53 protein-coding genes and 1 pseudogene (1 of these 54 only partly in view) are annotated in these 55,793 nt (G+C 70.5%); 31 read left to right on the top strand and 23 right to left on the bottom strand.

Annotation, left to right across the window (positions count from 1 at the left end; genetic code table 11):
* The first annotated feature begins 32 nt into the window (after positions 1 to 32).
* From A3862_RS14175 to A3862_RS14165, 3 genes are all read left to right on the top strand, one after another.
* A complete protein-coding gene (locus tag A3862_RS14175) occupies positions 33 to 224 on the top strand; it encodes a hypothetical protein (protein ID WP_043357123.1) in 192 nt (63 codons plus the stop codon).
* Positions 225 to 310: 86 nt separating this feature from the next.
* Positions 311 to 1,600 carry a UDP-N-acetylglucosamine 1-carboxyvinyltransferase gene (gene murA, locus A3862_RS14170; RefSeq protein WP_043357121.1) on the top strand — a complete coding sequence of 430 codons (1,290 nt, stop codon included), beginning with the start codon at positions 311 to 313 and terminating at the stop codon, positions 1,598 to 1,600.
* A 279-nt stretch (positions 1,601 to 1,879) separates the two neighbouring features.
* Positions 1,880 to 2,272 (top strand): alpha/beta hydrolase family protein, encoded by a 393-nt coding sequence (locus A3862_RS14165; RefSeq protein ID WP_043758852.1) that lies wholly within the window; start codon positions 1,880 to 1,882, stop codon positions 2,270 to 2,272.
* Here A3862_RS14165 and A3862_RS14160 read toward each other — a convergent pair.
* On the bottom strand, positions 2,245 to 2,637 hold the full coding sequence (locus A3862_RS14160; protein WP_043758854.1) for a hypothetical protein: 393 nt from the start codon (positions 2,635 to 2,637) through the stop codon (positions 2,245 to 2,247). The genes A3862_RS14165 and A3862_RS14160 overlap by 28 nt on opposite strands.
* A 197-nt stretch (positions 2,638 to 2,834) precedes the next feature.
* Between A3862_RS14160 and A3862_RS14155 the strand changes: the two genes are divergently transcribed.
* From A3862_RS14155 to A3862_RS14140, 4 genes are read left to right on the top strand one after another with little or no spacing between them, the layout of a single operon-like run.
* Entirely contained in the window at positions 2,835 to 3,281 is a 447-nt protein-coding gene (locus A3862_RS14155) for a DUF2948 family protein (RefSeq protein WP_043351500.1), read from the top strand.
* Between the two features lie 21 nt (positions 3,282 to 3,302).
* Positions 3,303 to 4,598: a histidinol dehydrogenase gene (gene hisD, locus A3862_RS14150; RefSeq protein ID WP_043351501.1), complete on the top strand. Its 1,296-nt coding sequence runs from the start codon at positions 3,303 to 3,305 to the stop codon at positions 4,596 to 4,598.
* A gap of 10 nt (positions 4,599 to 4,608) precedes the next feature.
* Positions 4,609 to 5,091: a UPF0262 family protein gene (locus A3862_RS14145; RefSeq protein ID WP_043387537.1), complete on the top strand. Its 483-nt coding sequence runs from the start codon at positions 4,609 to 4,611 to the stop codon at positions 5,089 to 5,091.
* Between the two features lie 23 nt (positions 5,092 to 5,114).
* The gene (locus A3862_RS14140; RefSeq protein WP_043387536.1) at positions 5,115 to 5,597 is read left to right on the top strand and encodes an arsenate-mycothiol transferase ArsC; all 483 of its coding nucleotides are present in this window, start codon (positions 5,115 to 5,117) and stop codon (positions 5,595 to 5,597) included.
* A gap of 101 nt (positions 5,598 to 5,698) precedes the next feature.
* On the opposite strand, the gene A3862_RS14135 is transcribed toward A3862_RS14140, so the two are convergent.
* Together A3862_RS14135 and A3862_RS14130 are read right to left on the bottom strand one after the other, a co-directional pair.
* Positions 5,699 to 6,025, bottom strand: coding sequence for a hypothetical protein (locus A3862_RS14135; protein WP_043387534.1), 327 nt, complete (start codon positions 6,023 to 6,025; stop codon positions 5,699 to 5,701).
* A 103-nt stretch (positions 6,026 to 6,128) separates the two neighbouring features.
* A complete protein-coding gene (locus tag A3862_RS14130) occupies positions 6,129 to 6,794 on the bottom strand; it encodes a transglutaminase-like cysteine peptidase (protein ID WP_420845316.1) in 666 nt (221 codons plus the stop codon).
* A gap of 267 nt (positions 6,795 to 7,061) precedes the next feature.
* Here A3862_RS14130 and A3862_RS14125 point away from each other — a divergent pair, with 267 nt between their 5' ends.
* The 5 genes from A3862_RS14125 (at position 7,062) to A3862_RS14105 (ending at position 12,938) form a co-directional block, all read left to right on the top strand.
* On the top strand, positions 7,062 to 7,625 hold the full coding sequence (locus A3862_RS14125; protein WP_043358028.1) for a c-type cytochrome, methanol metabolism-related: 564 nt from the start codon (positions 7,062 to 7,064) through the stop codon (positions 7,623 to 7,625).
* 165 nt (positions 7,626 to 7,790) lie between these two features.
* A complete protein-coding gene (locus A3862_RS14120; RefSeq protein WP_418287715.1) occupies positions 7,791 to 8,993 on the top strand; it encodes an FIST signal transduction protein in 1,203 nt (400 codons plus the stop codon).
* Positions 8,990 to 10,336 (top strand): ATP-binding response regulator, encoded by a 1,347-nt coding sequence (locus A3862_RS14115; protein WP_043758861.1) that lies wholly within the window; start codon positions 8,990 to 8,992, stop codon positions 10,334 to 10,336. The genes A3862_RS14120 and A3862_RS14115 overlap by 4 nt, the downstream gene beginning before the upstream one ends.
* A 308-nt stretch (positions 10,337 to 10,644) precedes the next feature.
* Positions 10,645 to 12,072, top strand: a complete 1,428-nt coding sequence (locus tag A3862_RS14110) for an MFS transporter (RefSeq protein WP_075380738.1) — start codon at positions 10,645 to 10,647, stop codon at positions 12,070 to 12,072.
* Positions 12,073 to 12,140: 68 nt separating this feature from the next.
* Positions 12,141 to 12,938: an SDR family NAD(P)-dependent oxidoreductase gene (locus A3862_RS14105; protein ID WP_043758864.1), complete on the top strand. Its 798-nt coding sequence runs from the start codon at positions 12,141 to 12,143 to the stop codon at positions 12,936 to 12,938.
* A 298-nt stretch (positions 12,939 to 13,236) separates the two neighbouring features.
* On the opposite strand, the gene A3862_RS14100 is transcribed toward A3862_RS14105, so the two are convergent.
* Positions 13,237 to 13,596, bottom strand: a complete 360-nt coding sequence (locus A3862_RS14100) for an SWIB/MDM2 domain-containing protein (protein ID WP_043356955.1) — start codon at positions 13,594 to 13,596, stop codon at positions 13,237 to 13,239.
* Positions 13,597 to 13,839: 243 nt separating this feature from the next.
* On the opposite strand from A3862_RS14100, the gene A3862_RS32365 reads away from it, so the two are divergent.
* From A3862_RS32365 to A3862_RS14090, 3 genes are all read left to right on the top strand, one after another.
* Entirely contained in the window at positions 13,840 to 13,962 is a 123-nt protein-coding gene (locus tag A3862_RS32365) for a hypothetical protein (RefSeq protein ID WP_257787383.1), read from the top strand.
* Positions 13,963 to 14,011: 49 nt separating this feature from the next.
* Positions 14,012 to 14,497, top strand: a complete 486-nt coding sequence (locus tag A3862_RS14095) for a DUF2721 domain-containing protein (RefSeq protein ID WP_043356961.1) — start codon at positions 14,012 to 14,014, stop codon at positions 14,495 to 14,497.
* 116 nt (positions 14,498 to 14,613) lie between these two features.
* Positions 14,614 to 15,015: a PRC-barrel domain-containing protein gene (locus tag A3862_RS14090; protein ID WP_043356953.1), complete on the top strand. Its 402-nt coding sequence runs from the start codon at positions 14,614 to 14,616 to the stop codon at positions 15,013 to 15,015.
* A 61-nt stretch (positions 15,016 to 15,076) separates the two neighbouring features.
* Here A3862_RS14090 and A3862_RS14085 read toward each other — a convergent pair whose 3' ends face one another.
* Entirely contained in the window at positions 15,077 to 15,484 is a 408-nt protein-coding gene (locus A3862_RS14085) for a hypothetical protein (protein WP_043356959.1), read from the bottom strand.
* A 340-nt stretch (positions 15,485 to 15,824) separates the two neighbouring features.
* On the opposite strand from A3862_RS14085, the gene A3862_RS14080 reads away from it, so the two are divergent.
* From A3862_RS14080 to A3862_RS14050, 7 genes and pseudogenes are all read left to right on the top strand, one after another.
* Positions 15,825 to 16,586 carry a PRC-barrel domain-containing protein gene (locus A3862_RS14080; protein WP_043758866.1) on the top strand — a complete coding sequence of 254 codons (762 nt, stop codon included), beginning with the start codon at positions 15,825 to 15,827 and terminating at the stop codon, positions 16,584 to 16,586.
* The gene (locus A3862_RS14075; protein ID WP_043381050.1) at positions 16,583 to 17,944 is read left to right on the top strand and encodes an MFS transporter; all 1,362 of its coding nucleotides are present in this window, start codon (positions 16,583 to 16,585) and stop codon (positions 17,942 to 17,944) included. Before A3862_RS14080 ends, A3862_RS14075 begins: the two co-directional genes overlap by 4 nt.
* A 204-nt stretch (positions 17,945 to 18,148) precedes the next feature.
* Positions 18,149 to 19,918 (top strand): ABC transporter ATP-binding protein, encoded by a 1,770-nt coding sequence (locus A3862_RS14070; protein WP_043381239.1) that lies wholly within the window; start codon positions 18,149 to 18,151, stop codon positions 19,916 to 19,918.
* 179 nt (positions 19,919 to 20,097) lie between these two features.
* Entirely contained in the window at positions 20,098 to 21,027 is a 930-nt protein-coding gene (locus A3862_RS14065; RefSeq protein ID WP_043356938.1) for a glutaminase, read from the top strand.
* A 112-nt stretch (positions 21,028 to 21,139) separates the two neighbouring features.
* Complete coding sequence (locus A3862_RS14060; protein ID WP_043356936.1) at positions 21,140 to 22,549, top strand: MFS transporter; 1,410 nt, start codon at positions 21,140 to 21,142, stop codon at positions 22,547 to 22,549.
* A 76-nt stretch (positions 22,550 to 22,625) separates the two neighbouring features.
* Positions 22,626 to 23,177, top strand: a pseudogene (locus A3862_RS14055) (Uma2 family endonuclease).
* 52 nt (positions 23,178 to 23,229) lie between these two features.
* Positions 23,230 to 24,243, top strand: coding sequence for an adenosine kinase (locus A3862_RS14050; RefSeq protein ID WP_043758868.1), 1,014 nt, complete (start codon positions 23,230 to 23,232; stop codon positions 24,241 to 24,243).
* Positions 24,244 to 24,297: 54 nt separating this feature from the next.
* On the opposite strand, the gene A3862_RS14045 is transcribed toward A3862_RS14050, so the two are convergent.
* The 9 genes from A3862_RS14045 to A3862_RS14005 all read right to left on the bottom strand — a co-directional run bounded on the left by A3862_RS14045 (position 24,298) and on the right by A3862_RS14005 (position 37,335).
* A complete protein-coding gene (locus A3862_RS14045) occupies positions 24,298 to 25,980 on the bottom strand; it encodes a methyl-accepting chemotaxis protein (protein ID WP_043761373.1) in 1,683 nt (560 codons plus the stop codon).
* A 187-nt stretch (positions 25,981 to 26,167) separates the two neighbouring features.
* The gene (locus tag A3862_RS14040; RefSeq protein WP_043381055.1) at positions 26,168 to 27,139 is read right to left on the bottom strand and encodes an NADPH:quinone oxidoreductase family protein; all 972 of its coding nucleotides are present in this window, start codon (positions 27,137 to 27,139) and stop codon (positions 26,168 to 26,170) included.
* A 55-nt stretch (positions 27,140 to 27,194) separates the two neighbouring features.
* Positions 27,195 to 29,282, bottom strand: a complete 2,088-nt coding sequence (locus A3862_RS14035; protein ID WP_111473664.1) for a hybrid sensor histidine kinase/response regulator — start codon at positions 29,280 to 29,282, stop codon at positions 27,195 to 27,197.
* A gap of 890 nt (positions 29,283 to 30,172) precedes the next feature.
* Complete coding sequence (polA, locus tag A3862_RS14030) at positions 30,173 to 33,319, bottom strand: DNA polymerase I (protein ID WP_111473663.1); 3,147 nt, start codon at positions 33,317 to 33,319, stop codon at positions 30,173 to 30,175.
* A 22-nt stretch (positions 33,320 to 33,341) separates the two neighbouring features.
* The gene (locus tag A3862_RS14025; RefSeq protein ID WP_043381062.1) at positions 33,342 to 33,701 is read right to left on the bottom strand and encodes a HepT-like ribonuclease domain-containing protein; all 360 of its coding nucleotides are present in this window, start codon (positions 33,699 to 33,701) and stop codon (positions 33,342 to 33,344) included.
* Positions 33,682 to 33,978, bottom strand: coding sequence for a nucleotidyltransferase family protein (locus tag A3862_RS14020; RefSeq protein WP_043356924.1), 297 nt, complete (start codon positions 33,976 to 33,978; stop codon positions 33,682 to 33,684). The genes A3862_RS14025 and A3862_RS14020 overlap by 20 nt, the downstream gene beginning before the upstream one ends.
* Before the next feature lie 60 nt (positions 33,979 to 34,038).
* Positions 34,039 to 35,502 (bottom strand): UdgX family uracil-DNA binding protein, encoded by a 1,464-nt coding sequence (locus A3862_RS14015; protein WP_111473662.1) that lies wholly within the window; start codon positions 35,500 to 35,502, stop codon positions 34,039 to 34,041.
* A 17-nt stretch (positions 35,503 to 35,519) separates the two neighbouring features.
* On the bottom strand, positions 35,520 to 36,731 hold the full coding sequence (locus A3862_RS14010) for a putative DNA modification/repair radical SAM protein (protein ID WP_111474343.1): 1,212 nt from the start codon (positions 36,729 to 36,731) through the stop codon (positions 35,520 to 35,522).
* 76 nt (positions 36,732 to 36,807) lie between these two features.
* Positions 36,808 to 37,335, bottom strand: a complete 528-nt coding sequence (locus A3862_RS14005; protein WP_078947252.1) for a regulatory protein RecX — start codon at positions 37,333 to 37,335, stop codon at positions 36,808 to 36,810.
* A 224-nt stretch (positions 37,336 to 37,559) separates the two neighbouring features.
* Between A3862_RS14005 and A3862_RS14000 the strand changes: the two genes are divergently transcribed.
* The 3 genes from A3862_RS14000 to grpE all read left to right on the top strand — a co-directional run bounded on the left by A3862_RS14000 (position 37,560) and on the right by grpE (position 42,539).
* Complete coding sequence (locus A3862_RS14000) at positions 37,560 to 38,978, top strand: TAXI family TRAP transporter solute-binding subunit (protein ID WP_043349228.1); 1,419 nt, start codon at positions 37,560 to 37,562, stop codon at positions 38,976 to 38,978.
* A 50-nt stretch (positions 38,979 to 39,028) separates the two neighbouring features.
* The gene (locus A3862_RS13995) at positions 39,029 to 41,821 is read left to right on the top strand and encodes a [protein-PII] uridylyltransferase (protein WP_043349231.1); all 2,793 of its coding nucleotides are present in this window, start codon (positions 39,029 to 39,031) and stop codon (positions 41,819 to 41,821) included.
* Positions 41,822 to 41,924: 103 nt separating this feature from the next.
* Positions 41,925 to 42,539, top strand: a complete 615-nt coding sequence (grpE, locus tag A3862_RS13990; protein ID WP_043381244.1) for a nucleotide exchange factor GrpE — start codon at positions 41,925 to 41,927, stop codon at positions 42,537 to 42,539.
* A gap of 31 nt (positions 42,540 to 42,570) precedes the next feature.
* On the opposite strand, the gene A3862_RS13985 is transcribed toward grpE, so the two are convergent.
* From A3862_RS13985 to A3862_RS32360, 3 genes are all read right to left on the bottom strand, one after another.
* Positions 42,571 to 42,948 carry a hypothetical protein gene (locus tag A3862_RS13985; RefSeq protein ID WP_075380748.1) on the bottom strand — a complete coding sequence of 126 codons (378 nt, stop codon included), beginning with the start codon at positions 42,946 to 42,948 and terminating at the stop codon, positions 42,571 to 42,573.
* Positions 42,949 to 43,127: 179 nt separating this feature from the next.
* A complete protein-coding gene (locus A3862_RS13980; protein ID WP_075380749.1) occupies positions 43,128 to 43,868 on the bottom strand; it encodes an outer membrane protein in 741 nt (246 codons plus the stop codon).
* Between the two features lie 36 nt (positions 43,869 to 43,904).
* Positions 43,905 to 44,033 (bottom strand): hypothetical protein, encoded by a 129-nt coding sequence (locus A3862_RS32360; RefSeq protein WP_257787384.1) that lies wholly within the window; start codon positions 44,031 to 44,033, stop codon positions 43,905 to 43,907.
* 478 nt (positions 44,034 to 44,511) lie between these two features.
* On the opposite strand from A3862_RS32360, the gene A3862_RS13970 reads away from it, so the two are divergent.
* Together A3862_RS13970 and A3862_RS13965 are read left to right on the top strand one after the other, a co-directional pair.
* The gene (locus A3862_RS13970) at positions 44,512 to 45,357 is read left to right on the top strand and encodes a DUF6502 family protein (protein ID WP_043349250.1); all 846 of its coding nucleotides are present in this window, start codon (positions 44,512 to 44,514) and stop codon (positions 45,355 to 45,357) included.
* An 11-nt stretch (positions 45,358 to 45,368) separates the two neighbouring features.
* The gene (locus tag A3862_RS13965; protein WP_111473661.1) at positions 45,369 to 46,685 is read left to right on the top strand and encodes a DUF5666 domain-containing protein; all 1,317 of its coding nucleotides are present in this window, start codon (positions 45,369 to 45,371) and stop codon (positions 46,683 to 46,685) included.
* Between the two features lie 33 nt (positions 46,686 to 46,718).
* On the opposite strand, the gene ada is transcribed toward A3862_RS13965, so the two are convergent.
* Entirely contained in the window at positions 46,719 to 47,783 is a 1,065-nt protein-coding gene (gene ada / locus A3862_RS13960) for a bifunctional DNA-binding transcriptional regulator/O6-methylguanine-DNA methyltransferase Ada (protein WP_111473660.1), read from the bottom strand.
* Positions 47,784 to 47,963: 180 nt separating this feature from the next.
* Between ada and A3862_RS13955 the strand changes: the two genes are divergently transcribed.
* On the top strand, positions 47,964 to 48,950 hold the full coding sequence (locus A3862_RS13955) for an alginate O-acetyltransferase AlgX-related protein (protein WP_111473659.1): 987 nt from the start codon (positions 47,964 to 47,966) through the stop codon (positions 48,948 to 48,950).
* Positions 48,951 to 48,974: 24 nt separating this feature from the next.
* On the opposite strand, the gene A3862_RS13950 is transcribed toward A3862_RS13955, so the two are convergent.
* The gene (locus A3862_RS13950) at positions 48,975 to 49,721 is read right to left on the bottom strand and encodes a YebC/PmpR family DNA-binding transcriptional regulator (RefSeq protein WP_043349263.1); all 747 of its coding nucleotides are present in this window, start codon (positions 49,719 to 49,721) and stop codon (positions 48,975 to 48,977) included.
* A gap of 229 nt (positions 49,722 to 49,950) precedes the next feature.
* Here A3862_RS13950 and A3862_RS13945 point away from each other — a divergent pair, with 229 nt between their 5' ends.
* Positions 49,951 to 50,991, top strand: a complete 1,041-nt coding sequence (locus A3862_RS13945; RefSeq protein ID WP_111473658.1) for an SDR family oxidoreductase — start codon at positions 49,951 to 49,953, stop codon at positions 50,989 to 50,991.
* A 104-nt stretch (positions 50,992 to 51,095) separates the two neighbouring features.
* Positions 51,096 to 52,070, top strand: coding sequence for an MBL fold metallo-hydrolase (locus tag A3862_RS13940; RefSeq protein ID WP_111473657.1), 975 nt, complete (start codon positions 51,096 to 51,098; stop codon positions 52,068 to 52,070).
* Here A3862_RS13940 and A3862_RS13935 read toward each other — a convergent pair.
* From A3862_RS13935 to A3862_RS13920, 4 genes are read right to left on the bottom strand one after another with little or no spacing between them, the layout of a single operon-like run.
* Positions 52,031 to 52,819, bottom strand: coding sequence for an HAD-IA family hydrolase (locus A3862_RS13935; protein WP_111473656.1), 789 nt, complete (start codon positions 52,817 to 52,819; stop codon positions 52,031 to 52,033). The two genes, A3862_RS13940 and A3862_RS13935, sit on opposite strands and share 40 nt — an antisense overlap.
* Positions 52,813 to 53,499 carry a ribulose-phosphate 3-epimerase gene (rpe, locus tag A3862_RS13930; RefSeq protein WP_043349271.1) on the bottom strand — a complete coding sequence of 229 codons (687 nt, stop codon included), beginning with the start codon at positions 53,497 to 53,499 and terminating at the stop codon, positions 52,813 to 52,815. Before rpe ends, A3862_RS13935 begins: the two co-directional genes overlap by 7 nt.
* Positions 53,500 to 53,518: 19 nt before the next feature.
* Positions 53,519 to 54,379: a phosphoribulokinase gene (locus tag A3862_RS13925; RefSeq protein ID WP_043349274.1), complete on the bottom strand. Its 861-nt coding sequence runs from the start codon at positions 54,377 to 54,379 to the stop codon at positions 53,519 to 53,521.
* A gap of 25 nt (positions 54,380 to 54,404) precedes the next feature.
* The gene (locus A3862_RS13920) at positions 54,405 to 55,460 is read right to left on the bottom strand and encodes a class 1 fructose-bisphosphatase (protein WP_043758894.1); all 1,056 of its coding nucleotides are present in this window, start codon (positions 55,458 to 55,460) and stop codon (positions 54,405 to 54,407) included.
* Between the two features lie 182 nt (positions 55,461 to 55,642).
* Between A3862_RS13920 and A3862_RS13915 the strand changes: the two genes are divergently transcribed.
* Positions 55,643 to 55,793, top strand: the beginning of a protein-coding gene (locus A3862_RS13915) for a LysR family transcriptional regulator (RefSeq protein ID WP_043349301.1). 797 nt of this gene lie beyond the right edge of the window; only the first 151 of its 948 coding nucleotides appear in the window; it begins with the start codon at positions 55,643 to 55,645; its stop codon lies beyond the right edge, outside the window.

Raw genomic sequence — 55,793 nt, 5'->3', positions numbered from 1 at the left:
GTCCCGAGCTTGCGGCGACCAAGGGTCGCGCCATGACGGACGCGAAGACGGACGCGAAGGATGCGCGCACGGAGCGCCTGAAGGCGGCCCTGCGGCAGAACCTGCGGCGCCGCAAGGCGCAGGATCGGGGCCGGACCGAAACGAGACCGGCTCCGGACGCGGACCGGTCCTGCACGTCCGAGGCCGCGATCAACGGTCCTGATTCCGACAAATCCGGTCTATAGGGCACGGCCAAGCCTGGGCGCTTCCGCGCCCGCGATCAGCACGGCCGGCCGCGCGCCATCGGGGATGCGCCGCCCAAGGACATACGATGGACCGCATCCACATCACCGGCGGCGCGCCGCTCAACGGCGTGATCCCGATCTCGGGCGCCAAGAACGCGGCGCTGCCGCTGATGATCGCCAGCCTGCTCACCGGCGAGACGCTGGAACTGATCAACGTGCCGCGGCTCGCCGACATCGCCGCGCTGACGCGGATCCTGGGCAACCACGGCGTCGACCACATGGTGGTCGGCAAGCGCCCCGGTCAGACCACCGAGACAGGCCAGACCATCCGGCTCACCGCCTCGAACGTCATCGACACCACCGCGCCCTACGACCTCGTCTCGACCATGCGGGCGAGCTTCTGGGTGATCGCGCCGCTGCTCGCCCGGTTCGGCGAGGCCAAGGTGTCGCTGCCCGGCGGCTGCGCCATCGGCACCCGGCCGGTCGACCTGCTGATCATGGCCTTGGAGAAGCTCGGGGCCGAGATCGAGATCGACGCCGGCTACGTGGTCGCCCGCACGAAGAACGGCCTGCGCGGCGCCGAGATCGTCTTCCCCAAGGTCACGGTCGGCGGCACGCATGTGGCGCTGATGGCGGCTGCGCTCGCCTACGGGACCACGGTGATCGAGAACGCCGCCCGCGAGCCGGAGGTCGTCGACCTCGCGGAGTGCCTGAACAAGATGGGCGCGAAGATCCGCGGCGCCGGCACGCCCCATATCGAGATCGAAGGCGTGGCCCGTCTGAACGGCGCCCGCCACGCGGTCCTGCCCGACCGGATCGAGACCGGCACCTACGCCATGGCGGTCGCGATGGCCGGCGGTGACGTCGTCCTGAAGGATACGCGAGCCGATCTGCTGCACGCGGCCCTCGACATCCTGTCGACCACGGGCGCCGAGATCACCCCGGTCGAGGGCGGCATCCGCGTGCGCCGCAACGGCGCCGGCATCGCGGCGGTCGACGTCACCACGGACCCGTTCCCGGGCTTCCCCACGGATCTGCAGGCGCAGTTCATGGCACTGATGACGCTGGCCAAGGGCCAGTCGCATATCCGCGAGACGATCTTCGAGAACCGGTTCATGCACGTGCAGGAACTGGCCCGGCTCGGCGCGAAGATCCGCCTCGAGGGCGACCTCGCCATCGTCGAGGGCGTGGAGCGGCTGAGGGGGGCACCCGTCATGGCCACCGACCTGCGCGCCTCGGTGTCCCTGGTGATCGCGGGCCTCGCCGCCGAAGGCGAGACCCAGATCAACCGGGTCTACCATCTCGACCGCGGCTTCGAGGCGCTTGAGGCCAAGCTCGGCCGCTGCGGCGCGCAGATCGAGCGCGTCCGGGCCTGAGCGACCCCTGCGATCCGGGACGTCGATGGACGTCGGCGGGCCGCCGATGTCGTCTGAACCCTGACCGCCGATCCGGGGCGCGGGATCCGGTTCTACGGCCGGGCCCAGGGCGGGCGGCCTCTGCTCGATCTGCAGGACGGCGGCGGAGACGAGAACCGGCACGTCTGTGCGGTCGATCGCCGGGACCAACCGGGACCTGACGCCCATTCCGGGCGGCGCGGCCGGGCTCGTCCGGGTCAGCCAGACGAGCCCCCTCACGGGGAGGCGTTCCGCGCGCAGGTGATCCGGGCGATCGGCGATCCGGACACCGCGGCGGGGCTGGACCTGATGCGTGCGCGCTCGCCGGTTCACCGAGCCGGCGGGATCCGGGCGCCCCTCCTGATCGCGCAGGGCGCCACCGCCCCCCGGGTGAAGCAGGCCGAGTCCGACCAGAGGGTCGCAGCCCTCGATGCGAAGCGCCTCACGGTGACCGATCCGCTGTTCCCGGACGAGGGCCACGGCTTCGTGCGGCCCGAGAACCGCCTCGCTCTCTATGCCCGGGCGGAGGCCATCCTGGCCCGGCATCTCGGAGGCCACGCCGAGAGCCTCCGGACGCGGCGGCCGAGGCGGGCCATGCCCCGCAGGTCATGCGCGACAGCGGATGCTCAATCCTCGATCTGCCCGCGCCTGTAGCCGAAGCCGGGTATGTCGCAGCCGCAGGGCGCATTGGGCGGCGCCGGGCGCGTCAGGCATGTGCCGCGGGCGGTCACGCAGACGCTGTCATCCCACGACCGCCCCGGGCCGGTGCGCCATTGAGGCCGGATCCGGTCGGACGCATCGTCGAATGGCGGCGGGGGCGGAGGCCAGCCGTAGCCATCGTCGGCGGGCGGTGGCGGCCGGCGATCTCGGGGCGGCGGGGCGTAGACGTCCCGGTCCGGACCCGGTCGGCCGTAGATGTAGGGCCGCGCGTCGGGACCGACCTGCGCACCCGCGGGACCGGCCGCGTGAATCCCCAGGGCCAGCGCCGCCAGAGTCGCGTGCGTCGTGAACTTGGCCATCCTCGACCCTGCCTCGACCCTGCTTCGATGCGTCCGCCCCGCCTCTAGCCGACGGCGCTGGGTCGAGCCTGTGCCCCGTCCGCACCCGGCATCCTCAGGTCGGGCGTTGCCCGAACGGGGCTGCGCCGCTACCTACGCCCTGCCGCGGGGCCCCTCGCCGACCGGCCCACGCCCCGCGTTCGCCGAGGACCCTCTGCATGGAGCTGCTCAAGCTCGCCGCCCTCGACATCGAGGACTTGACCGTGATCTCAGCCCACCTGCAGGACGCGATCCTCCGGCCGGAGGATCTGACCTATCTCGCCGGTGAGCAGCGCTTCCTCATGGCGGTGCGACGCTTCGACTGGACACCGGACGCCCCGCCCCGGCGGCGCCTCGCCGGCCTGCACATTGAGCGCGTCCGGGGCGTGAAGAGCCGCGGCCTGAAGCCGGGCGACGCCACGCCGATGAGCCTGCTCGCGCTGACCTTCGAACAGACGGATGCGCCGTCGGGTCACATCGATCTCGTCTTCTCGGGCGGTGCGGCCCTTCGGCTGGAGGTCGAGTGCATCGAGGTCCGGATGAAGGATCTCGGCCCGGTCTGGGAATCGGCCACCCGTCCCGGCCACGACATCGACACCGACACGACCGCCGGCCCGGCGGCCTGACGCGAGACAGAGAGCTTTCCGATGGTCCGGCTCGACAGCAGCGATCCGAATTTCGCCACCGCCTTCGCGCATCTCCTGACGGTGAAGCGTGAGATCGCCGAGGACGTGGACGAAGCGGTCCGCGCCATCATCGCCGACGTCGTCGCACGCGGCGACGCGGCCCTGGTCGACTTCACGCGCCGCTTCGACCGGCTCGGCACCGATTTCTCAGCCGAGCACCTGCGGGTCACCGACGCGGAGATCGCCGCGGCGGTCGCCGCCTGTCCGCAGGAGTCCCTCGAGGCCCTGCGCCTCGCCGCCGAGCGGATCGAGAGCTTCCATCGGGCGCAGCGGCCCACGGACCATCGCGCCACCGACGCGCTGGGCGTCACCGCCGGCTGGCGCTGGACGGCGCTCGAATCGGTGGGGCTCTACGTCCCGGGCGGGACGGCGAGCTATCCCTCCTCGGTGCTGATGAACGCGCTCCCCGCCCGCGTCGCCGGCGTGCCGCGGCTCGTCATGGTCGTGCCGACCCCCGACGGCCAGATCAATCCGCTGGTCCTGGCCGCCGCGCAGCTCGCCGGCGTCCACGAGGTCTACCGGGTGGGCGGGGCCCAGGCGGTGGCCGCCCTCGCCTACGGCACCGCCACCATTGCTCCTGTCGCCAAGGTCGTCGGGCCCGGCAATGCCTGGGTCGCCGCGGCCAAGCGCCGGGTCTTCGGCCAGGTCGGGATCGACATGATCGCCGGCCCCTCCGAGGTGCTGATCCTGGCCGACGGCCACGCCAACCCGGACTGGGTCGCCGCCGACCTGCTGGCGCAGGCCGAGCACGACGTCGCCGCCCAGGCGATCCTGATCACCGACAGCGCAGACCTGGCGGACGCCGTCGAGGTGGCCGTCGAGCGCGCCCTCACAACCCTGCCCCGTCAGGAGATCGCCCGGGCGAGCTGGCGCGACTACGGCGCCGTCATCCGGGTCCGGACCTTCGACGAGGCCGTCCCCCTCGTCGACCGCCTCGCCCCCGAGCACCTGGAGATCGAGACGCAGGATGCGGAGGCGCTCGCCGCCAAGGTGCGCAATGCCGGGGCGATCTTCCTCGGCTCGCACACGCCGGAGGCGATCGGCGACTATGTCGGCGGCCCGAACCACGTCCTGCCCACCGCCCGGTCCGCCCGGTTCTCCTCCGGCCTCGGGGTGCTCGACTTCATGAAGCGGACGACGATCCTCGCCTGCACGCCGGAGAGCTTGCGGGCGCTCGGCCCGGCGGCGATAAACCTCGGCCGGTCCGAGGGCCTGGAGGGGCACGCCCGCTCCGTCGCGATCCGGTTGAACCTGTGAGGTTTTGGGGATGGCGGAGAAGCAGCGCGGGCCGAACCGCCTCGCGAAGGTGAGCCTGGACGAGGCGTCCATCGCCCGCGGCAACCCGGATCAGGAGCACGAGCGGGCCATCGCGCTCTTCGACATCCTGGAAGACAATGTCTTCGCGATCCCGGGCCGAGAGGGCCCCTACGCCCTGACGCTGGGCCTCGTCGAGAACAAGCTGTCCTTCGCCATCACCACGGTGGAGGGCGAGCCGGTGATGACGCACCTCCTGTCGCTGACGCCATTCCGTCGGGTGATCCGCGACTACGAGATGATCTGCGAGAGCTACTACAACGCGATCCGCACCGCCTCGCCATCGCAGATCGAGGCGATCGACATGGGTCGGCGGGGCCTGCACAACGAGGCGTCCGAGACGCTCAAGCAGCGGCTCGACGGCAAGGTCGACCTCGACCACGACACGGCCCGCCGCCTGTTCACCCTGATCTTCGCGCTGCACTGGAAGGGCTAGGGCGCCCTCCGCGCCGACCGGCGATGGCTGAGCCCGTTCCAGAGCCTCCTCCCGACGCCTCTCCGAAGAGGCGGCGGGTGCAGTCCGTCCTGTTCATGTGCAATTACAACGCCGTGCGCTCCGTCGCGGCGGAAGCGATCGCGCGCGCCTATTTCGGCAAGTCCACCTATGTGCAGTCGGCCGGAGTCCGGTCCGGCGAGCCCACCGATCCGTTCATGATCGCGGCCCTCGACGAGATCGGGATCGATGCCAGCCGACACCGCCCCCGCACCATCGAGGAGTTGGAGGATTGGGAGGGGCTGAACTTCGACCTGATCATCACCCTGGCGCCGGAGGCCCATCACCGGGCGCTGGCCCTGACGCACACGCTCGCGGCCGATGTCGAATACTGGCCGACTCCGGATCCCACGCTGGTGCAGGACGCGTCACGGGAGCAGCGTCTCGAGGCCTATCGTGAGGTCCGCGACGGGCTCACCCGGCGGATCAAGGCTCGTCTGAAGGCGTAGGCGGGCGGCGTCTCTTCCTGACGATCGCGCATCGCCGAGCGGCGGATCGCCGATGCCGTGCCTGCGGACTGTCGCGCGCGGGGTTCCGCGGGTCCGCCGCGTCAGCCGCGATCGCCCACCAGCCAGGCCCGGATCCGGCCGGCGAGGAGCGGCCGGGCGCGAATGACGTCGTCGCCGTCGAGGAGCGGCGAGTCTGCGAGCGTCGCGAGATAGGCGTCCTCGGCGCTGCGGCAGGCGCGGAAGGCAGCGTCTACGGCCAGATCCCGGTCCGTCAGCGCGGCTTGAATCCCGAAGTTGCGGCTGACGCAGTCGCGCCACGCAGCGTGGCGGAGCTCGGTCTCGCTCGCGGCCCGCGCGGTGCCGCAGGCCGCGGCGACGAGGACGATCGCGAGGAGCGGGGCCGGCATCACGTGGCGGGCTCGCGGCATCGTTCAGGCACTCCGTCACCCGACAGAGTGGCGGCGCAGGGTTATCAATCCGTTAAGATGTGGTGCCCGCGGCGCGGGTTCCACTGCCGGAGGTGGGCCTTGATCAGCGGTTGGCGGTGGTGACCGGGGAGGTGACGCCGCCGAGCGAGACCCAGGCGACGGCGTCCTGGCTCTCGCGCTTGATGAACACGTAGCCGGTCTTGTGCCAGGGCAGGATCGCGTTGGTCTTGTTGTCGAGCACCAGGTCGCCCCGGTCGGTGATCAGGGTGAGCACCGCGTGGCCCTCGCCCTTCTCGTCGATCACCACGGTCATGCGCATCGCCCGCCGCGGCAGGCCGGCCTGGGCCAGCAGATGGCGCTTGAGCAGCTGGAAGTCCTCGCAGTCGCCGATGCCGTCCTCGGCCAGATCCCACCGGTCGGCCACGTGCAGGTGGTCCTGATCGGTCATCGGCTCGACCGCCTTGTTGACCCGCCGGTTCACCGACACGATCGTCGCCCAGGTGGCGGGCGTCAGGCTGATCCGGGCCGGTTCGCCCCGGTCGAGCGCGCATTCGGCCGCGTAGTTCTGGCAGAAGGTCGTCCAGGCCGCGATCGGCTTGGCATCGCCCTGCACTCGGGCACCGGCTTCCGTCGGCAGGCTCGCAAGCGTCTGCGCCTGGACACCGGTGGCGAGGCCCGCAATGCCGAAGACCGCGAGGGCGGCGACGGCGGCGCGGCGGCTCCGGGGCAGCCGACGCGCTGCGGGTGCCTCGACCCGTCTCTGCATCATGGAAACCGCGAACCGCATCGCCGGACCCAACCGTTAAGCTCTCGTTAACGAAAGCTCTCACGCCGGCGGGCCGGCGGCAATGCGCCGATTAACAAAAGGTTAATGCTGTGCGCAACGCGGATAATCGTTCAGTCGTCGTTCCGAGCCGGCATGTCCCCGCGATGCGCGAAAACGTGAAGGCACACCAAGGTCTTCGTGGCCTAGATCCGTCGTTATCCCGGCGTCGCTCCACCGAGAAGAAGCCTGTGGGCGGCAGGAGGACGACTTATGCGGCGCGCAGCAGACAGGATCGCCGGGCTCATTCTGGCCGGACTTGCAGCAGGAACCCTCGGAGCCGTTTCGACATCCGCCGCCCCAGCCGGCGCGGCATCGACCGACCTGAAGAGCGAGGGACCGACGCAGCCGGCGAAGGTCCAGGACGGCCAGTACACCGACAAGAACGGCGATCCGACCTACCACGTCACGGACGGCGGCAAGAAGGTCGACTGGTACACCATGTCCGGCTACGTGCGGTACAATTCCAACTGCATCGTCTGCCACGGCCCCGACGGGATGGGCTCGACCTACGCACCGTCGCTTGTCGATGCCCTCAAGGGCATGGACTACGCGCACTTCGCCGGCATCGTCGTGGGCGGCAAGAAGGACGTGAACGCCTCGCAGGAGCTGGTCATGCCCGCCTTCGGCGATAACAAGAACGTCATGTGCTACCTGCCGGACATATTCACGTATCTCCGCGCCCGTTCGGACGGAGCGCTCGGTCGCAACAGACCGCCGGAGCACGAGCCCAAGCCCGCTGCCTTCGAGAAGGCCGAGGACGCCTGCATGAAGTGAACGCCGCCTCCCGGGCCTCGGACCGAGATTGAACCTGCCCGGGGGGCGACACGCCCCGTTGCACCGCTCGGTTGCGCACGACATACTCTGCACAAGACGCTGAAGAGCAGGCGCCAAGCTTGCCGAGGGGGTCGCAGGGGATGGAACGTGGCTCAAGGATCGGGAGTGCGCCGCCATCTCTGCGGCATCTGGACGGCCTGGACCGATGCGGCCGGGGCCGCCGACGCGGCCGCTGAGGTCGCCCGGGCCGTCGGGGGCTCGGCCCTGTCACAGATCGTCGTGTTCTTCTCGGCGGATTACGACGCGGAGATCCTGGCCCGCGCGCTGGAAACTTGGTTCCCCGGCGTCCCGGTGGCGGGCTGCTCGATGTCGGGAGGCATCGCCCCGGCCGGAGGCCTCGACCGCGGCCTCGTGGCCATCGCGTTCCCGGCGGAGCGCTTCCGCATCGTCTCGACGGTCCTCGACGCCATCGACCACCTCGACGTGGAGCGGACGGCCTCCGCGGTCCGGGCGCTGCGCCGGACCCTCGACCCGCTGGACCGGTGCCGCGAGGTCGACATGGCCGCGTCCGGCCACCGCTTCGCCCTGTCGCTGATCGACGGGCTCGCCAACGCCGAGGAGACGGTCGTCTCGGCCATCGCCTGGGCGCTCGACGGCATCCCGATCGTCGGCGGCTCGGCCGGCGACGACCTGCGCTTCCGCGACGCCGTCCTGCTCCACGGCGGGAAGATCCACCGGAAGGCGGCGGTCCTGGTCCTCGTGGAGACCGACTTCTCGGTGGAGATCTTCAAGAGCGACAATTTCGAGCCGACCCAGACCAAGTTCGTGGTGACGGCCTCCGATGGCGAGCGCCGGACCGTGCACGAGCTGAACGCCGAGCCGGCAGCCCGGGAATACGCGATGGCGATCGGCCTCGACCCCGAGGGCTTGTCGCCGATGAGCTTCGCCGCCTACCCGCTGGCTGTGAAGGTCGGCGGCGAGTATTTCTGCCGCTCGATCCGGCGCATGAACGAGGACGGGTCGCTCAGCTTCTTCTGTGCGGTGGACGAGGGCGTTGTGCTGACCCTCGCCGAACCGCGCGATATCGTCGCCTCGACGCGGGCCGAGCTGGCGCGCCTCGACGCGGTTCTCGGCGGCGTCGACCTGATCATCGGCTTCGAATGCGTGCTGCGACGGCTCGACGCCGAGAGCCGGCAGGTGCGCCACGGCATTGCCGACCTCTATCGCCGCTACAACGTCGTCGGCTTCGAGACCTTCGGCGAGCAGTACAGGGCGATGCACCTGAACCAGACCTTCACGGGCATCGCCATCGGCAAGACCCTCGCCGGCAGTGCCCCGGGGGCGGAAGCCACCCCCGTCGCGTCGTGACCCTGCATCCGAACGGTCTCGAGACCGACGCGTCCCTGCACCGGCGGATCGAGAAGCTCGAGCGCATCAACGCCGCGCTGATGTCCCATGTCGAGCGCTCCATGGATCAGCGGGGCAGCGCCTATTCGCTGTTCCAGACCGCGATCATGCTGGAGGGCCGGGTCCGCACCCGCACCGAGGAGCTGACCGGGCTGATGCACCGGCTGGAGCGCTCCAACGAGGCGCTGGCCGCCGCCAAGGAGGAGGCCGAGACCGCCAACCGCTCCAAGACCCGGTTCCTGGCCGCGGCGAGCCACGACCTGCTTCAGCCGGTCAACGCCGCCCGCCTGTCGATTTCGGCGCTGGCCGATCTCGACGTGCCGCCGGAGGCGCGCATCATCGCGGGCCAGGTGGATCGCGGCCTGCAGACCATCGAGGATCTGATCAAGACGCTGCTCGACATCTCGAAGCTCGATGCCGGGATCGTGCGGCCGCAGATCCAGCCGGTGTTCCTGCCCGACCTGCTGGCGGAGCTGGCCGAGAGCTTCAAGCCGTTCGCGGAGCGCAAGGGCCTGCGGCTGTCGCTGCGCTGCCCCGACGTCACCGTCACCAGCGACGTGATGCTCCTGCAGCGCATCCTCCAGAACCTCGTCTCCAACGCGGTCCGGTACACAAGCGTCGGCGGGATCGTTCTCGCGGCCCGTCGGCGGTCCGGCGGCATCCGGATCGAGGTGACCGATACCGGCTGCGGCATCGCCGCGGAGGAATGCGACCTCGTCTTCGACGAGTTCTTCCGCGGCGGCGCCCGGACCGGCAGCGGCGAGGAGCCGGGCCTCGGCCTCGGCCTGTCGATCGTCCGCCGTATGGCGCAGGCCCTCGACCACCCCCTGCGGCTGCGCTCCCGGATCGGCCACGGCACCCGGGTCGCCCTGACGCTGCCCGTGAGCACGATCCCGGCGGCCGTCGCCCCGCCCGCTCCGGTGGCGACCCGGCTCTCGGGCGCGCACTTGCTCGTCGTGGAGAACGACCCATCCACGTCCGACGCCCTCGCCCGCCTCCTTCAGAACTGGGATGCCCGGGTCTCGACCTTCCGCGACCTCGCGGGGGTGCGGGCCGCCGTAGAGGCCGGCGCCCCGCGGCCGGACATCCTGGTGCTCGACTACCATCTCGACGACGGCGCCTGCGGCCTCGACGTGGCCAACTACCTCCGGGCCGCGCACGCCGATCCGGTCCCGGTCATCGTCACCACCGCCGACCATTCCGATGCCGTCGAGGACCGGGTCACGGCCGCCGGGGCGGAACTCGTGCACAAGCCGATCAAGCCGGCGCAGCTCCGCTCCCTGCTCACCTACATGCTCGCCTGAGCGGCCTGCGGCGGTCCGCGCTTCGACCGGCGGCACGCCTCGCGCTGCCTGCGGACAGGCGGACCTCGGGAAAGCCGATTCCCCGCCGGACAAGGGATGGGTCGCCCCGCGGCGGAGCATGGGCCCCCGACGCGGCACCCGTCCGACGCGAACAAACCTGCCCGTGCCGTGACATAGGACACACGACGCCCCTCGACGTGCCGTGCCGCCTGCGCGACAGGGAACAGCGTCCGCGGCGCGTCCTGCGTCCGGATTTTCCCAGCCATCGACGTCACGGACCCGCCGGGACGCCGCAGGAGCGCGCAGGAATGGCGCAGGTCCCGCTCGGTCCAGCCGGCGGCCGTCACGGACACCCGCAGAGGCACCCGCAGGGGCCTTCGCATGATGGCCTGCCGCCCCGCGAGCGCGTCCTCGCCATGGCGGCGATCGCGCTGGCCATGACCATGGCGGTCCTCGACGGCGCCATCGTCAACGTGGCGCTGCCCGTCATGGCCAAGGATCTGGCGGTCAGGCCGGCCGACGCGATCTTCGTGGTCAACGCCTACCAGATCGCCGTCACGGCCACCCTCCTGCCGTTCGCGGCGCTGGGCGACATCTTCGGCTTCCGACGCGTCTACCTGCCGGGTCTGGCCGTCTTCGTGGCCGCCTCGCTGGCCTGCGCGCTGGCGCCAAGCCTGCCGCTGCTGATCGCCGCCCGGATCGTCCAGGGGCTCGGCGCCGCGGCGATCATGAGCGTGAACATCGGCTTCGTCCGTTTCATCTACCCCCACCGGATGATCGGCCAGGGGGTCGCCAACGTCGCGCTCGTGGTGGCGGTGGCCTCGGCCGCCGGCCCGACCGTGGCGGCCGCGATCCTGTCGGTGGCGACCTGGCCCTGGCTGTTCCTCGTCAACATCCCCGTGGGCCTGCTGGCCCTGGCGGTGGCGTCCCGGACCCTGCCGGCGACGCCGGCGAGCGGCCGCCCCTTCGATCTCGTGAGTGCCGTCCTCAACGCCCTGACCTTCGGCCTGCTGATCATCGGCATCGACGGGCTTGGCGATCCGGAAGCCCGGGGCATCGCCGTCCTCGAACTCGCGGCCGCGATCGCGGTCGGCGCGGTGTTCGTCCGGCACCAGATCCGGCTGGCCGCGCCGCTCCTGCCCGTGGACCTGCTGCGGATCCCAGCCTTCGCCCTGTCGATGGCGACCTCCGTCGCCTCGTTCTGCGCCCAGATGGTCTCCTACGTGGCGCTGCCCTTCTATTTCCAGGACGTGCTGCACCTCTCCAGCACGCAGACCGGCTTCCTGCTCACCCCCTGGCCGATCGCGGTCGCCGCGATGGCGCCGATCTCCGGCCGCCTTGCGGACCGGTATCCGCCCGGGATCCTGGGCGGGATCGGCCTGGCCATGATGGCCGTCGGTCTGGTCTGCGTGACGATCCTGCCGGCCGCTCCGACGACCCTCGATATCGTCTGGCGGCTGACCCTGTGCGGTCTCGGCTTCGGCCTGTTCCAGTCCCCCAACAACAAGGTGATCGTCACGTCGGCGCCGCGCGAACGGGCTGGGGGGGCGAGCGGGATGCAGTCGACGGCGCGGCTCACCGGCCAGTCGCTCGGCGCAGCTCTGGTGGCGGTGATCTTCGGCCTGACCCACGGTCTCGGGGCCGAGCGGGCGGTAACCCTGTCGCTCTCCTGCGCGGTGGCGCTCTCGGTGATCGGCGGCTGCGCCAGCGTCCTGCGGCGGAGTCGGAGCGGCTAACCGGATCGCGTATGCCACCCGGGACGCCGGCTTGCGTTGATGGGGTGTGTCCCATGCTGGAGCGCCCCATGGATCTCGATCTCACCGGCCGGAAGGCCCTGGTCACCGGGTCGACCGGCGGCATCGGCTACGCCATCGCCAAGGAACTCTGCGACCTCGGTGCGGAGGTCGGCATCAACGGTCGCACGCCCGAGCGGGTCGAGGCCGCCCTCGCGAAGCTGCGGGGCGAGACGCGGGCCGGCCGCGCCTTTGCGGCACCGGGCGATGTCGCCACCGCTGAGGGCGTTTCAGCCCTGGTCAAGGCTGTCCCGGCGGTCGACATTCTGGTCAACAACACCGGGATCTTCGAGCCGAAGCCGTTCTTCGAGATCCCGGATGCCGACTGGCAGCGCTTCTTCGACGTCAACGTGATGAGCGGCGTGCGCCTGTCGCGCGCCTACACGCCCGGCATGGCAAAGCGGGGCTGGGGACGGGTGATCTTCATCTCCAGCGAGTCGGGCATCAACACGCCGACCGAGATGGTCCATTATGGAATGACCAAGACGGCGCAGCTCGCGATTTCCCGCGGTCTGGCGCAGACGGTGGCCGGCAGCGGCGTGACGGTCAACAGTGTCCTGCCCGGCCCGACCCTCTCGGAGGGTGTCGCGGACTTCATGCGGCAGATGGCCGGAGGCGCAGCCGATACCGACCTCGAGGCCATGGGCCGGAAATTCGTCGCGGAGCATCGCCCCTCGTCGCTGATCCAGCGACTGGCGCGGGTGGACGAGGTGGCCAATCTCGTCGCCTATCTCTGCAGCCCGGCCGCGAGCGCCACCACCGGCGCCGCCCTGAGGGTCGACGGAGGGGTCCTGCAGGGCCTCGCTTGAAGCCGGGATCGGCGGGGGCAACGCCGGCGACCGCCGAAGCGGGGCTCGAACCGTGCGGGTCTGGGACGGCAAAATCCGCGCGGCGGCGCATCGACAAGCCCGCGCTGGCGATACGTCGGGCGCCTCGGGTTCAGGCGGCGCGTTCGCCACGAGGGATCGGACCGGCGGCTCTGGATGCCGGACTCTCGTCCGCGTCATACCAAGCCACACGGCCGGTCTTCCCGTTCGACGGGGAACGCCGCAGGGCTCCTAGAGCCGTCGGCCCGGAGAGAATGCCGGACTTGGCTCTAGGGCGCGATCAGGCCTTCAGGTGCGCAGCGAGATGCTTGTTCATCTCGAACATCGTGCACTTGTCCTTACCGAAGACCTTCTTGAGCTTGTCGTCGGCGAGGATCTCACGCTTGTTCTGCGGGTTCTGAAGGTTGTTCTTCTTGATGTAGTCCCAAACCTTGCTGACCACCTCGCCGCGCGGCAGCGGGCTGGTCCCGACGATGGCGCCGAGCTCGGCCGACGGCTTCAGCGGCTGCTGCAGAGCGTTCGGCTTGGCGCCGGCCGACTTCTCGGCGGCGGGCTTCGCAGCCTTGGCCGGGGCGGCCTTCTCCGCAGTCTTGGTGGTCTTGGCCGCCTTGGGCGCAGCCTTCTCGGTCTTTGTGGCCATCAACATCCTCCGGTTCTCGGGCCGCAGGCCGGGGCATGATCGCCCCACGGCCGAGCCAGCATAGCAGCAACTAAGCGGTGCCGCCGCCGTTCCAAGGGGAAATTGCCTTTGGAAACGCCTCATCCACAAGGCAGACGCAGAAATCCCCTGCGGGATCGCCGGAAGGACGCCGCCGCCAAGATTATTCGGCCGACCGCCGGGCGTGAAACCTGCCTTTAACAATCCTGCACGTGAAGTACAGGCATGTTTGCCCCGACCCTCACGCTCGCGCTCCTGCTCGCCACCGGACTGGTCACGAGTCTCGGTCTCCTGGTGCGGGCCGAGCCTTCCGCGCCCGGCATCGCGCCGGGCCGCGGCTTGGTCTGAACGCGCCGGAATTGCAGCGCCCGTCCACCGGGTGCATCAGCCCGCCCGCATGACCGATCCGATCACCCTCGCCAGCCCGGAAAGCACCGCCCACGTCGTCCAGGTGGCGCTGAGCCCCGTGTTCCTGCTGTCGGGCATCGCGACGCTGCTCAACGTCTTCGGCGCGCGGCTCGCGCGCGTGGCCGATCAGGCCGACCACGTCTCCGGGCTCCTCGCGGGCGCCGGCGATGCGGAGCGCATCCTCCTCGGACGGCGCCTGGATCGGCTGCACCGGCGCTCGCTGGCCCTGGATGCCGCCGTGTTCCTGGCCGCGCTGGGCGGCGTGGCGACCTGCGGATCGGTGCTGACCCTGTTCGTCGGAGCCATGCGCGACAGCACGGTCACGACATTGCTGTTCGGTCTGTTCGGCGCGGCGATCCTCTGCACCCTGTGCGCCCTCGTGGCCTTCGGGTTCGAGATGCTGCTGGCCAGCCGATCGGTCCGCGACCGGATCAATCAGCGGCGGAGGAGCGCCGGGATACCACCCGACCTCTGAGAGGCCGGCGCTCGCCCGGCCACCGGCTCAGGAGGCGGAACCCGTCCCGGCCCAGGCGCTTAGTGAGCCAGGGACCGCCACGCGGGCACGATCCCGCTCATGGATCGGGAGACATCATGCCGACGGACCTGCCCAACGAACGCGCCTTGAGAAAGCCCGGCACCCTGGAGCTCGATCCCGCCGGCGAGGGCATCGCCATCGACGAGAGCCCCCGGCTGATCGCGTCGAACAAGGTCGAAGGCACCGCCGTGTACGACAGCAGCGGCCGCCACCTGGGCGCCGTCCACAATTTCATGGTGGACAAGGTTTCCGGACAGGTCGCCTACGTGGTGCTGGCCTTCGGGGGATTCCTCGGATTGGGTGAGACCCACCACCCGCTTCCCTGGAAGGCTCTGACCTACAGCACCGAATTCGGCGGCTACGTGATCGACATCGATCCGGCGGTCCTCGCAGGCGCATCGAGCCCCGGCGCCGGCGAAGACGAAGTCGCCGATCCGAGCTATCGCGCCCGGATCTAGACCTTCGACGGCCCTTACGCGCGCCCCTCCTGAGCGGGCGCGGCGGTCTCGGCCTGACGGCTCAGAATTTCCCGCCGAGGCCGACGCTGCCGCCGGGCGACAGCATCGGACCCATTGCGCCGCTGCTGCCACTGCCACCGACCGCCGCATTGCCGCCGTCGAGATCCTCGCGCCGGATCCGGCGCTCCCCGCTATCGGCGGTGCGGGTCGCCCCGCCGGCGGTCTTCGGGATCGCCAGCTGCTTCGTCGGAGCGGTCTGGAGCGGCTGACCATCGGCATCGACCGCAGCATTGCGCGGCTCGCGGTTCGGCAGAGATCCGCGCAGCGAGGGCGGCAGGCCGACCTCTGTCGCGGGCATCACGCCGCCGCCGCCACCGAGCGCCTGGCAGCCGGCCACGAGGCCGGCCAGGGCAGCGCCGAGCGCAAGGCCGCGCGCTGCGGCGCATCTCGACGTGGGGAGGGTCGACATCGTGTGGTCCTCGACAGTGGCCGCGGTGCCGTCCGCGGCTCGCATGGGCTTATAAGCGGTTGTCTACGCCGGGGATGCGGCGAAAACCAGACAGTGCCGTCGCGCCCCCGGTCATCATCGCTGTATCCTTTGTGGCAGACCGCCGAAGCGCGCGGTTCGCGTCTTGCTGTCTGGCCGCTGCGGTCCATAACTTCGCCCAGGTCCTGCGGCATGACGCCATCCGCAGGCGGGGTCCAGCCGGCGGCGGACCCGGAACCGGCCGATACGGTCGTGGACGCGCCGGCGCGCCGGTGCAGCCCGGCCCTTCCTCAGAGGACGAAGCGTGTTCAGAACCAACCGGATGATCGCGGCCGTGACGCTCGCCCTCTGGGCGTCGGGGGCTGCGGCGCAGGTGAGCGGCAGCGAGGGTGCGGCCGGGCAGGCAGCGCCGCACGCACCGGCCACGCCTCCGTCCGCGACTCCGGCTCCCGCGCCGGCTCCGGCGCCAACTCCGACACCGCCGACTTCTCCGCCCGCGGCGGCGCCGGCCGCACCGCCGGCCGCCGGGACTTCGCCGCCTTCCACGACCCAGGCGCAGCAGCAGGGAACACCGGCCACGGTCCTCGACACGCAGGATTACGAGAGCCTGCTCGGTCGCAGCGTGCGCAGCGCCGGCGGCGACGAACTGGGGCGCGTCATCGACATCATCATCGACAAGGAAGGCCATCCCAGGGCCGCCATCATCGATTTCGGCGGCTTTCTCGGGGTCGGAACCCGCAAGATCGCAGTGGATTGGCGCGCCCTGCGCTTCACGCCGGACGGCGGCAAGGAGCGCAAGCTCTCGGTCGCGCTGACCCGAAACCAAGTCCGCGTGTCACCGGAATACAAGGCCGGGGAGCCGATCGTGGTTCTCGGGCCCGCCAGCCCCGCCGCGCCGGCGGCGGAGGGCGAGCAGGCGACCACGCCGCCGGCCAATCCGGCGCCGGGCTCGGCGGCACCGTCGCAACCGGCCCCCGCCGCGGCGGCTCCGACCTCGCCCGCTCCGGGCAGTGCGGCCTCGGGCGCGGCGGCGCCGGCCGCGACCGCGCCCGCCCGCCCTCCGGAGAAGGCACCGGATAAGTGACGGTGGCCCGGTCGAAGGCCCGAACCGCCGCCACTCCGCGCGAACGTGAGCTGTCCCGTCAGGACATCCGCTCCCGTCCGGGCCGCCTGAAGGATCCGGCGGGCGAAGCCGCGCGCGCGTCGGCGGTTCCTGCCGCACAGGGGGGACGCGTGATCTCGGCAACGAGCCGCTACGGCCTAGATGCCTTCGCGTTCTTCGTGGCCAACCTGCAGACCGGGTTCGGCCCTTTCCTGGCCGTCTACTTCTCCCAGGCGAAATGGACCCAATCCGACATCGGGTTCGCCCTGACAGTGGGGAGCCTCGTGGCGCTGCTGGGCCAGGTCCCGGGCGGCGCCTTCGTCGACGTCGTGCGCTCGAAGCGCTTCGCCGCTGCCGTGGCGGTGATCGGGATCGCCGGCAGCGCCTTCGCGCTGGCGGTCTGGCCGAGCTTCCTGATCGTACTCCTGGCAATGGCACTGCACTCGGCCGCGAGCTGCGTGCTCACACCGGCCATCGCGGCGATCAGCATCGGACTCGTCGGGCGTGCCCACGCTGGCGAGCGTCTCGGCCGCAATGCCAGCTTCGCGGCCCTCGGCAACGCCCTCGGCGCGGCCGGGATGGGCGCCATCGGATATTACCTGTCGAACGGCGCCGTCTTCTACCTCACCGCCGCCCTCGGCATCCCGACGGTGATCGCGCTGGCGCGCATCCGCGCCCAAGACATCGATTCCAACGTGTTCAAGGAGCCGGCCACGGCGCAGGCGGCGCCGTCGACCGGCAAGGACAGCATCCGCGCCCTGCTGACCAATCGGAGCCTCCTGTGCTTCGCGGCCTGCATGGTGCTGTTCTTCCTCGCCAACGCCGCGATGCTGCCCCTGGTCGGCAGCGTCCTGACCCTGCGGGCGAGCGAGACCGCCACCGCGCTGGTCGCCGCCTGCATCATGGTCCCGCAGGCGGTGCTGGCGGTCAGCGCCCCTGCGGTCGGCCGGGCCGCCGAGCGCTTCGGCCGCTACCCGGTGCTGCTGTTCGGATTCGGCGCCCTGCCGGTCCGGGGCCTGCTGCTCGCCTACACGACCAACCCCTACGGTCTCGTCGCCATCCAGGTGCTGGACGGCATCTCGGCGTCGGTGCTGGGCGTGATGGTGCCGCTGATCGTGTCGGATCTCACCCGTGGCACCGGCCGCTTCAACCTCGCCCTCGGCGCGGTCGGCACGGCCATGGGCATCGGCGCCGCCCTCTCGACCTCGCTTGCCGGCATCATGGCCGACCATCTCGGCAGCCACAGCGCCTTCCTGGGGCTCGCGATCGTGGGGTTCGCGGCTTTCATGCTGGTGGCGCTGATCATGCCGGAGACGCGTCCGACGGAGCACACGGCCTGACCGGCCGCGGCATCGGATTCGCAAGGGTGGTTCCGCGCCGCTCAAGCGACGTTCAGGTTCTGCGGATAAAAGCGCACGGAAGGTGCGGGCCGGTGAAACATATGGCAACGCTCTCGCGTTGCCGCTGCGGGTCAGACTGCGCCCGCTCTGCACGCCGCCTCAGCCCGTAAGCCAAAGCCGCGCGAATACGGAATGGTCACCGCGATGGAAGAGCTGCACCGATACGCCGACAGGCCCTTCGCCTTCGTCGCGCGGTATCTCCGCCGCCGCTGGCTGCCGCACTTGGTCATCCTGATCTCCGTGCTCGGCGCCGTCGGCTTCTCGGTCTCCACCGATTACGCCCTCAAGGGCGTGGTCGACGCGCTGACGAAGGGGCCCGGCCCGGGCAACACGGTCGTCTGGAGCGCGCTCGCGGTCCTGGTCGCCTTCATCGCCGCCGACAACATGCTCTGGCGCGTGGCGGCGCTGACCGGCGCCTTCACCTTCGTGGGGATCACCGGCGACATCCGGCGCGACCTGTTCCGGCACATGACCGGCCATTCCCCGACCTTCTTCTCCGACCGCCAGCCGGGCACCCTGGCGTCGCGCATCACGGCGACCTCGAACGCGATCTTCACGGTCGAGAACATGTTCGTGTTCAACGTGATGCCGCCGACGGTCGCGGCCTTCGGGTCGATCGCCTACATCGCCACCGTCAACCTCACCATGGCGGGCATCCTGGCGGGCGTGTTCGCGGCCGTCGTCGTGCTGATGTTCAAGATGGCCTCGGCCGGCAAGCCGCTGCACCACGACTTCGCCGCCAAGGCCGCCAGCGTCGACGGCGAGATGGTCGATCTCGTCGGCAACATGTCGCTCGTGCGCGCCTTCTCGGCCTTCAAGCGCGAGGGGCAGCGCTTCGAGGGCACCATCGCGACCGAGATGCGGGCGCGGCGCTCGTCGCTCCTCTACCTCGAGAAGCTGCGCATCGTGCACGCGGTGCTGACCGTGCTTGCCGTGTTCGGCCTGCTCTATTGGGCGATCCAGATGTGGGAGGCCGGACAGGCAACGAACGGTCAGGTCGTGCTGGTCTGCACGCTCGGCATCCGCATCCTGGCGGCCACCCGCGACCTCGCGGTCGCGCTGGTCGATGCGACCCAGCACACCGCCCGGCTGGCCGAGGCCCTGCACACCCTGCTTCAGCCCCACGATCTCGTGGATCATCCGGAAGCGCAGCCGCTCACCGGCCAAGGCGCCAAGATCGAGTTCGAGCACGTCGCCTTCAGCTATCCGGACGGGCGCCCCGTCTTCACGGATTTCGACCTCGTCATCGAGCCGGGCCAGCGCGTCGGTCTGGTGGGCCGGTCCGGCGGCGGCAAGTCGACCCTGTTCTCGCTGATTCAGCGCTTCTACGACGTGCAGAGTGGCGCCATCCGCATCAACGGCCAGAACGTCGAGCGGGTCACCCAGGAATCCCTGCGCGAGGCGATCACCGTGGTGCCGCAGGACGTCTCGATGTTCCACCGCAGCTTGCGGGAGAACATCCGCTACGGCCGGCCCGAGGCGACGGACGAGGAGGTCTGGCAGGCCGCCGAGGCCGCGCATTGCACCGACTTCATCAAGGCCCTTCCCGAAGGCTTCGACACGATCGTCGGCGACCGCGGCGTGAAGCTCTCGGGCGGCCAGCGTCAGCGGATCGCCATCGCCCGGGCGATCCTGAAGAACTCGCCGATCCTGCTGCTCGACGAGGCCACCTCGGCGCTGGACGCGGAATCCGAGCAGGCGATCCGTCAGGCCCTCGCCAACCTGATGAAGGGCCGGACCGTCATCGCGATCGCGCACCGCCTCTCGACGCTGCAGGATTTCGACCGGATCGTCGTGCTCGACGGCGGCCGCATCGCGCAGGACGGCTCGCCCGACAAGCTGACCCATCTCGACGGCTTCTTCCGGGAGCTGATGAAGAAGGAATCCATGGCGATGGCCCTCGCCGCCGCCTGACTTCGCCCCCGTGGACCCGTCCCGGCATCGCCGCGCCGGGACGGCGGCGCAGTTCCGCCGCTCCGGTTTTCACGCCCGATCGGCACTGGTAGATCATCGGCCCGCCGGACCGGACCTTGCATCGCCTGGACGTCGCGAACCGGCCCGGTTCCGACGCGTCTCGATGCCCGAGCCCCACTGTGCCTGACCTTGCCCTCGTCATCCGGGAAATCTCCGAGGAGATGGCCCAGCGCTCCGATCGGGGGGCGGTCGCGGATTACATTCCCGAACTCGCGCGGGTGGATCCCGGTCAGTTCGGCATGGCGGTGATCGATGCTGCGGGACGCGTCTTCGCCGGGGGCGACAGCGAGACGCCCTTCTCGATCCAGAGCGTGTCGAAGGTCTTCACCCTCACCCTCGCCCTCGGCATGGTCGGCGACCGGCTGTGGAAACGGGTCGGCCGCGAGCCTTCGGGCAACCCGTTCAACTCCATCGTCCAGCTGGAGCGGGAGCGCGGCGTGCCGCGCAATCCGTTCATCAATGCGGGCGCCATCGCGGTCACCGACGTGATCCTCTCGGGCCACGAGCCCCGCGAGGCGCTGGGCGAGATCCTGCGCTTCATGCAGTTCCTGGCCCAGGATTCGAGCATCGCGATCGACGAGACCGTGGCGGCCTCGGAGAAGCGCACGGGTTTCCGCAACACCGCGCTCGCCAACTACATGAAGTCCTTCGGCGTCATCGACAATCCGGTCGACTACACGCTCGGCGTCTACTTCCACCACTGCGCCATCGCGATGAACTGCCGCCAGCTCGCACGCGCCGGCCGGTTCCTGGCACATAACGGCATCAACCCGTCGACCGGCCATTCGGTGGTCTCGGCGGAGCGCGCGCGCCGCATCAACGCGATCATGCTGACCTGCGGCCACTACGACGGGTCGGGCGAGTTCGCCTATCGCGTGGGCCTGCCGGGCAAGAGCGGAGTCGGCGGCAGCATCCTGGCGATCGCACCCGGCAAGGCCTCCATCGCCGTCTGGTCGCCCGGTCTCGACGCGGCGGGCAATTCCCATCTCGGCCGCATCGCCCTGGAGCGGCTGACGCAGCGCATGGGCTGGTCCGTCTTCGGATCCTGAGCGGGTCCCTGCCCCCCTTCCCTGCCCCCCTTCCCCTGCCCCCTTGCGCGGCGCCCACTTCCGCGGCACTGCGCCGCCGGGGCGTTGCGGCGCCGAAGCGAGACTCAGCGGCATGGCGACGAGTGTGGCGGTCCGGGCTGCCGACGACGGTCTGGATCCCGGTGCCATCCTGGCCCGTCTCGACCGGCTTCCGGCCACGCCGACGGTCTGGCGCCTCGTGGCGCTGCTCGGCCTCGGCTTCTTCTTCGAACTCTACGACCTGCTCTTCACCGGTTACGTGGCGCCCGGCCTCGTCAAGGCCGGGATCCTGACGCCGACGACCCCCGGCCTGTTCGGCGCCAGTGGTGTGGCGAGCTTCGTGGCCGCCCTCTTCACGGGCCTGTTCATCGGCACCCTCGTCTGCGGCTGGCTCGCCGACCGGTTCGGGCGCCGGGCGATCTTCACGTGGTCGCTCCTCGCCTACACCGCGGCGAACGTCGTGATGGCCTGCCAGAGCGACGCCTTCGGCCTCAACCTCTGGCGGCTCGTCGCAGGGATCGGCCTCGGCCTGGAGATGGTGACGATCGGCAGCTACCTCTCCGAACTCGTCCCGAAGGCGATCCGCGGCCGGGCTTTCGCCCTGTGCCAGGGCATCGGCTTCACGGCCGTGCCGGTGGTGGCGTTCCTCTCCTACCTGCTGATCCCGATCGCCCCCCTCGGCATCGACGGCTGGCGCTGGGTGGTGCTGATCGGCGCCTCGGCGGCGATCGTGGTCTGGTGGATGCGGGCGGGCCTTCCGGAAAGCCCGCGCTGGCTCGTCGAGCACGGGCGTCTGGCGGAAGCCGACGCGATTCTGCGGCAGCTGGAGGCGCGGATCGCGGCCGAGCATGGCGGCGCGCTGCCCGCGCCGGCCGCGGCGGAGCCGGTGCAGCCGCGCGGCGCCTTCCGCGACCTGTGGGTCCGGCCCTATCGGCGCCGGGCGCTGATGATGGCCGGATTCAACGTCTTCCAGACGGTGGGCTTCTACGGCTTCGCCAACTGGGTGCCGACCCTGCTGGTGGCCCAGGGCATCACGGTGACGTCGAGCCTCGCCTACACGGCCCTGATCGCGCTGGCCGCCCCCGTCGGCCCGCTGATCGGCCTCGCCATCGCCGACCGGTTCGAGCGCAAGCACGTCATCGTGGCCGCCGCCCTCGTCTATATCGGCTGCGGCCTCGCCTTCGCGCAGACGCGGGACGTCCCGATCATCGTGGCGCTCGGCATCGGCCTGACGCTCGCCTCGAACGTGATGTCGTACAGCTTCCACGCCTATCAGGCCGAGCTGTTCCCCACGGGCATCCGCGCCAGGGCGGTGGGCTTTGTCTATTCCTGGAGCCGCTTCTCGGCGATCTTCACGGGCTTCGTCATCGCGTTCGTCCTGCGGGAGGCCGGCACGCCGGGCGTGTTCCTGTTCATCTCGGCCGCGATGCTGGCCGCGGGCCTGCTCGTCGGGCTCCTGGGTCCGCGGACACGGGACGTCGCGCTGGAGAAGATCGCGGGGTGAGGCCCGTCACGGGCTCGGCTCCCAGGAGGCCGACTCCGTGGTAGCCTCGGGCATGGTCGCTCAGCCGAAACCCCGGATGACGGTCGACGAGTTTCTCACCTGGGCCGATGGGCAGCCGGGGCGCTTCGAGCTGGTCGATGGCGAGGTGTTCGCGATGTCGCCGGAGCGCGTTCGGCATGCCGAGGTCAAGGCTGCCACCTATCTGGCGCTCCGGTCCGCACTGAAGCAAGCGAAGAGCGCCTGCTACGCGCTGCCGGATGGCATCAGCGTTCGCGTCGATCAGGATACGGTCTTCGAGCCCGACGCCCTCGTTTACTGCGGAATGCGCGCTGACCCCGATGCGACGGAGATCACCGATCCCGTCATCGTCGTCGAGGTGTAGTCGCCGAGCACACGTTCCGTCGATTCGGGTTTGAGATTGACCCGCTACTTCAGTCTCGAGAGCGTGATCCACTATCTGATCGTGGATCCGGTCAAGCGCCTCGTCATCCATCACCGCCGCGCGCAGGGCGGCCTGATCGAGACCCGCATGGCGACCCACGAGACGCTGGACCTGACGCCGCCCGGCCTGCGCCTGCCCGTCCCGGAGCTGTTCGCCGACCGCGCGTCCGACGACGACGGAGCTTGATCCGATCCGAGGTGGATGCCACAGCGGCGCGAACGCGAATCAGGACGCCCGGATGACTGAACCTCTCGATCTCCTCGTGCTCGGCAACGCGATCGTCGACGTGATCGCACGGACGGACGATGCCTTCCTGGCGGCGCAGGGCGTCACCAAGGGTGCGATGCAGCTCATCGACGAGCCGCGGGCCGAGGCGCTGTTCGAGGCCATGGGCCCGGCCACGATCGTGTCGGGCGGCTCCGGCGCCAACACCGCGGTCGGCGCGGCCCTGCTCGGAGCCAAGACCGGCTTCGTCGGCAAGGTCCGGAACGACGAGCTCGGCGGCCTGTTCAGCCACGATCTCAAGGCGACCGGCGTCGACTTCAGCGTCCCTGCGGCGGCCGAGGGACCGGCCACCGCCCGATGCTTCGTGCTGGTGACGCCGGATGGCGAGCGCACGATGAACACCTATCTGGGCGCCTGCCAGGGACTCTCGCCCGACGATGTCGACAAGGCTCTCGTGCGTTCCGCCCGGGTCGTCTATCTCGAGGGCTACCTCTGGGATCCGCCGGCCGCCAAGGAGGCGTTCCGCAAGGCGTCCGACATCGCTCACCAGGCTGGCAACGCCGTTGCGCTGACCCTCTCGGATGCGTTCTGCGTCGGTCGCTACCGCGATGAATTCCTCGGTCTGATCCGCGACGGCACCATCGACATCCTCTTCGCCAACATCGGCGAGTTGCAGAGCCTCTTCCAGACCGACGATGCCGAGGCCGCGGTGGCGGCCCTGCGGGACGAGCGCAACGCCCGCGGCCGTCACCTGCTCGGCCTCGTGACGCGCTCGGCCGACGGTGCCCTGGTGGTGCAGGGTGGCGAGGTCCGCGCCGTCGAGGCGAGCCCGGTCCACGAGGTGGTCGACACGACGGGGGCGGGGGATCTCTTTGCGGCCGGCTTCCTGGCCGGCCACGCCCGCGGCCTCGACCACGTCACGAGCGCCCGCCTCGGCACGCTCGCGGCGGCCGAGGTCATCCAGCACATCGGCGCCCGTCCGCAGGCGGATCTCGTCGGCTTGGCCAAGGCACGCGGGCTCCTCTGAGCCGGCGCGCCGGGCGCGCGGTCGGAGGGTTGCGTCCGCTCCGATTCCGCCCGCTCAGGCCGCGCGGACGGTCGCGAGGAAGCGCGTCACCTCGTCCCTGAGATGCCCGGACCGGAGTGACAGCTCCGAGGCTGCCGTGAGAACCTGATCGGCCGCCGCTCCGGTTCCCTTCGCCGCGTCGGCGACGCCCGTGATGGTGCTGGTGACGTCAGCCGCCCCCTGGGCGGCCTGGGAGACGTTGCGGACGATCTCCTGCGTCGCGGCGCCCTGCTGCTCCACGGCGCTGGCGATCCGCGTCGCCACGGCGCTGAGTTCCTGGACTCGGCCGCCGATGCGCCCGATCGCCGAGACGGCGTCGCCGGTGGAGGACTGGATCCGGGCGACGTGGCCGCCGATCTCGTCGGTCGCCCGCGCGGTCTGACCGGCCAGCGCCTTCACCTCTGCGGCCACGACGGCGAAGCCGCGGCCCGCCGCGCCGGCCCGCGCCGCCTCGATCGTGGCGTTCAGCGCCAGGAGATTCGTCTGTTCGGCGATGGTCGAGATCAGGGTCACGACATGACCGATCTGGACCGCCGCCCCGTTCAGATCCCGAACCAAGTGCGCGGTCGCCTCCGCGTCCGCGACCGCCGACTGGGTCAGCGCCGTCGAACCCGCGACCTGGCGGCTGATCTCCTGGACGGAGACGCCGAGTTCCTCCGCCGCCGCCGCCGCGACGTTGACGGTGCTGGCCGCGAGTTCGGCCGCGCTCGCCACCCGGCCGGAGCGATCGGCGGTGTCGGCGGCCGCCTCATTCATGGCCGAGGCCGTGTCCTGCAGCGCGGCGACGGCGGCCGAGACCGTACCGATGATGCCGCCGACCGTGCCCTCGAAGGCGTCGGCGATCTGCTGCATGCCGCTCCGCCGCCGCGCCTCGGCCGCGGCGCGGGCCTGTGCCGCCTCGTGCTCGAGCGTGCGCGCGCGGATCAGGCCGTCCTTGAAGACCTGGACGGAGGCCGCCATGACCCCGACCTCGTCCTCTCGCTCGGAGCCGCCGACGGCCACGTCGAGGTTGTTGGCCGCGAGCCGACCCATGATCTCGGCCAGGGACCGGATCGGGCGGGCGACCCGCTGCCAGACCCACCAGACCGCCGCGCCGGTCATGATCGCTCCAATCACCGAGAGCGTGATGGTGACGGACCACGCCGTCCGGAACGCATCCTCGGAGCGCTGGACCGAGACGTTCGTGCCCTCGGCAGTGACCTGGGCCAGATCCGCCAGGGCATCGAAGGCGGCCACCAGAGGCGGGCGGGCCGGCGCGATGGCGTCGCGGGCCGCGTTCCGGTCGCCGCGCCTGAGCGGCGCGAGGATCGCCTCCTGCGCGACGCGGTAGACCTTCCACCGCCCCTCGAACGCGTCCCAGAGCGCGCGCTCTCGGGGCGTCATCGCGCGCACGCGATAGCTCTGGAAGGCCTCCGGGATGGTCCGATCCATCTCGACGAACTCGGCATCGAGGTCCCGGTTCTCGCCGTCGTCGGTGGCGACCACCTTGCGGATCGTCGTCGTGTGGTACCGCAGCATCAGGAATTGAATCGCGTGGAGCGTGTTGTCCTTGCGCACCCAGACGTCGCGGGTCTCCACGGCGGCGGCATTGATGGCCTGTACCTGAATCAAGCCGATGGTCGAGCTTGCGATAAACAGCAAAAAGCCGATTATCGAGGGCAGCATCAGCTTAGAAACGATACTTCTGCGAAAGCTCATCTCGGGCACCACAGAGGACTACACCGGCGCATCATGGCACACGAAGATGAAGGACAGATTTTCCGCAACCTCTACTTCGGAAGTGATTTGCGCCGCAGATCAGCGCGGAACGCATGACGCGTCGCCCGCCAAGGCCGTGCCGCGGGTCGAGCGCCGATCCAGTCGAAGGCGGGCGGCCGCGGCCCGATCAGGGCCGCAGGAGAACCTTGCCTACGGCCGCCCGCCGGGTCAGCAGGCCGAAGGCCTCCGGGAAGTCCGCCAGCGGGTAGACGCCGTGGACCTGCGCGGTGAGCTTGCCCTCGGCCACCCAGTCGAGGAGCCGACGCTGGTCGGCCCGATGCGCCTCCGGCTCGCGTTCGAGGAAGGCGCCCCAGTGGACGCCCTGCACGTCGAGTTCCTTCAGGAGCATCAGGTTCAACGGTAGCCGCGGGATCTCCCCGGCGGCGAAGCCGATGACGAGGAACCGGCCGCGCCAGCCGAGCGCCCGCAGGGCCGGCTCCGCGTAGGCATCGCCGACCGCATCGTAGACCACGTCGATCCCGCCCCCGGAGATCCGGCGCAACTCGTCCTTGAGCGTCGCGGGATCGTAGACGAGGCCGGCCTCGGCGCCGTGGGCGCGGGCGACGGCGAGCTTTTCCTCCGAGGAGGCGCAGGCGATCACCCGGGCGCCCATCAGCCGCCCCAGTTCCACGGCGGCGAGACCGACGCCCCCGGAGGCCCCGAGGACCGCCAGCCATTCGCCGGGCTGCAGGCGGGCACGGTTCGCCAGGGCATGGAGCGAGGTGCCGTAGGTGATGGTGAGCCCGGCCGCCTGCTCGTCCGGCACCGCGTCCGGCACCGGCGTGAGCCGGGCGGCGTCGAGGGCGATGAGTTCGGCGCAGCAACCGTGCCCGGCATGGACGATCACCCGGTCGCCCACGGCCACGCCCGAGGCCCCTGGCCCGAGCGCCTCGACCACGCCGACCCCCTCGCCGCCCGGCGAGAACGGCAGGGCCGGCTTCACTTGGTAGCGCCCAGCCACGATCAGCGTGTCGAAGAAGTTGAGCGCCGCGAGCCGCATCCGCACCAGGGCCTGCCCAGGACCCGGAACCGGATCGGGGCGCTCCACGATCTCCAGATGCTCCGGCCCGTCGAGCCTCGTGCACAGCAGCGCCCGCATTCCGTGTCTCCTCCCCGGCGTTTCTCCGCCGATGAGGCCCGAACCGGCCGTGCGGTCAAGCCGTCCCGATCATCTCGCGGATGCGGGCGCCCAGCACCTCCACCACGAACGGCTTGGTGATGACCTGCATCCCGGCATCGAGCTGGCCGTTGCCCAAGACGGCATTCTCCGCGTAGCCGGTGACGAACAGGACCTTGAGCCCCGGTCGCGTCACCCGGCCGGCCTCGGCCATCTGGCGCCCGTTCATGCCGCCCGGCAGACCGATATCGGACACGAGCAGGTCGATGCGCACGTCGGATTGCAGCACCCTGAGGCCGGCCGCGCTGTCGGCGGCCTCGATCGCCGTGTAGCCGAGATCCTCCAGCACCTCGGTGACCAGCATGCGCACGGTCGGCTCGTCGTAGACCACCAGCACGGTCTCGCCCGGCGCGGCCCGCGGCGGCGCGCCGACGGCGGTATGCGCATCCTCCTCCGCGACCGCGCCGCGATGGCGGGGCAGGTAGAGGCAGACCGTGGTGCCCTTGCCGACCTCGGAATGGATCCGCACCTGGCCGCCCGATTGCTGGGCGAAGCCGTAGATCATCGACAGGCCGAGGCCGGTGCCCTGCCCCAGCGGTTTGGTGGTGAAGAAAGGCTCGAACACCTTGCCGACGATCTCGGGCGGCATGCCGATGCCGGTATCGGTGACGCAGAGCGAGAGGTACTGGCCCGGCGGCATGTCGTGACGCCGGGCGGCGCGCTCGTCGAGCCAGGCATTGGCGGTCTCGATCGTGATCCGGCCGCCCTCCGGCATGGCGTCACGGGCGTTGATGCACAGGTTGAGCAGGGCGTTCTCGAGCTGCGGCGGGTCGACCAGGGCCGGCCAGAGACCGGGCGCACCCATCACCTCGACGATCACGGCGGGGCCGACCGTCCGCCGGATCAACTCTTCCATGCCGGCCACGAGCCGGTTCACGTCGGTGGGCTTCGGATCGAGGGTCTGCCGCCGCGAGAAGGCGAGCAGGCGATGGGTCAGGGCCGCGGCCCGTTTCGAGGCCCCCTGCGCCGCGTTGATGTAGCGGTCCACATCCATGACGCGGCCCTGGCCGAGGCGGGTCTGGATCAGCTCCAGGGATCCGGAGATGCCGGCGAGCAGGTTGTTGAAGTCGTGGGCGATCCCGCCGGTGAGCTGGCCGACGGCCTCCATCTTCTGCGATTGCCGCAGGGCCTCCTCGGTGGCGGCCAGGGCGTCGGCGCGCTCGCGCTCCGCGGTGAAATCGCGGCCGACGGCGTTGATCACCCCCTCCCCCGGCCGGGCCGCCCAGCTGATCCAGCGGTATCCGCCGTCCCGGTGGCGGTAGCGGTTGTCGAAGCGCGCGAGGCTCGATCCCGTGGCGAGCTGCTGCGCGCCCTCGACGGTGCGGTCGAAATCGTCCGGATGGACGAAGGCGATGAGCTTGGCTCCGATCAGCTCGTCCGGCCGCCAGCCCAGCACCTCGGTCCAGGCCGGGTTCACCGCGGTGATCGTGCCGTCGAACAGGCAGCGCAGCATCATGTCGGACGAGAGCGTCCACAGGGCGTTGCGATCGGCGGTGCGTTCCTCGACCTGCTGGGCCAGGGTGGCGTTGAGGTCGCGCAGCTCCGCGAGGGCGGATTCCAGGCGGCCCTGGCTCTCCTTGAGGGCGGCGTCGGCACGCACGCGGGCCGTGGTCTCGTTGGTGAGGATGAACAACCCCGTGACCCGCCCCGCGGCGTCGAGGACCCGCGAGTACGAGAAGGTCCACCACGTCTCCCGGGAGCCCCGGTCGGTGTCGAGCTGCCAGGGCAGATCGATGAAGCGCTCCGGGCTGCCTGCCATGGCCGCGTCGATGATCGGCTTGGCCTGATCCCAGGCATCGGCCCAGACCACGTCGAACCGCTCGCCCATGGCCCAGGCCAGACGGGGCCCGAGCAGCGGGAAGTAGGTGTCGTTGAAGAAGAAGTGGAGATCGGGCCCCCAGGCCAGGATCATCGATTCCGGCGAGTTGAGAACGAGCGAAAGGGCCGCGCGGAATTCCGCCGGCCAGGTCCCCGGGGGGCCGAGGGGATGGCCGGTCCAGTCGCGTGCGCGGATCATCCGCGCGGCCTCGCCGCCGCCGGATAGGAAGGAGAGGGGATCGATCACAAGTTCTGAGCGATACAGGTCATGGACTTACCGCGTATGACCGTCTTCGACGCCATCTCCAAGCCAGGGGGGCCCTGTGGATGCCTGTAGTCGGAGACCAGCCCGAGGTCACAGCCCGACGTCACAGCCCCGTCATTCCGGGACTGCGAAGCAGGATCCAGACCTCGACCGCGTGCCGGCATGGCTGGCGGCGGCTCTGGGTTCCGGGCTCGCCCGGGGGTGCCCGGGAATGACTGGGATTGCCGGACGGCAGGGCCTGGATCGCGGCGATCCGTTGACCTGATCTCTCCGCGCAGGCCTCCAACACAGCCCTCTGGACCGGCGACAGTCCGTGCGGCCGAAATACGTTGACCCGGGCACGGGCAAGAGCGTGGGCCAGGGCAGACGGCACAACCGGCGGCCGGCATTTCAGTCGACAGCGACGCAGCCCACGCCGAAGCCGAACGGCTGTTCGCGTTCGTCAGCGACCTTCTGCAGACGAGCCTGCCCGTCCCGGCGGGCATCCTGCATGTTGGAGCGACAGCGATACCCGGGTGCCTGACCGAGGGCGATCTCGCCGTGCCCGGAACGCGGGATCGAGCTGAACTGACGAATTCTCGTCCTCCACGGAGGCGCACCGAACAGCGCATCTCGGTGTCCAATGGACCGCCGGAGGCGGCTCCCGCGACCGGTTTCACCCTTTCGTCGAAACCCTGCGGGCCAACCCGGTGCTGAACGGCGCGACGACGCCCTCAAGCGGGCGCACGCGACCAAGCCGATGGCGCTCTACCGGACGCGCGAGGACGACGCCATCGCCCCTGTCCTGAACCCGCGCCCACCGGATCGATGAGCGTCGTGCCGGCCCGCTCCGCTCCGGTCGCGAGGACGGCCAGGTTCAGCCGCCATCCGCGCTAATGCGCCTCCTGCCAGTTCCCCGCCGCGTTGGCCTCCACCACCAGCGGCACCCGCAGCGTCAGGGCCGGCGCCGGCGCTTCCTCCATCACGCCGCGGATGATCGGGATCGCCCGCTCCACCTCGTCCTCGGCAGCCTCGAAGACCAGCTCGTCGTGGACCTGCAGGAGCATGCGCACCCCGAGCTTCTCGTCGGCCAAAGCCCCTTCCATCCGGGTCATGGCCCGGCGGATGATGTCGGCGGCCGAGCCCTGGATCGGCGCGTTGATCGCCTGCCGCTCGACGCTGGCGCGCTCGGACGGGTTGTTGGAGCGGATCTGCGGATAGTGGCACACCCGGCCGAACAGGGTGGTGACGTAGCCCTTGTCCCGGCAGCTCTTCTTGGTCGCATCGATGTAGTCGCGGATCCCGGGGAACTGCTCGAAATACTGCTTGATGAACGCGGAAGCCTCCTCGCGGCCGATGCCGAGCCGGTCGGCGAGCCCGAAGGCCGAGATGCCGTAGATGATGCCGAAATTGATGGTCTTCGCCCGGCGCCGCAGGTCGGGCGTCATGTCCTTGAGCGGCACGCCGAACATCGCCGAGGCGGTGGCCGCGTGGATGTCGATCCCGTCCGCGAACGCCTTCCGGAGTTCCGGGATATCGGCCATGTGGGCCAGGAGACGCAGCTCGATCTGAGAATAATCCGCCGAGATCAGCCGGTTGCCGGGCGCAGCCACGAAGGCGCGGCGGATGCGCCGGCCCTCCTCGGTGCGGATCGGGATGTTCTGCAGGTTCGGCTCGGAGGAGGACAGCCGACCCGTAGTGGTCGCCGCCAGCGAGAACGAGGTGTGGACCCGCGCGGTCTCGCGATCCGCATGGGTCTGGAGCGAGTCAGTATAGGTGGATTTCAGCTTCGAGAGCTGGCGCCACTCCAGGATCTTTTTGGGCAGTTCGTGCCCGGCCTGGGCCAGTTCTTCGAGGAGCGTGGCCGGTGTGGCCCATTGGCCGGAGGGCGTCTTCTTGGCGCCCGGCAGGCCCATCTTCCCGAACAGGATGTCGCCGATCTGCTTCGGCGAGCCCACCGAGAATTTCTCGCCGGCATCCTCCTGGATTTCCTCCTCCAGGCGCACGAGGATCTGCGAGAAATCCCCCGAGAGGCGGCTCAGCATGTCCCGGTCGACCCGGATGCCGCGCTGCTCCATCCGGGCGATGACCGGCAGGAGCGGGCGCTCCAGGGTCTCGTAGACCGCGACCCGGTGCTCGGCGACGAGGCGCGGCTTCATCATCCGCCACAGGCGGAGCGTCACGTCCGCATCCTCGGCCGCGTAGGCGGTGGCCTTGTCGATCGCGACCCGGTCGAAGCTCACCTTGTTGCGGCCGGTGCCGGCCACGTCCGAGAAGGTGATCGGCTGGTGGCCGAGATGGCGCCGGGCCAGCTCGTCCATGCCGTGCCCGCCCTTCCCGGCATCGAGGACGTAGGAGATTAGCATCGTGTCGTCGAAGGGCGCCACCTCGACGCCGTAGCGGGCGAGCACGACCCAATCGTATTTGAGGTTCTGGCCGACCTTCAGGACGCCGGGATTCTCCAGAAGCGGCTTCAGTCGGGCGACGGCATCCTTCAGGGGGATCTGGCCCGGGACCGGCTCGACCACGTCGGAGGGCGCGGCCCCTTCGCCGAACAGGTCGGTGGCGTCGGCCTGCACCTTGGCGGCCTGCACGTGCGCCAGCGGGATGTAGCAGGCCCGTCCCGTGGACACCGCCAGCGATACGCCGACCAGGCCGGCCTTGTGGGCGTCGAGCGCGTCCGTCTCGGTGTCGACCGCGATCACACCGGCTTCCTCGGCCTCGGCGATCCAGGCGTCGAGCTGCTCCAGAGACGTGACGGTCTCGTAGGCGGCGGTGTCGAAGGGGGCCACGGCCTCCGCGGCCCGGGCCGCCACGACGTTGCCGGGCGTCGCCTCGACGGGGGCCCGGGGCTTGGCGGGCGCGTCCGGCAGGTCGAGATCCGCGAAGGGGTCCACCGCGCCGCCCTCGGGCGGTGCGGCGCCCGGCGGGCGCTCGGCCCCGGCCGCCGCGGTCTCGGGATCCGGCGGCACGGAATCGCCGAAGAATGGCACCGCGTCGCTGCCGCCGGCCCCGTTGCCGTAGCCGTGCGGCCGGGCGCCGGGCAGGAGCCGCGGATCGGGCTTCACCGCCTCGGGGTCGACGTGCAGCATCTGGGCGATGCGGCGCGTCAGGGTGTTGAACTCCATCGCCTTCAGGAAGCCGACGAGCTTCTCCGGGTCGGGCTTCGGCACGCCGAGTTCGTCGAGCGGCACCGGGACCGGCACATCCTCCATCAGCGCCACGAGTTTTCGAGACAGCTTAGCCTGATCGACGTTGGCGAGCAGGGTTTCCCGGCGCTTGGGTTGCTTGATCTCGCCCGCCCGCTCCAGCAGCGCCTCGAGGCTGCCGAACTCCTTGATCAGCGCCGCGGCGGTCTTCAAGCCGATGCCGGGGACGCCCGGTACGTTGTCGGAGGTGTCGCCGATCAGCGCCAGCGCGTCGCCGATCTGGTTGGGTTGAAGCCCCTCCCACTTGGCGATGATCGCCTCGACATCGAGGTTGCGCTCGGGCCGGTAGCCCGGCTTGCCCTTTGCACCGGATTCGAAATCGTAGAACCGCACCTGCGGTCCCACGAGCTGCATCAGATCCTTGTCGGAGGAGACGATGATGACGCCCGCGCCCCGTGCCTCGGCCTGGCGGGTATAGGTCGCGATGAGGTCGTCGGCCTCGTAGCGTTCCAGCTCCACCGCATGCAGGCCGAAGGCCCGCACCGCGTCGCGCATCAGGGGCATCTGCCGCTTGAGGTCGTCGGGCGCGTCCGGGCGGTGGCCCTTGTAGTCTGGGAACATCTCCTTGCGGAACGACCCTTCCGACTTGTCGAAGACGATGCCGAGATGCGTCGGCATCGTGCCGGCGGCGCCGTCCTGCAGGAACTGCGCGATCTTCGTGCAGAACAGCCGCACGGCGCCGGTGGGCAGCCCGTCGGAGGGGCGCGAATTGTACTTCTGGTCCTGATTGATCGACTGGAAATAGGCCCGGAAGATGAACGACGAGCCGTCGACCAGGATCACCTGATCGCCGGGGCCCACGGACTTAATTTCGGGCTTCGCGTCGGTCATGGGCTCAGGCGGCTCGGGGCGATCAGGAATCGGGCGCGCGGGCGAGTTCGGCGCGGCAGGCCGCGACGAGAACGGGCAACTCGTGGTGGACGGTGAGCCAGACGATGTCCAGCGTCACCCGGTGATAGCTGTGGCGATAGACGTTGCCCGCATCCGCGATCTGTCGCCACGGCACGTCCGCATACCGGTCCTTCGTCTCGGCGCTCAATCGGCGGCTCGCCTCCGAGACGATCTCCAGGCAACGCATGACTGCGAAGTGCGTGCGCTCGTCCGCCCCGAAAGTCTCGAGCGTGAACCCCGCCACAAAGCGAGCGGCACGCTCGGCGTTGGCGATGATGTCGGCGCAGGCGGTCCGCTCGCGCTCAGAAAGCGAAAACGGCATCGCGCTCTGCGTGCTTTCGGACCCGATCCTTGAGGGCCGCCCGGTCCGCCACGTCGACCCGGATCGGAAACAGATCATCGATGAAATGGCACAACCCGACATAGCCGAAGAGACCGCCGACGACGGGCGCATCGATGTCGATCAGCACGTCGAGGTCGCTATCGTCCCCGGCGTCCCCACGGGCGACCGAACCGAATAGCGCCGCATGCAGCACCCCGCGGCGGCGCAGTTCCGCTTCGTTCGTGCGGAGGATGTCGAGGGCGAGCTGCTTGTCCATGGCGGCGGGACCGGAGGGAATCGGCGGCCATCAGCATAGCAGAACCGCGGGGTTGGAGGATCAGGCCGCGAGCTCTTGCCCCAGGGCCTCCACCCGGCGCAGGTCGTCCACGAACGCCGCGTAGGCCTCTTCCTTCGCCTCGTCGGGTAGGCGCAGCAGGTAGGAGGGGTGGACCGTGATGAAGCCCTGGAAGCGGTTGTCGAACCGGTCGAACCGGAACGGGCCCCGCGCCCGGGTGATCGGGACGGCCTTGCCGGTCAGCGCCAGCACCGCGGTCGCGCCGAGGGCGACCACGAGCTTCGGAGCCACGAAGTCCAATTCCCGGTCCAGCCACCAGCGGTAATGGCTGACCTCGCCCGCCGTCGGCTTCTGGTGGATGCGGCGCTTGCCGCGTTCCTCGAACTTGAAGTGCTTGACCGCATTCGTGAGATAGCTCGCCCCACGGTCGATCCCGGCCTCCGCCATGGCGCGGGAGAGCAGTTGCCCCGCCGGTCCGACGAAGGGTCGGCCCTGCCGATCCTCCTGATCGCCGGGCTGCTCGCCCACGAAGGCGATCGTGGCGCCCACCGGCCCCTCGCCGAGCACGGCCTGGGTGGCGCCCGCGACCAGCGGCTCGGTCCGTCGGATGATCGCGTTCAGCTCCTCCAGGGTCTTCGGGTCCTGGTCGGCCATGGCGGCGACGGCGCGGGCCGGGTCGCGGCGTGTGGGCATGGTCGGCTCCCTCTCGATCATCGCTTCGGTGCGCCCGGCCGCCGCGCGGACGAGGGCGGGGATGGCGGCCGTCTCGGGCATGTTGTGCCAGTACTTCTTCGGCATCTCGGCCCGCATGGCCTTCAGGTTGGTGCGGGCCGGGTTGAACGTGCTCTCGTAGTAGGTCTGCCAGCCGGCCTCGAACCCATCGCCCTCCGGCAGCTGCGCGCGGTCGCCCGGCGGTCCGAAGGTCAAGGCCTCCGTATCCCAATGCGCCGATCCGTCCGGCGTGAGGATCGACCAGCGCATCCCGCGGAAGCGATTGACGAAGAACGGCGCCGCAGCCTCGAGAATGTGGTGATCCGGCTCGAACCACGCGATGTAGCGCTCCCCATCCGGCCCCTCAGCCCGGCGGAAGCGCAGGAAGGCGTGCATCTTGTGGAGGTCGCGCCCGATCGCCTTGGCCAGACGGTGCAGGCGGTGGACCAGCGGATCGCTGCCGACATCCATCAAATGCCGCTCGCCGTGGCAGACGCGCCAGATCAGCGCGTAGAGCAGCCCATAGCGTTCCGGATCGCGGTGCGGGATCACCTGCGGGATCAGAGCGGCGACGGGCTTCGGCAGGGCTAGCGGCGGGCTGAGGGCATGCGCCGCGCCGGTGCCGAACAGGCCGGGGGAGGCCGCCTCCGACCATGTCACCCCCTCGGGTGGGACACCCTCCGCGACGAGGCTCCGGACGGCGGTGCGGAAGCCGTCGAGATCGGCGCCCGGGCGCAGGAGCATGGCGCGCGGCGCGCCGGCATTCCCGTGTCCGCTCGCAGGGGAACGGAGCATCGCGTCTGCGACCTTTCTCAAAACAGGCTCAGTTGCGCCGCCGGCTCGACCAGTCGCGCCCGCAGGTCGAGCCGGTCGGTGAGCCCCACCGGACGATGATCGGCGGCGACGAGGAACGGCCGGGCCCGCTTCAAGCCCGAGGTCAGGCGGGCAACGTCGTCGAGGCGCAGGGTCGCGTGCCGGCGCGCCTTCACGATCTTGTCCACGGCCCGGGCGCCGAGCCCCGGCACCCGCAGAAGCCATTCCCGATCGGCCTTGTTCACGTCCACGGGGAACTTGTCCCGGTGCTTCAGCGCCCAGGCGAGCTTCGGGTCGATGTCGAGGGCGAGCATCCCGCCCTCCGAGGCGTCGGCCACTTCGTCGGGGGTGAATGCGTAATACCGCAGCAGCCAGTCGGCCTGGTACAGCCGGTGCTCGCGCTGGAGCGGCGGCGGCTTCGGCGGCAGGATCGCGGACCCGTCCGGGATCGGGCTGAACGCCGAGTAATAGACCCGCTTCAGGCCGACGCTGCCGTAGAGCAGCGCGCTCTTGCGGATCAGCGCCTCGTCGGTGGTGGCGTCCGCCCCGACGATCACCTGCGTCGAGTGGCCGGCCGGCGAGAAGCGGCGCTTCTCGGCCTTGGCCTGCACGATGCGCTCGCCGATCTGGGCCATCGCCCCCTGGATCGCGGCGCCGTCCTTCTCAGGGGCGAGGCGTTCCAGGCTCGCCTCGGTGGGCAGCTCGACGTTGATCGAGAGCCGGTCGGCGTAGAGACCGGCCTCCTCGATCAGCCAGGGGCTCGCCTCCGGGATCGACTTCAGGTGAATGTAGCCGGCAAAGCCGTGATCGCGCCGCAGCGACTTCGCCACGCGGGTCAGAAGCTCCATGGTGTGGTCCGGCGACTTGATGATGCCCGACGAGAGGAACAGGCCCTCGATGTAGTTGCGCCGGTAGAAGTTCAGGGTGAGGTTCACAACCTCCTCGACGGTGAACTTGGCCCGCCGCACGTTCGAGGAGCGCCGGTTCACGCAGTAGGCGCAATCGAACAGGCACCAGTTGGTCAGCAGGATCTTCAGCAGCGAGACGCAGCGCCCGTCCGGCGTATAGGCGTGGCAGATCCCCGCCCCGGTGGTCGACCCGAGCCCGTCCTTGCCCGCCGCGCGCTTCGGCGCGGCCGAGGAGGCGCAGGAGGCGTCGTACTTGGCGGCATCCGCGAGGATGCGCAGCTTCTTGGCCAGGGTCTCGTCCATCGAACAGACAATGAACAACCCGGCCAAAGGTGCAAGGCCGCTCCGCCTTTCACCCCGGGCCGCGATGCCGCACCCGTCACACCATGTCGTCCGGCTCCAGATCGACCACCCGGCGGGCGAGGTCGTAGGCGAAGCCGGCCCGGGCCAGGGCGGCGAGGTCCCGGTCGCGGTGCGCCGCCCGCTGATCCGGGCGGCGATACGGCCCGAGGCGCCGCCGCTTGGCGTAGGCCCGCGCGGCCTGGTCCTCGATCGCCTCCGCCTCACCGTCCGGCAGGGCGTCGCGCTCCGCCAGCATGGCGGCCTCGACGACATCGCGCGGAACACCCTTGGCGGCGAGCTTGGCCGAGACGCCGCGGCTCGACGTGCCGCGGCGGCGCAGGGTGGCGAGGCGGGTGTCGGCGAAGCGCGCGTCGTCCACGAGGCCGGCCGACACCGCCCGCGCGACGGTCGCCGTAACGAGGTCGGTGAAGAGCGCGGGATCCTCGCCCCGGGCGCGGGCCCGCTTCTGGACGCGGCGCGCAAGGGTCCGGCGCAGCATCTCGGTCGAGGCGCTGTAGCGCTCCAGATAATGGAGCGCCGCCCGCTCCAGCCACGCCGGGCTCACAGGGCCGGGCGGCTTGATCTCGCGGTCGCGACCTTCTGGCGCGGATCCTGCAACGAATGGAGATTTCACCGGTTCTTCACGATCTCGACAGGTTTGCGTTCCATGACTCGGGCATGGAACGCGCGCAACGCGACAGGCTCGGCCATGGCCCGAACCACCGTTCTTCGTCAGGCGATCCGCAAGGTCGACGGAACCTTCGGCTGCCACGTGCGGCAGCTATCCTGATGCGGCGTGAATGGCTCCTGGTCCTCGTTGCCCTGGGGCTCGCCGCGGCCGCGGCCGCAATCGTCTATCTGTCGCGCCCGAATACCCTGACGGTGGCGGTCGGCCCGCAGGACGGCCCCGAGGCCGCGCTGATCGAAGCCTATGCCAGCGCCCTCGACCGGGCACGCGAGGATGTCCGGCTCAAGGTCGTGCGCTACGGCGACGTGCGCGACAGCGCCCTCGCGCTTCAGCGGAACAAGGCCGACCTCGCCGTGGTCCGGCCGGACGTGTTCCTGCCCGAGAACGGGCTGACCCTCGCGATCCTGCACGACGAGGCCCTGGTCATCGCGGCGCCGGAGGCGGCCGATATCGACGACATCCCCGCGCTCGCGCGCAAGCGGCTCGGCATCGTGGTCCGGCACAGCGCCGACCTGTCCTTCCTGACGAACCTGCTCTCCTTCTACGACCTCGTGCCGGACAATGCGGGCGCGGACGCGCCGGAGGCCAGCCCTGCCGCCGAGGCGGAGCCCGGTCATGTCACCGTGGTGCCGCTCAAGATCGGCGAGGTGACCGCAGCCCTCGCCGACAAACGCGTCGATGCGGTAGCGGTGATCGCGAGCCCCGCCTCCAAGCCCGCGGCTTCCGTGGTCCGCGCCGTCGAGCTGGGCTCGCCGGAGCGGAAGGTCGGCTTCGTCTCGATCCCGGACGGCGACGCGATCCTGCAGCGCTTCCCCGAATTGCAAGCGGTCACGATTCCGGCCGGCACCTTCGGCGGCCGGCCGAAGCGCCCCGACGAGGAGATCAAGACCGTCGGCGCGTCCTACCGCCTGATGGCGCGGGGCACGGTCAGCCGGGTCGCGGTTGCCTCGGCGACGCAGCACCTGTTCGAGTGGCGCTCGCGTCTGGCCTCGGCGGCGCCGGTGGCCAAGCTGATGAAGGCGCCGGACTTCGACACCACCGTGGCGGCGACCTCGGCGCGCCTGCCGAACCACCCCGGCGCCGTCGACTATTTCGAGCGCGAGCAGCAGACCTTCCTCGATCGCTACGAGGATTACATCTACCTGTTCGCCTTTTTCGGCGGCACGATCGGGTCCGGCATCGCCTGGATCGGCCAGCGCCTCGCCCGCAAGCGCCGGGAGCGCGTGGACTTCGTCCTCGACCGGCTCCTCGACATCATGCGCGAGGTGCGGGCGGCGACCAGCGCCGCCGAACTCGATGCGATCGCGATCGAGACCGACGGGCTGGTGGCGGACGTCGTCTGTTACGCCCGTGAACGCAGCATCGATGCGCGGACGGTCAGCGCGCTGATCCTGGCGGTGGACGGCGTCCATGCGGCGATCGCGGACGCGCGGCGGCAGGCGAGCGAGGCGGAGCCCCGGGCGGCGACCCGCACCCGCACGGCGCGGCTGCTCGCCCTCGACCTGCCGGCTGCGGAATAGCGGCGGGGCCGCGTGGCTGGCGGTGTCGGGATATCATGCTAACGGGAGCCATGTTCGATCCCGTCGCAGCCCTCAACACGGTTCTGGAGAACCTCGACCGCGAGGCCCGTGAGCCCACGAAGCTCCGGGCCGCGCTCGTGCCGCAACTGCGCCGGGTCATCGAAGAGGGCCACCGCGCCGCCGAGGCGCAGCTCCTCGAGGACCGCAACGGGCTGCGCTGCGCGCAGACCTTGTCGAACCTCACCGATGCGGTGGTCCGGGCGATTCACGATGCCGTGGTCTGGCGCCTCTATCCCAACGACAATCCGTCGACCGGTGAGCAGCTCGCGGTGGTCGCCACCGGCGGCTACGGCCGGGGCACGATGGCGCCGGGCTCGGACATCGATCTGCTGTTCCTGCTTCCCTACAAGCAGACGGCGTGGTCGGAGAGCGTCGTCGAGGGGATGCTCTACGTCCTGTGGGACCTGAAGCTGAAGGTCGGCCACGCCACCCGGTCGGTGGAGGAATGCCTGCGCGAGGCGCGGGCCGACATGACGATCCGCACCGCCCTCCTGGAAGCGCGATACCTGTTCGGCACCCGGATCCTCTACGAGGAGCTCGTGACCCGCTTCGACGCCGAGCTGGTGGTCGGATCCGCCGCCGAGTTCGTGGAGGCGAAGCTGCGCGAGCGCGACATGCGCGTCTCCAAGGCCGGCACCTCCCGATACCTCGTCGAGCCCAACGTCAAGGACGGCAAGGGCGGCCTGCGCGACCTGAACACCCTGTTCTGGATCGCCAAATACACCTACCGGGTCCGCGACCAGCTGGAACTCGTGAGCGCCGGGCTGTTCACCCCGGAGGAATACGCGCTGTTCGAGCGCTGCGACGAGTTTCTGTGGCGGGTGCGCTGCCACATGCACTTCGTGACGAAGCGCGCGGAGGAGCGCCTGTCCTTCGGCCTGCAGCCGCGGATCGCCGAGCGCTTCGGCTACGAGCCCCGGGGCGGCCTCTCCGGCGTCGAGCGCTTCATGAAGGCCTATTTCCGCATCGCCAAGGACGTGGGCGACCTCACCGCCATCGTCTGCGCGGAGCTGGAGGCGCGCCATGCCAAGCGCACCCCGGTGCTCGACCGCTGGATCGGCCGGTTCCGCGACCGGTTCCGGGCAACCGCCATGGAGGCAGAGGATTTCTGGATCGACCACGGCCGGGTGAACCTGCGGGCGGAGGACGCCTTCGAGCGCGACCCCGTGAACCTGATCCGGCTGTTCTGGCTCGCCGACCGGCACAACCTCGCGATCCATCCGGACGCCAAGCGGCTGGCCAACCGGTCCCTGCGCCTCGTGAACCCGTCGCTGCGCGTGGACCCCGAGGCGAATCGCCTGTTCGTCGAGATCCTCACCTCGCGGAACGCCCCGGAGGAGGCGCTGCGCGAGATGAACGAGGCGGGCGTGCTCGGCCGCTTCATCCCGGATTTCGGCCGCATCGTCGCGATGATGCAGTTCAACATGTACCACCACTTCACCGTGGACGAGCATCTGCTGCGCACGGTCGGCGTCCTGGCCGACATCGAATCGGGCCGGGTCCAGGAGACCTATCCGCTGGTCTCGCGCCTCGTGCATACGATCCACAATCGCATGGCGCTCTACGTGGCGATCCTGCTGCACGACATCGCCAAGGGCCGGCCTGAGGACCACTCGATCGCCGGCGCCGCCATCGCCGAGAAGCTCTGCCCGCGCTTCGGCCTGAACCAGGCCGAGACCGAGACCGTGCGCTGGCTCGTGGAACACCATCTGCTGATGTCCATGACGGCGCAGAGCCGCGACCTCTCGGACGCCAAGACGATCGAGCGGTTCGCCGCGAGCGTGCAGAGCCTGGAGCGGCTGAAACTCCTGACCATCCTGACGGTGGCCGACATCACCGCCGTCGGGCCGGGGGTCTGGACCGCCTGGAAGGGCACTTTGATCCGCACGCTGTACGACGAGACCGAAGTCTACCTGTCAGGCGGCCATTCCGAGATCGCCCGCACCGACCGGGTGCGCCTCGTGCAGATGGGCCTGCGCGAGCAGCTGCCGGGCTGGGCCTCGGAGGAGTTCGATGCCTACGCGGCGCGGCACAGCCAGGCCTACTGGCTGAAGGTCGACGGCACGCGCCAGCTGAAGAACGCGATCTTCCTGCGCGACGTGGTGCGCGACGGACGGACCAGCGCCACGGACGTGGCCCTCGATCCGGTTCGGGGCGTGACCGAGATCACCATCTACTCGCCGGATCATCCCCGCCTGCTCGCCATCGTCACCGGCGCCTGCGCGGCGGCGGGGAGCAACATCGTCGACGCGCAGATCTTCACCACCACGGACGGGTTTGCCCTCGACACGATCTTCATCTCCCGCGCCTTCGAGCGCGACGAGGACGAGCTGCGCCGGACCAAGCGCATCACGGCGGCGATCGAGCGCGCGCTGAAGGGCGAGATCCGCATCGCCGACCTCGTCGCCGACAAGCACCCGACGGCGAGCACCCGCGCCAAGACCTTCCCGGTGCCGCCGGACGTGATCATCGACAACGCGCTGTCGAGCCGGGAGACCGTCGTGGAGATCACCGGCCTCGACCGGCCGGGCCTGCTCTACGAGCTCACCACCGCCTTCAGCCGGCTGTCGCTCAACATCACGTCGGCGCATGTGGCGACCTTTGGCGAACGCGCCGTGGACGTCTTCTACGTCACCGACCTCACCGGCACCCGGGTGACGCAGCCCGACCGGCAGGCCGCAATCCGCAGCGCCGTGATGGACGTGTTCGCGCACGACGTCGCCACGCTGAAGGCCGAGGGTCTGGAGGCGCTGGTGGCGGCCCCGCCGCCGCGCGAGGCGTGAGCGGACGGGTTGATTTCGCGACCCCTTGGCCAGATATCAGCGCCGATTCCACGATCCCTCACCGATTCCCGCCCACGACTGAAACGTGATGACGAGCAACGACATGCCTCAGGATGACCAGCGCCAGACCACGGTCGAAGCCGGTGCCGGCGCGGCCCAGGATTCCGCGCCCGCGGGTCAGGGCGGCGAGTCGGCCTCCGTCGATCCCGTCGCGGAGGCCCTGGCTCTGCTGACCGCCGAGCGCGACGAGCTCAAGGACCGGACGCTGCGCACCCTCGCCGAGATGGAGAACCTGCGCCGCCGGACGGAGCGCGAGGTCGCCGACGCGCGCGCCTACGCGGTGACCAACTTCGCCCGGGACGTTCTCAACGTCGCCGACAACATCCGCCGCGCCCTCGACAGCGTGCCGGACGATGCGAAGTCCACGGCCGACGGCGCCCTGAAGGGTCTGATCGACGGGATCGAACTCACCGAGCGCGACCTCGCCAAGACCCTTGAGCGCCACGGCGTGAAGATCGTCGAGCCCCAGGGCCAGAAGTTCGACCCGAACCGCCATCAGGCCATGTTCGAGGTGCCGAACGCGGAGGTTCCGGCCGGTACCGTCGTGCAGGTCGTGCAGGCGGGCTACGTCATCGGTGATCGCGTCCTGCGCCCGGCCCTGGTGGGCGTCGCCAAGGGCGGCCCGAAGGCGGCGGCCAGCCCGGCGGACGCCGCCTGACCGACACTGCCGCTCGTCCCCGCGGCGCGGCCTATTGGCAGGGCAGCGCCGCGGAGAAATCCGAGATGAATCGCGCCGCCTCCCGGGTGTGAGCGGGCGCGCGCGGATCCCGGGCGACCACACCGGCCTCGACCGTGAGGCGCCGATTGCACGCGCAGCTCGTTAGCGTGCCCGACATCGGATCGGCCGAGCAGATATCGTGACGGGCGCAGGCCTGGTCCAGCGCGTCGATCGGCCGGAATCCGGGACCCCGGTTACCCGGCCCGCAGAAGTTTCCGTAGATCAGGATGGCACCGCGCCCGGTGGGTCCGGGCGGGATGATCTCCTGGGCCCGCACCGTTACGGCGCAGGCCGCGAGCCCGAAGGCGAGCAAAGCTGTCGTGAGGGTGGTCGGTTTGGGGATGCTCACGGCCGATCCTGTCGGAGAAGACCCTCGATCCCGCACGGCAACGCCCGCGCGACATTCGGAATCGCCGCCCTGCACCGGCCATGACCTCGTTCGCGCGGCCGACGGATTCGCGAAGCCGAACGTCGCGTATGGCGTCCCAGCCCACGGGAAGCGTCAAGATCTCCGACAGCGAATATTTGTTAGAATCTATAATTCACGCCGGCCCTGACCAAGGCGAAACCAGATTCCTGTTTGCCGGCACCATAATATGCCGGAACGCTGGCGTTGTAGTACGTAGCAGCGGACGATCCGCGACCGAGATGGAGGTAGAGGGCCTCCACCTTGGCGGAAAGCTTCTCGGTGAAGGCGTATTCGATGCCGCCGCCGGCCGCATAGCCGGTCCGATCGGTCGCCGGCAGGGTGTAGGGATAGGATCCCGCATAGGTCGAGCGCGTGCCGCCGCCATACGCGAAGCCGCCGGTCCCGTAGATGAGGACGCGGTCCATGGCGTAGCCGAGCCGGCCGCGGACCGTCCCGAAATAGTCGAGGCTCGGCCGAACGCTGTAGTACGGCGTGGTGCCGAGATAGGCTGCATCCGCCTTGGCGAAGGCGGTGCCCTGGAGATCGGTCTCGAAGCCGACCACGAAGCCGGAGCCGGGCGTGAACTGATAATTGTAGCCGATCTGGCCGCCACCGGCGAAGCCGCCGCCCCGGCCGCCGCCCGTGACCGCGCCGTAGGTCGGATCGGTGAAGCCGCTGCTTCCGGTGCGGAAGGCGTATCCCGCATTCACGCCGGCGTAGAAGCCGGTCCAGGTGAAGACCGGCAGCGACGGCGGCAGCGGTGGGGGCGGCGCACGGCGCGGCAGATCGGCCGCCTGAGCGGCGAACGCGAAGCAGCAGGCCGCGGCTCCCGTAAGGGCTGCGTGGATCTTGAGCGTCATGGACATCTCGTCGTGGAAGGCGGCGGAGCCGCAGGATCACAGGGTCAGGAGGAGCAGGCCGACGACGGTCACCGCCAGAATCAGGCAGAGTGCGAGATCGAGGATGGCTGCTCCGCCGCAGGTCGGCGCCGGATGCGCGGTGCGAAGGCTGGACAGGGTGGTCATGACCGGTCCTCCCGGTATCCGGGCGTCTGCATCGCGGTCCTCATGGTCCGGAGGGCACGTTTGGGCACGCCGAGAGCGGCAGGTGCCGCCGCCCCGCCTGAGGGGATGACGGGAGCGGCGGCCTGCGGCGCCTTCGGTGCGGCGGCGCGGTGGACCGTTTCCGCGACAGCCACACCGAGGACGGGCAGCGTGAGCGCGGCGGCGACGCAGACGATGCGCCGGAGCCGCGGAAGGGGGTCGTTCTGCCGCGGGCGGAACCCGGAGGCCGGAGGCAGAGTGAGGGGCGGTAGCGTCTCCAGGACCAGTCGGCGTGTCGGAACGGTCATGGTCCTGTGCTCCTCGCTTTACGTGGGAAATTTGACCACGCCGTCGATGTACGTGTGCAAAAATCCCACGTCAATTCGAAATCAGCGGATCGAGGTGCGCCGCCGCACGCAGTGGGATTGTATCCCACGGCACAAACCGCCACCATGCGATCATGTCTGAAACTGCCGATACTCCGCGGGACGGCGCGAGCCTGCACGCGCCGCTGGCGCGGCTGCTGCGCCCCCTCGTGCGCCTGCTGGTGGCCCGTGGAATCACCTTCCCTGCGCTGACCGACCTGTTGCGCGAGCTCTACGTGAACGTCGCCGAGTACGATTTCGCCCTCACCGGCAAGGAGCAGACCGACAGCCGCGTCTCGCTGCTCACCGGCATCCACCGCAAGGAGGTGCGGCGCCTGCGCGGGGCCGGCGCCCCGGTGAGCGCCGTGCCGGCGGTCGTCTCGCGCACCAGCCGGATCATCGCCCGTTGGATCGCCGATCCGGCCTTCACCGACCCGCAGGGTCATCCCCTGCCGCTGCCGCGGACCGCCGACGGCAACGCCCCCTCCTTCGAGACCCTGGTCTCGGGCGTGACCCGCGATCTGCGGCCACGGGCAGTCCTGGACGAGTGGCTCGACCGGGGCCTCGCCTTCACGGATCCACAGGACCGGATCGTTCTCGCCGAGGCGGCCTACGTGCCGCGGGGCGACGGCGCCGAGGGGCCGCAGCTCTACTATTTCGGCCGCAACCTGCACGACCACATCGCGGCCGCCGTCGCCAACATCGTCGGCGACGCACCGCGCTTCCTGGAGCGGGCGGTCCATTACGACGGCCTGTCCAAGGACCTCGCAATCAAACTCGAGGCGCGCGCCCGCGAGATCGCCATGGAGGCGCTGCAGCAGGCCAACCGGGAAGCGCACGCCGCCTGCCAGACCGATCCCGGCGGCACGCATCGGTGGAATTTCGGTCTCTACGTCTACACGGAAGCGGCGCCCTCAGCGCAACCCAAGGACGAGCGGTGAGAGGCCGGCCGGTGCGCGTCTTGCCCAACCGCCGGTTCGTCCTGCGCCTGCTCGCGGGCGCCGCGACCTTTCTGCCGGCCCCCGTCCGGCCGCAGGAGGCGCCGCGCGACCAGGGCATCGGCGGCACCGGCATGATGCGGACCGACGAGCCCCGCAACGGGCCCCTCGGCGAGGGCGACCGCGGGATCGGCGGCACCGGCGTGATCGGCACGATCCGCCGCTTCGGCTCGATCATCGTCAACGACCTGCGCATCGCCTATCCGCCGGACGTCGAGGTGCGCATCGACGGCACGGCGGCGAAGACGGCCGACCTCAAGATCGGGCAGGTAGTCCACGTGGTGGCCCGGCCGGAGGGCGCCGGGCTCGCCACGGGGCGGATCGACGTGACCAGCGAGGTGGTCGGGCCGGTGGAATCGGTCGCGCCGGGGCGGTTGGTGGTCCTCGGCCAGCGGGTCTCGACGGCGGGTCTCACCGGCGCCTGGAAGCCGGGGGCGCGGGTCGCGGTGAGCGGGCTGCGGCGGCCCGACGGCGTGATCGTGGCGAGCCTGATCGAGGCGCGGGATTCCGGGCCCGACCGCGTCGCCGGGCCGGTGCAGCGGATCGCGGGCGGCCTCGGGATCGGCGGCCTGCGCATCGCGGGGGCCGACACCCTCCCGACGGGCCGTCGCGCCCTGGTGACGGGCACGGCGGCGAACGGCGTCCTCACCGTGACCAACGCCGCGCAGGTCGGCCTGCCATTCCCGCCGGGGCTGAAGCAGGTCTCGATCGAGGCCTATATTGGCCGGTCCGGCAGCGGCTTCGATGTCGGCGCGGGCTATGCCGTTGCGGGGCGCCCGGGCGCGCGCGTTCCGCGCGCCGGGAGCGTGAAGGCTGTGCTGACCGCAGCCATCGCGCGGGACGGCGACCTGACGGTGGAGCGGCTGCGGATCGAGAACCGCATCGCGCCCGAGCCGCAACAGCCGGATGCCCCGCGGTTCGAGCGGGAACGCGACCGGCTCGACCTGCGCAATCTCCCCGATGAGCTGCCCGGTCGGTTCGGAGCCGAGCCCGGCGGCCGGCAGGGCGGCATCGGCGGCCCTGGCGGCATCGGCGAGCCGCGCGGCCCCGCGATCGACACCCGGCCGGGGGGCACGGTCGTCCCCGGGGCGGAGGGTCCCGGCGGATTCGGGGCGCCCCGCGGCGGATTCGGCGGCGCACCGCCGGCCGCTCCGGGGGCGTTCCCCGGCGGCCCCGGGGGATTCGGCGGTCCTCCCGGGGGTCCAGGTCCGGGCCCCGGTGGAGGCGGCTTTGGCGGCGGGTTCGGCGGTCCGGGGGGCGGCCGGCGCTAGGCCGACCATCGTCTTCGCGCGCGATGCCGGGCTTCAGCCCTCCGCCTCCCGGTCGAGCAGCGCGCGCTTGCGCGCGACGCCCCAGCGATAGCCCGACAGGGCGCCGTCCGAGCGCACGACCCGGTGGCAGGGGATGGCGACCGCCACCGGATTCGCCCCGCAGGCCTGCGCGACCGCGCGCATCGCCGTCGGCAGGCCGATCGCCCGGGCGATCTCCGCGTAGGTCGCCGTGGATCCGACCGGGATCTTCCGCAGCGCTGCCCAGACCCGCTGCTGGAAGGCCGTGCCGCGGATGTCGAGCGGCAGGTCGAGGCCGCTGCCCGGCGCCTCCACGAGACCGATGACCTGCGCCATCCAGCTCTCGAAGGCCGGGTCGCCGCCCTCGATCTCCGCGGCGGGAAAGCGGCTCTGAAGATCGTGCAGGAGCGGCTCGGGCGCGTCGCCGAGGAGGATGGCGCAGACGCCCGCCTCCGTGGCGGCGACGAGGATCGCGCCGAGCGTGCAGGCGCCGATGCCGAACCGGATGCGCAGACCGGCGCCCCCCGTCCGATAGGCCGCCGGCGCCATGCCGAGGCGTGGCGCGCCCCCCGCATAGAAGCGGCTCGCCGCACCGTAGCCGGCCTCGTACAGCGTCTCCGTGACCGAGGCGGCGCCGGGCAGCCGCCGGGCCACCACGGCGGCGCGGTGGGCGGCGGCATAGGCCTTGGGCGTCACGCCGGTGGCAGCCTTGAACACCCGGTGGAAGTGGTAGGCGCTCAGGCCGGCGGTGCGGGCGAGTTCGGCGAGCGACGGCATCGTCTCGGCCGACTCGATCAGGCGGCAGGCGCGGACGACCGCCTCGGCCCGGCGCGCGGCGAGGCCGGGCTCGTCGGGGCGGCAGCGCCGGCACGGGCGGAAACCGGCAGCCTCGGCCTCCGCGCAGGTTCGATGGAAGCTGACATTCTCGGGCCGCGCTGCCCGCGCGGCACAGCTCGGGCGGCAATACACACCCGTGGTGCGGACCGCGTACACGAAGGTGCCGTCGGCCCGCGCGTCGCGGGCGGCGAGGGCCGCCCAGCGCTCGGCGTCGCTGAGGTCTGACCTTGGACCGTTGTTCATGGCGGCGGCACTATGCGGCTTGGCGTGGGCGTTGGGGAGGGGCATGAGGGGGCCTGCCGGGCGGTGGAGGACGCGCGCAGCACTCTGTCCGTCCGCCGCCGTGCCGGCATCCCGCTCCTTGCTGCCGAATCCGCTGTCCCGGGCGGCCGTTCGAGCGGGGAGCCATTTCACGAGTGCGCCATGGCTTCGAGCACGCCCGACCACATCCATGTCGGCCAGGATGGATGGCTGTTCCTGAAGACCGGGCGCAACGACGTGCTGGGCCAGTACGAGCGGCCGGAGGAGACCACGGAGCTGATCTGGCAGTGGCGCAGCCTCGTGACGATGCGGGAGCGGCGCCTGCGCGCCCAGGGAATCCTGTACCGCCACGTCGTCGCCCCGGAGAAGCTGATGATCTACGATCACCGGCTCGACGGGCTGACCATCCGGCCGAGCGCCTCGCCGGCCTATCGGCTCCTGCACAACGAGCCCCCGCCGGGTCGCTTCCGCGGGCCCTTCGGCCTCTATGCGGCCTGGCGCCGACGGACGCGCTGGCGCCAGACCTGCATCGATCTGGTGACGCCGATGCGGGTGCAGCGCGATACGGCCGATCTCTACTGCCGGACCGACACCCACTGGTCCGCCGACGGCTGCTATCTCGCCTACGCGGAGATCTGCCGGGCTTTGGGCGCCGAGCCCCGGCCGGATCTGCGGGAGCGGCCGTCCTTCGAGACCGACCACGACGGCGATTTGGGCAGCGCCTTCGACCCGTCCCGGCGGGCGCGCTCACGCACCGTCCTGATGCAGCAGGACGCGGTCCGGACCTATGGCAGCCCGATCGTCGAAGCCCGGGAGAAGGCCGGCCTGCTCCACACGCTGCATGTCGGCGCGCACGTGATCTACGGGAACGCCAAGGCCACCGATCCGCGCCGGCTGGCGCTGTTCGGCGATTCTTTCTCGCACGTCATGCCGTACATGCTGACGATCATGCTGGCCGAGACGTTCCGCGAGGTGCACTTCATCTGGAGCACCTCCCTGGACTGGCCGTATATCGAGCGCGTCCGGCCCGACATCGTGCTGACCGAGGTGGCCGAGCGCTTCATGGTCCAGCTGCCCGACGACACCTTCTCGGTGGAGCGCTACGCGCAGGACCGCTTCGGGGCGGAACTGGCAGCCGCAGGCGCGTGAGCGGCGCCCGCGGCTTGGCCGTGCTCAGGCCTGCAGCTTGGCCACCAGCGCGTCCGACAGGGCGAAGTTGACGTAGACGTGCTGGACGTCGTCCTGATCCTCGATCACCTCGACGAGGCGGATGAGCTTCTCGCCGGTCTCGTCATCGACGTCGATCGTGTTCTGCGCCTTCCAGATCAGCCCGGTGCGGCTCGGCTCGCCGAAGCGCGCCTCAAGGGCCTTGGTGACCTCGCCGTAGGAATCCTGGGCGCAGACGACCTCGTGGCCGTCCTCGCCGGAGCTGACGTCGTCGGCGCCGGCCTCGATGGCGGCCTCCAGCATCGTGTCGGCATCGGCCACGGAAGCCGGGTAGGCGATCACGCCGACGCGGTCGAACATGAAGGCGACGGCGCCGGTCTCGGCGAGGCTGCCGCCGGACTTGGTGAAGGCCGAGCGGACGTCCGAGGCGGTGCGGTTGCGGTTGTCGGTCTGCGCCTCGACAATCAGGGCGGCGCCGCCGGGCCCGTAGCCCTCGTAGCGGATATCCTCGTAGTTCTCGCCGTCAGCACCGGCGGCCTTCTTGATGGCGCGCTCGATATTGTCCTTGGGCATGTTCTCGGCGCGGGCCGCCAGGATCGCGGCGCGCAGGCGTGGGTTCATCGCCGGGTCGGGCGTGCCGAGCTTGGCCGCCACGGTGATCTCGCGGGCGAGCTTGCCGAACACCTTCGAGCGGACTGCGTCCACCCGGCCCTTCCGGTGCATGATGTTCTTGAACTGCGAATGGCCTGCCATGACGGTTCAGACTTTTGTTCGTTGGCGAGGGCGGGCGTCCGGGACCCCGCCGTCGCGGCTGTGAGGTCGCGCCGTATATAGGCCGCCGCCTTCGGACGAAGCAACGCGGCCGCCGCCGCTCGGCACCGCGCAGGGGGACACGGGCGCGCAGGCTTCGCAATCCCGTGATCGCGGAAAGAATACCCGCCTCGGGCGTTGGCGCTGCACTTCTCCCTGAGCTGGAAGCCCGATGTCGAGCCGGAACGGACGCAGCACGGTCATGGTCACGGGCGCGAGCGCCGGTGTCGGCCGCGCCGTGGCGCATGAATTCGCCCGGCACGGCTGGAATGTCGGTCTGATCGCCCGGGGCGAGGCCGGGCTGAGGGGCACGATCCGCGATGTCGAGCGGGCGGGCGGCCGGGCGCTGGCCTTCGCGGCCGACGTCGCCGACGCGGAGGCCGTCGCCCAGGCCGCCGACGCGCTGGCCGAGGCGTTCGGCTGCATCGACGTCTGGGTCAACAACGCCATGGTGACGGTCTACGCGCCCGTGCAGGAGACGGACCCGGAGGAGTTCCGACGCGCCACCGAAGTCACCTATCTCGGGCAGGTGCACGGGACCCTGGCGGCGCTCCGCCACATGGTGCCGCGCGACCGGGGCACGATCGTGCATATCGGCTCGGCGCTCGCCTATCGGTCGATTCCGCTGCAGGCGAGCTACTGTGCCGCCAAGGCCGCCGTGCGCGGATTCGTGGATTCCCTGCGCAGCGAATTGCTCCACGACGGCAGTCGGGTGCGGCTGACGATGGTCCAGCTCCCGGCGGTCAACACGCCCCAGTTCGACTGGGCGCGGTCGCGGATGCCGCGCAAGCTCGAACCGGTGCCGCCGATCTACCAGCCGGAGGCGATCGCCCGGCACGTGTTCCGAGCGGCGCACGACGCGCCGCGGGAATTGTGGATCGGGGCTTCGGCCTGGAAGGCGATCATCGGAAACATGCTGATCCCGGGCTGGATCGACGGCTACCTCGCCCGGCACGGCTATCGCGGGGAGATGACCAGCGTGCAGGCGCAGACGAACCGCCCCGACAACCTCTACGACCCGGTAGACACCGATCCCGGCGCCCATGGCCGCTTCGACGCCCGGGCGACCGGCCACGTCGCCGCGGCAGACCCGCGCTGGCTCAAGTTCGGGATCGCGGCGGCGCTCGGCATCGTGGCCGGGACGATGCTGTTCGCCACCGAGGCGCATGGGCGGGCGGAAGCGCGCGCCGACCGCCGGCTGGGCAGACGCTAGGATACCGGTTTAGGCAGGCCCATCGCGCAGCCTCGGGGCTGCGCAAACCTTGCGGAACGCGCTGTGTGGCGCCCCAGGCGGCACCGGGCTTTAGGGAGGATCCGATGCCGGCAACGAACCGCCGCAACCTCGTACGGGGTGCGCTCGCCGGAGGGGCCGTCCTGGGTCTCGGCGGCGGCGCCCGCGCCGCGGCGCCCTTCGGCGGATCGCAGGCGCCGGGCTTCTACCGGACCCGCATCGGCAGCTGCGAGGTCACGATCCTCAACGACGGGGCGCGCAGCTTCCCGATGCCGGACCGCTTCGTGCGCAACGTTCCCCGGGACGCGGCACTCGGCGCCGCGCAGGCGGCCTACATGCCGCCCGGCCAGGTGACGGTGCCGTTCAACCCGACGCTGATCAACACCGGCGCGAAGCTCATCCTGATCGATACCGGCAACGGTCCGGTGCCGGGCGCGCCCGTCGGCCGGCTCGCGGCGAACCTCGCGGCGGCCGGGATCAGACCCGAGGAGATCGACCTCGTGCTGCTCTCGCATCTCCATCCCGACCACACGAACGGCCTCAAGAGGGCGGACGGGAGCCTCGCCTTCCCGAACGCCGAGATCCGGGCCGCCGCGCCCGACTGGGCATTCTGGATGAGCGACGCCCACATGGCCCAGGCCGCCGACCCGGTGACGCAAGGCTACTTCGCCAACACCCGCCGGGTGCTCGGCGACCTGAAGGACCGGATCGGCACCTTCGCGTGGGACGAGGAGGTCGCACCCGGGATCACCGCCCTCGCCGCGCCCGGCCACACGCCCGGCCACACGGCCTTCGCGATCGCCTCGGAGGCGGACCGGCTGCTGATCCAGTCCGACGTGACCAACATTCCGGCCTTCTTCCTGCAGCACCCGGACTGGCACGTGATGTACGATTACGATGCCGATCAGGCGCAGGCGACGCGCCACCGCTTCTACGACATGGCCGCGTCCGAGAAGGCCCTCGTGGTCGGCTACCACTTCCCCTTCCCGTCCCTCGGCCATGTGGAGCGGAACGGGCCGGGCTACCGGCTGGTGCCCATCGCCTGGAACGGCGTGCTCTGATCGTCCAGGGTCGCGTGCACCCGGATCAGGTTCGCCAGGTCCACGACCCCGCCCGGCCATTCGACGCCCGCGATGTGCCGGTGCGGCCGTTCCGGCTCGCCGAGATCCGAGACCGCCGAGAAGGCACCGTCGAGCGGGTGGCTCTCGGTGTAGCGGCTCCGGGTCGCCAGGACCGGCAGCCCCGCGGCCCGGGCCGAGCTGATGCCGGCGGCCGAATCCTCGACGGCCACCGCCTCGGAGGCCGGGATGTCCAGGCCGGCGAGCGCCAGGAGGAATACGTCGGGGGCGGGCTTCTTGCGGTTCGCCTCGTCGCCGGCCGCGATCACGTCGAAGGGTGCCGCGTCCGGCGGGAAGTTGGCGGCCAGGAGCCGGTCGACATTCGGCCGGCTCGTGGTGGTGGCCACGGCGAGCCGCAGGCCCGCCGCCCGGGCCTCGGCAATCAGCCGGGCGATCCCGGGACGCAGCGGCAGGCCGCTCTCCGCCACCAGTTCGCCGTAGGCGCGCGTCTTGCGGGCGTGGATCTCGGGGGCCAGCGCGTGGAGCGCCTCGGCTTCGGCTGCGTGCCGGGTGTCGATGTAATGGGCGAGCCGCTCCTTGCCCCCCATCACGGTCAGCAGGTCGGCGTAGAGCGCCTCGTCCCAGCGCCAGGGCAGGCCGAGTTCCGCGAAGGCGCGGTTGAACGCCTGCCGGTGCAGATCCTCCGTCTCGGCGAGGGTCCCGTCGACGTCGAAGATCAGCGCCCTCAGCACGACAGGTCGCGACCGGAGGCGCCCTCCGCGCCCGCGCGGATCGCCGCGATGCGCTCGGCATAGGCGCCCGGACCGCCGCCGAAGACCGCGTTGCCGGCGACGAACGTGTCGGCCCCGGCGCGGCTCGCCGCCTTGACGGTCTCGGGGTCGATCCCGCCGTCGACCTGGATGCGGATGTCCCGGCCCGCCACCATGGCGCGCACCCGCGCCACCGACTCCATCGTGCTCTTGATGAAGCTCTGGCCGCCGAAGCCGGGATTGACCGTCATCACCAGCACGAGGTCCACGAGGTCGAGCACCGGCTCGACCAGGGCGGCCGGCGTGCCCGGATTGATCGCCACGCCGGCGCGCTTGCCGAGGTCGCGGATGGTCTGGAGCGAGCGGTGGATGTGCGGCCCGGCCTCGGCATGGACGGTGATGCCGTCGGCCCCGGCCTGCGCGAAGGCCGCGAGGTACGGGTCGGCGGGCGCGATCATCAGGTGGACGTCGAAGTACTTCTGCGTGTGCGGGCGCAGAGCCTTCACCACCGGCGGACCGAAGGTGATGTTGGGCACGAAGTGCCCGTCCATGACGTCGAGATGGATCCAGTCGGCGCCGGCCGCGTCCACGGCGCGGGTCTCCTCGGCGAGCTTCGAGAAGTCGGCGGACAGGATCGAGGGGGCGATGACGGGTGGGAGCATGGGAGGCTTTCGGGATTGTTCAGGCCAGCCTGCGACGGCGCTCGACGAGCTGCATGATCATCGGCGTCAGGATCAGCTGCATGGCCAGATCCAGCTTCCCGCCGGGAATCACGATGGAATTGGCCCGGCTCATGAAACTGTCGTGGATCATGGAGACGAGATACGAGAAGTCGATCCCCTTCGGGTCCTTGAAGCGGATGACCACCATCGATTCGTCGGCGGTGGGGATCCAGCGGGCGATGAACGGGTTCGAGGTGTCGACCGTGGGCACCCGCTGGAAGTTGATGTCGGTGAAGGAGAATTGCGGGCAGATGGTCTGCACGTAATCGGGCATGCGCCGCAGGATCACGTCGGTCACCGCCTCGGTGGAGTAGCCGCGGAACGAGCGGTCCCGGTGCAGCTTCTGGATCCATTCGAGGTTGATCACCGGCACGACGCCGATCTTCAGGTCGGCGTAGCGGGCGATGTCGACATCCTGGTCGGCCACGCAGCCGTGCAGGCCCTCGTAGAACAGCAGGTCCGAATCAGGCGGGAACGACTCCCAGTCCGAGAAGCTGCCCTCCGGAATGCCGAAGGCCTGCGCGTCGTGGGCATCGTGGGCGTAGTGGCGGGTGCGGCCGGTCCCGGATTCGGCGTAGCTGCGGAAGACCGCCTCCAGCTCGGGCAGGAGGTTGGCGCGCGGCGCGAAGTGGGACAGCGTCGGTTCGTTCGCCATCATCGCCCGCATCGTGTCGCGGTCGAACGCATGGAAGCCGTCGCCCTCGATGAAGACCGCCCGCACGTCCTCGCGGCGGAAGATCTGCTCGAAGGTGTTGCGCACCGAGGTGGTCCCGGCCCCGGAGGAGCCGGTCACCGAGATGATGGGGTGCCGCGCCGACATTTCCGTCCGGACTTCGTGCTGTGCCTCACGACCGCATCAGACCGCGCTGCCCGAACAGCGGCGAGCGGCCGGCATCGGGCTTGCCGCCCGCGTAATAGGTCGCGACGCAGGCCACCTCCTCGGTGGAGCCGCAGACCAGGGGCGCCCGCTCGTGGATGCCGGTGGCCACCAGGTCGAGGATCCGCGTCTGGCCGTCGGTGGCCGAGCCGCCGGCCTGCTCGACCAGCATCGCCACGGGGGCGACCTCGTAGAGCAACCGCAGGCGGCCGCGGGCGTAGTTCTTCCGGGCGTCGCCCGGGTAGAGGAAAACGCCGCCGCGGGTCAGGACGCGCTGGATGTCGGCCACCAGGGAGGCGAGCCAGCGCATGTTGTAGTCCTTGTCGCGCGGGCCCTCGGTGCCGCGCTGGCAATCCTCGATATAGGCCTTCACCGGGGCATCCCAGTGCCGGGCGTTGGAGGCGTTGATGGCGAATTCCTTGGTGGAGGCCGGCACCGACATGGCCGGGCTCGTCAGCTTGAACGTACCCTCGGCGCGGTCGAGCACGTAGGACTGGGTGCCCTCCCCCAGCGTCAGGATCAGCGCGGTGGCCGGGCCGTAGGTCACGAAGCCCGCGGCGATCTGCGTCGAGCCGGGGGTCGTGAACGAGGCGAGCGGATTAGCCGGATCCTTGATCGACGGCCGGATGCCGAAGATCAGGCCCACGGCCGTGTTCACGCCGATGTTGGACGAGCCGTCGAGGGGGTCGATGGCGACGGCGAGCGGCGCGTCCGGGTTCAGCCGCATCACCTCCTCGGCCTCCTCGGAGGCGACCTCGGCGACCGGGGCACCGCGCAGGGCTGCGGTGACGCTCTCGTGCGCGATGACGTCGAGGGCCTTCTGGACGTCGCCGTCGCTGTTGTGCTCGCCGGCCGCCGCGAGGTCGCCGCCGAGCGCACCGCGCCCGATCCGCTCGCTGATCTCCACCGCCGAGCGCGCCACGGCCGCGATCACCGCGGCGGTGTCCTTCAGCGCCGGATTGGCGTCCACGGCCTGCGCAAGACAGGTCTCGAGGGGCGTCCCGATCGCCGCTGAAATTGCCATCGGCCTACTCCTCCTGCTCGGATCCCGTCCGTCGGGATCGCGCCTTCCGCGCCGGCTCTGTAGCGGCCGCTTGGCCGCCAAGATAGCGGTCTGTGTCTCCGGATCGACAGGAACCCGCGGCGCGGCCTTCAAGATTTCTGTGCGATCTTGTGTCATAGGACGAAAAAAACGAGATGTCCGCCATGCGCAATCTCTCCCTCAAGCAGCTTCAGGCGGTCGCTGCCGTGGCCCGCCTCGGCACCATGACCCGGGCGGCGCAGGAGCTGAACGTCACCTCGGCCGCCCTCTACGCGCGCATCCGCCAGCTGGAGGAGGAGGCCGGGCTGCTGCTGT

Source organism: Methylobacterium sp. XJLW (genome assembly GCF_003254375.1).
GTDB classification, from domain to species: domain Bacteria; phylum Pseudomonadota; class Alphaproteobacteria; order Rhizobiales; family Beijerinckiaceae; genus Methylobacterium; species Methylobacterium fujisawaense.
The sequence above is the reverse complement of the archived record's forward strand: the minus strand, read 5'-3'. Positions and strand labels throughout refer to the sequence as shown.

Bases quoted from the DNA above. Each gene is read 5' to 3' on its own strand.
- A3862_RS13925 (WP_043349274.1), bottom strand. From the start codon at position 54,379: ATGTCGGCGCGGCACCCCATCATCTCGGTGACCGGCTCCTCCGGGGCC.
- A3862_RS13920 (WP_043758894.1), bottom strand. From the start codon at position 55,460: ATGGCAATTTCAGCGGCGATCGGGACGCCCCTCGAGACCTGTCTTGCG.
- A3862_RS14160 (WP_043758854.1), bottom strand. From the start codon at position 2,637: ATGGCCAAGTTCACGACGCACGCGACTCTGGCGGCGCTGGCCCTGGGG.
- A3862_RS14020 (WP_043356924.1), bottom strand. From the start codon at position 33,978: ATGGACAAGCAGCTCGCCCTCGACATCCTCCGCACGAACGAAGCGGAA.
- A3862_RS14010 (WP_111474343.1), bottom strand. From the start codon at position 36,731: ATGGACGAGACCCTGGCCAAGAAGCTGCGCATCCTCGCGGATGCCGCC.
- A3862_RS14155 (WP_043351500.1), top strand. From the start codon at position 2,835: ATGGAGCTGCTCAAGCTCGCCGCCCTCGACATCGAGGACTTGACCGTG.
- A3862_RS14125 (WP_043358028.1), top strand. From the start codon at position 7,062: ATGCGGCGCGCAGCAGACAGGATCGCCGGGCTCATTCTGGCCGGACTT.
- A3862_RS14095 (WP_043356961.1), top strand. From the start codon at position 14,012: ATGACCGATCCGATCACCCTCGCCAGCCCGGAAAGCACCGCCCACGTC.
- A3862_RS13995 (WP_043349231.1), top strand. From the start codon at position 39,029: ATGTTCGATCCCGTCGCAGCCCTCAACACGGTTCTGGAGAACCTCGAC.
- A3862_RS14060 (WP_043356936.1), top strand. From the start codon at position 21,140: ATGGCGACGAGTGTGGCGGTCCGGGCTGCCGACGACGGTCTGGATCCC.
- A3862_RS14100 (WP_043356955.1), bottom strand. From the start codon at position 13,596: ATGGCCACAAAGACCGAGAAGGCTGCGCCCAAGGCGGCCAAGACCACC.
- rpe (WP_043349271.1), bottom strand. From the start codon at position 53,499: ATGCTCCCACCCGTCATCGCCCCCTCGATCCTGTCCGCCGACTTCTCG.
- A3862_RS13970 (WP_043349250.1), top strand. From the start codon at position 44,512: ATGTCTGAAACTGCCGATACTCCGCGGGACGGCGCGAGCCTGCACGCG.
- A3862_RS14070 (WP_043381239.1), top strand. From the start codon at position 18,149: ATGGAAGAGCTGCACCGATACGCCGACAGGCCCTTCGCCTTCGTCGCG.
- A3862_RS32365 (WP_257787383.1), top strand. From the start codon at position 13,840: ATGTTTGCCCCGACCCTCACGCTCGCGCTCCTGCTCGCCACCGGACTG.
- A3862_RS14000 (WP_043349228.1), top strand. From the start codon at position 37,560: ATGCGGCGTGAATGGCTCCTGGTCCTCGTTGCCCTGGGGCTCGCCGCG.
- A3862_RS14130 (WP_420845316.1), bottom strand. From the start codon at position 6,794: ATGATGCAGAGACGGGTCGAGGCACCCGCAGCGCGTCGGCTGCCCCGG.
- ada (WP_111473660.1), bottom strand. From the start codon at position 47,783: ATGAACAACGGTCCAAGGTCAGACCTCAGCGACGCCGAGCGCTGGGCG.
- A3862_RS14135 (WP_043387534.1), bottom strand. From the start codon at position 6,025: ATGCCGCGAGCCCGCCACGTGATGCCGGCCCCGCTCCTCGCGATCGTC.
- hisD (WP_043351501.1), top strand. From the start codon at position 3,303: ATGGTCCGGCTCGACAGCAGCGATCCGAATTTCGCCACCGCCTTCGCG.
- A3862_RS14105 (WP_043758864.1), top strand. From the start codon at position 12,141: ATGGATCTCGATCTCACCGGCCGGAAGGCCCTGGTCACCGGGTCGACC.
- polA (WP_111473663.1), bottom strand. From the start codon at position 33,319: ATGACCGACGCGAAGCCCGAAATTAAGTCCGTGGGCCCCGGCGATCAG.
- A3862_RS14145 (WP_043387537.1), top strand. From the start codon at position 4,609: ATGGCGGAGAAGCAGCGCGGGCCGAACCGCCTCGCGAAGGTGAGCCTG.
- A3862_RS14040 (WP_043381055.1), bottom strand. From the start codon at position 27,139: ATGCGGGCGCTGCTGTGCACGAGGCTCGACGGGCCGGAGCATCTGGAG.
- A3862_RS14175 (WP_043357123.1), top strand. From the start codon at position 33: ATGACGGACGCGAAGACGGACGCGAAGGATGCGCGCACGGAGCGCCTG.
- A3862_RS14015 (WP_111473662.1), bottom strand. From the start codon at position 35,502: ATGCTCCGTTCCCCTGCGAGCGGACACGGGAATGCCGGCGCGCCGCGC.
- A3862_RS13955 (WP_111473659.1), top strand. From the start codon at position 47,964: ATGGCTTCGAGCACGCCCGACCACATCCATGTCGGCCAGGATGGATGG.
- A3862_RS14110 (WP_075380738.1), top strand. From the start codon at position 10,645: ATGGCGCAGGTCCCGCTCGGTCCAGCCGGCGGCCGTCACGGACACCCG.
- A3862_RS14080 (WP_043758866.1), top strand. From the start codon at position 15,825: ATGATCGCGGCCGTGACGCTCGCCCTCTGGGCGTCGGGGGCTGCGGCG.
- A3862_RS13945 (WP_111473658.1), top strand. From the start codon at position 49,951: ATGTCGAGCCGGAACGGACGCAGCACGGTCATGGTCACGGGCGCGAGC.
- A3862_RS14085 (WP_043356959.1), bottom strand. From the start codon at position 15,484: ATGTCGACCCTCCCCACGTCGAGATGCGCCGCAGCGCGCGGCCTTGCG.
- murA (WP_043357121.1), top strand. From the start codon at position 311: ATGGACCGCATCCACATCACCGGCGGCGCGCCGCTCAACGGCGTGATC.
- A3862_RS14140 (WP_043387536.1), top strand. From the start codon at position 5,115: ATGGCTGAGCCCGTTCCAGAGCCTCCTCCCGACGCCTCTCCGAAGAGG.
- grpE (WP_043381244.1), top strand. From the start codon at position 41,925: ATGCCTCAGGATGACCAGCGCCAGACCACGGTCGAAGCCGGTGCCGGC.
- A3862_RS14045 (WP_043761373.1), bottom strand. From the start codon at position 25,980: ATGAGCTTTCGCAGAAGTATCGTTTCTAAGCTGATGCTGCCCTCGATA.
- A3862_RS14090 (WP_043356953.1), top strand. From the start codon at position 14,614: ATGCCGACGGACCTGCCCAACGAACGCGCCTTGAGAAAGCCCGGCACC.
- A3862_RS13980 (WP_075380749.1), bottom strand. From the start codon at position 43,868: ATGACGCTCAAGATCCACGCAGCCCTTACGGGAGCCGCGGCCTGCTGC.
- A3862_RS32360 (WP_257787384.1), bottom strand. From the start codon at position 44,033: ATGACCACCCTGTCCAGCCTTCGCACCGCGCATCCGGCGCCGACCTGC.
- A3862_RS13940 (WP_111473657.1), top strand. From the start codon at position 51,096: ATGCCGGCAACGAACCGCCGCAACCTCGTACGGGGTGCGCTCGCCGGA.
- A3862_RS13950 (WP_043349263.1), bottom strand. From the start codon at position 49,721: ATGGCAGGCCATTCGCAGTTCAAGAACATCATGCACCGGAAGGGCCGG.
- A3862_RS14050 (WP_043758868.1), top strand. From the start codon at position 23,230: ATGACTGAACCTCTCGATCTCCTCGTGCTCGGCAACGCGATCGTCGAC.
- A3862_RS14025 (WP_043381062.1), bottom strand. From the start codon at position 33,701: ATGCCGTTTTCGCTTTCTGAGCGCGAGCGGACCGCCTGCGCCGACATC.